The organism is Streptomyces hygroscopicus subsp. hygroscopicus, assembly GCF_001553455.1.
Classification (GTDB): domain Bacteria; phylum Actinomycetota; class Actinomycetes; order Streptomycetales; family Streptomycetaceae; genus Streptomyces; species Streptomyces hygroscopicus.
This window is the reverse complement of sequence record NZ_BBOX01000009.1, coordinates 55,785-110,874: the sequence shown is the minus strand read 5'-3', so window position 1 is coordinate 110,874 and position 55,090 is coordinate 55,785. Positions and strand designations below refer to the sequence as shown.

Here is a 55,090-nt window from a genome sequence, read left to right as displayed (position 1 = left end):
CGCCTGGCCCGCTGCGTCGTCGAGGACAACTGGCCCCTGCGGCGCGCCGCGGAACGCTTCCAGGTCTCCGTGAGCACCGCGAAGCGGTGGGCCGACCGCTACCGGCAGCACGGCGTGGCGGGCATGGGCGACCGCTCCAGCCGCCCGCATGCCAGCCCACGACGGACTCCGACGCGTACCGAGAGGCGGATTCAAGGTCCGCGTGCTGCGCCGCTGGGGACCCGCACGGATCGCGGGCCTGCTGCGGCTGGTGCCCTCCACTGTGCACCGGGTGCTGACCCGCTACGGCCTGGCCCGCCTCACGCACCTGGACCGGGCCACCGGCCGGGTCATACGCCGCTACGAACGCGCCCGGCCCGGCGAGCTGGTGCATGTGGACATCAAGAAGCTCGGCAACATCCCCGACGGCGGCGGCCACAAGGTCCTGGGCCGCCAGGCGGGCCGCAAGACCCGCTCGGGCGCCGGCTACAGCTACATCCACACCGCCGTCGACGACCACTCCCGTCTGGCCTACAGCGAGATCCTCGCCGATGAGAGGAAGGAGACCGCCGTCGCCTTCTGGGGGCGGGCGCAGGCGTTCTTCGCCTCCTGCGGGGTCACCGTCGAGCGCGTGCTGACCGACAACGGATCCTGCTACAAGTCCCGTGTGTGGCGCGATGCCCTGGCCGCAGCCGGGATCACGCACAAGCGCACGCGCGCCTACCGGCCGCAGACCAACGGCAAGGTCGAACGCTTCAACCGGACACTGCTGGACGAGTGGGCCTACACCCGCCCCTACCGATCAGAGCAGGAACGACGCGACACCTTCCCCGACTGGCTGCACACCTACAATCACCACCGCGGACACACCGCGCTGAAAGGCCAGCCACCCGCCAGCCGCGTTCCTAACCTCACGGGGCAATACACCGGGCCTACGTCGAGGGCCTGCGTCCTGTCGTCCGCTTGGCGCGGACCTGTGCGGCATACGGCCGGTACTGGCCGTATGCCGGGTGAGCGAGGAGCAGTTCCGGGACCTGGTGGAGCAGGCCAAGGCCGGTGCCCTCGACCAGCTGACGGCCACCGCGGTCTGGCACCCGGAACCGCCGGTCTTCCCGGCATGGCGCTCCGGTCCGGGCGACCGGCCGCAACAGAAGATCGGCCGACGGCCTCTGTCGCGGCGCGGCCGGTGGCTCTACGCTGATGGACGCAGTCGGTTCGCGCCGCCGTTACGGGGGCGCGTCGTAAGAGGGAACCCGGTGTGATTCCGGGACTGTCCCGCAGCGGTGAGTGGGAACGACCGCCGTCAACGGCACTGGGCCTCATCCATGGGTGGGGGCTGGGAAGCGACGGCCAGTAGGTGACCGCCGGATGTCCGGCGGTGGGCCCGCGAGTCCGAAGACCTGCCGACTGCGCGCGTGCGATACGCATGCGTTTTCACGGTGGCCTCGAGGTCTGGGTCAGCGGTGCCGGGCGGTCAGAGCGCGAACGCGGCGCGGACACGCCCTCGCTGTCCGGGTGCCCCGAGGCTCGGGACGACGAGGAGGAAGCGTTCGTGGCCGAGGGGACCCCCATCCGGATGGGCTGCCCAGTCGCCCCACGCACCGCCCTTTCCGGGCTTACGCCCCCGCGTCTTTCGGGACAGCGGGTGAGACGCACGGCCTCCGGCGTCTGCCACGGCACACTGGGCGAGCTCTACCAAGGCCCCTTGGGACACGGGCCCGAGCCGGACATCGCGCTCGTGTCGTTCCCCGTGGACCGCCACTCCTGGGTGCACTTCACCCGCGGGACGGACCCACCGGGCCCGCTGCCTCTGGGTGAGAAGTCGGCGACGGCCGTCCGTCTGTTCCTGGACCGCTTCGGAGTGGAGTTACCGGCCGGCCGGTGGAGCGCCCACTCGGACCTGCCTGTCGGGGTGGGGATGGCCAGCTCGACCGCCGACATCGTGGCGACGCTGCGGTGTCTCTTCCATATCTATTCCCTGCCGTACGACCCTGGCGTGGTCACCGGCATCCTGTCCTCGATCGAGCGGGCCGACAGCGTCTTCCTGGACCAATTCGCGCTGTACTCGAGCGCACGACACCACGTGGTACGGCGGCTCGGCACCGCGATCGGTTTCCACACCGCCTACGTCATCGAGCGGGGGACGGTGGACACGGCCGCCGTCACACCGCTGTTGCTGCGCCACTACCGGCGCCGCGCGCAGGAGTACGAACGGTGCCTGACGGACCTCCTCAAGGGCTTCTCGGCGGCCGACCCGGCGGCCGTCGCCCGGGCGGCGACGGCCAGCGCCACGCTCTCCCAGGAGGTTCTGCCCAAACGAGCCTTCGAGGCCGTTGTCGCGCACCGTGAGGAGTTCGGGGCCGATGGGGTCTTCGTCGCCCACACCGGATCCCTGATCGGCTACCTCTTCTCCCACCGCCCCGCCCCCGGGGCAAAGGACGAACTGTCCGCCTTCTTCTCTTCCCTCGGTCACCAGTGCTCTTTCGCCCAAGGAGGCTACGGGTGATTCATCCCCACATCGCCGATGCGCTCAGGACGCCGGACCTCGTCCGGCTGACAGCGGGCATGGTGCTGATCCGGTTCGAGTCGATGAAGATCTACTCGGCCCTCGCCGCCGTGCGCCGACTGCTCGACCGGGGCACGGTCCGCCCCGGGCAGACCCTCGTGGACAGCTCCAGTGGCATCTACGCCTACGCGCTGGCGCTGGCCTGCCACCGCTACGGCATGCGCTGCCACATCGTCGCCTCGACCACCGTCGACGCGGCCACGCTCGCCCAGCTGGAGATACTGGGAGCCACCGTCGAGCAGGTCAGGCCCTCCCAAAACCTCAAGCTCGACCAGGAGTTACGGGTACGACGGGTGCGGGAGTTCCTCGCCGAGCGACCGGATGCCCACTGGATGCGGCAGTACCACGACGACATCCACTACCTGGGCTACCGGGAGGTCGCCGACGCGATCGTCTCGGAGGTCCCGGACCGCCCGCTGACCGTGGTCGGAGGCGTCGGGTCCGGGGCCTCCACGGGCGGGATCGTGGAACATCTGCGGCGCCGTGACCCGGGTGTGCGGCTGGTCGGTGTGCAACCGTTCGGCAGCGTCACCTTCGGCAGCCAGGACCATCACGACCCCGAGGCGATCATCGCCGGCATCGGCTCCTCGATCGTCTTCGGCAACGTCCGCCACCACCTCTACGACGTCATCCACTGGATGGACTTCACGCATGCCCTGTCGGGCACGGTGGCCCTGCTGCGCGCCCACGCCGTCTTCGCCGGACTCTCCACCGGCGCCGCGTACCTGGCCGCCACGCACGAGGCGCGCCGCCATCCGGACCGGCTCCACCTGGTGATCGGCGCCGACACCGGCCATCGCTACGTCGAGCACGTCCACGCCCGGCACGCGCACGCCCTGGACCCATCGGCACTGAAGCCCGTCGAGGTCAGCGGTCCGGAGGAGATGTCCATGCCGTGGTCCTCGATGGCGTGGAACCGCACCCCCTGCCCGGAACGCTGGAAGGAGCCGGCGGCATGACCGTGGTCTGCCTGGAGTCACTCACCTTCGGACTCGACCGCCTGGTGCGCGCCGCCGACACGCTCGGCGAGCGGCTGCGGCTGCTGACCCGGGACCGGTCGTCCTACGCCTACGAGCTGGAACGGATCCCCGCGGACGCCCTCGATGTGGTGGAGACCGACACCTTCGACGCCGACGGGGTGGCCGACCTGCTCGGACGGACTCCTGACCTGCGCGGTCTGATCAGCTCCACCGACACCTGGACGCTCGTCGGCGCCGATCTGGCCGCCCGGCTCGGTCTGCCCGGCCTCGATCCGGCGGTGCTGCGGCTGACGAGGGACAAGGCGGCCGTGCGCAACAGGCTGCACGAGGCCAGGCTGACACGGGCGGGAGCGGTCGAGGCGGCCCCCGGCGGGACGGCCGGCGGCACGGAGCCGCGGGAACGCGTGCTGCGCGACGTGGGCCTGCCCCTGGTCCTCAAGGACTCGGCCGGCACCGGCAGCCAGAACGTCTGGCTGGTCAGGGACAAGCGGGAGCTGGACCGCGCGCTGGACGAGGCCGCGTCGCGCCGGCTGACGGGCCGGTTGTTCGCCGAGCCGTACTTCGCCGGCCCGCTCTACAGCGCCGAGACCCTCACCTGGGCGGGACGAACACGGCTGCTGGGCGTCTCCAGCCGGCTGATGTCACCCGAACCGCGCTTCCGGGAGGAGGTCACCGCCTTCCCCGTGGCTTTCCCGGCGGAACGGCGGTCGGCGCTGGAGCGGTGGCTGGGCAGCGTGCTCGCGGCCATCGGGTACACCGACCGGTTCGCCCATGTCGAGTTCGCGCTGACCACCGCCGGTCCGGAGGTGGTGGAGATCAACCCCCGGATCGGGGGCGCCCTGGTGGGCGAGGGCCTGTGCCGGGCCCTCGGCGTCAACGTGTACGAGGCCATGGTCGAGGCCGCGCTCGGTTGCCGGCCGCGTCTGATGGACACCGAGCCACCCGGGGGGCCGGCCGTCGCGTTCGTCCTCGGCTATCCCTCGCGGCCGGGCGTGTTCACCGGTGTCGCCGGGCTCGACCGGCTGCCGGACATGCCCGGCTCACCGGCCTGGTATCCGGTCAAGCGGACCGGCGACCGCGTCGAGCACCTTGCCGACAGCCGGGGTTACGCGGGCATCGTCTACGCGGAGGGCGAGACGGCCGAGTTGGCGACCCACTCCGCCGTGGCCGCGGCGAACGCCCTGCGGGTCCTCACCGAGCCCGTTCTGATGTCGACCGGTCCGCGGACCTCCGGTGGCTGACCGGCCCTGGGCCACCGGGGGCCCTGGAGCCACGCTGCCAAGGTTGAGCGGTCCGCTGCGCTTCCTGCTGCTGTGCTCGTTCCTCATTCCGCTCGGCAGCTTCATGGTCCTGCCGTTCATGTCGGTCTTCCTGTACGAACGGCTGGGGATGGGGCTCGGCACGGTCGGTGCGGTGCTGGCGGTGGCGTCCCTCGTGCAGTTCTCGGGCGGGATCTTCGGCGGGGCGCTGGCCGACCGGATCGGGCTGCGGCGCACGATGGTCTGGGCGCTGGTCGTGCGCACGGCGGGGTTCGGGTGCTTCCTCCTCGGCTTGCGGTGGCCGCCGCTGGCCGTCGCCGCGCTCGTCCTGACGTGCTGCGGTGCCGCCCTCTATCTGCCCGCCAACAAGGCGTATCTGGTACACGGCGTGGACGACGAGCAGCGGCCGGCGTTCCTGTCGGCCGGTAACGCCGCGCTCAACGCCGGTATGGCGATGGGCCCGCTGATCGCCGGGCCGTTCGTCCTGTCCTCGCCCGGCCCGCTCTTCCTCGCCGTCGGGGCCCTGTTCGCCCTGATCACGGCGGGACACGCGCGGCTGCCCGCCCCCGGGGACGGACGACGGGGCGCGAGCGCGGCCGGGCAGGGGCTGCTGGCGGGTGTGTCCGTGCTGCCGTTCGCCGCCAACGCGCTGGCGTTCTACCTCTACTTCCACTTCCAGCACTATCTGGCGGTGTACGCCGTCGAGCGGACCTCCAGCCGGTTCTACAGCGTCGTGCTGCTCGTCTGCTTCCTCCTGGTGATCGTCCTCCAGCCGCTCGCCTCGGGGGTGATCCGCGGGATGCCGTACGCCCTGGCCCTCGCACTCGGCTTCGCCGGACTCGCCGCGGGGCTGGCCGTGCTGGCGATCGGCACCCGGCCGGCGCTGCTGGCGGGCGGGGCGCTGATCACCCTCGGCGACATCGTGCTGTTCCTCAAGAACGACCTGGAGGCCCTGCGCCGCAGTCCCCGTTCCGACGCCGTGGTCTTCGGCCAGCAGCGGCTGGCCGCGGGGCTCGGCGCCTGCGCCGCGGGCGTCCTGGGCGGGCAGCTGTACGGCCTGGTCCAGCGCGCCGGGGACACGAGCTGGTTCTGGCTGCTGGCCGCCGCCCAGTGCCTGCTGCTGCCTCCGCTCCTGCTCACACTGCGCGGCCGGACCGCCGCGCCCGCTCCCGCTGACGACGACATGGAAGGGACACCGGCTGCCGATGACGCACACGGGCGGATTCCAGGACGATGAGTTCTGGACCGAGTTCTACGACTTCCTCTTCTCCGAACAGCGCTTCGCCCAGGCCGAGCGGCTCCTGGACACCTCACCCCTGCTGGCCTTCCCGCGCGGGGCGCGGGTGTTGGACCTGTGCTGCGGGCCGGGCGTGTTCACCGTGCCGCTCGCCCGGCGCGGCTACGAGGTGACCGGCGTGGACCGCAGCCCGGCGATGCTCGACCGGGCCCGGAAGCTCGCGGCGGAGACCGGGGCGACGGTGCGGTACGTGCAGGCCGACGTGGTGGAGTACACGGAGCCGGAAGCCTTCGACGTCGTGCTGAACATGTTCACCTCCTTCGGCTACTTCGAGGACCCGGCCGACAACATGCGCGTGCTGCACGGCATGCACGCGGCCCTCGCCCCGGGCGGCACCCTGGTCCTCGACGTGGCCGGCAAGGAGTTGCTCGCCCGCAAGGTGGTGCCGCCCAAGGTCGTCCAGCGCGGCGACGACCTTCTCGTGCAGACCGACACCGTGCTGGACGACTGGGCACGGCTGCGCAGCGACTGGGTGCTGGTCCGGGGCGACCGGGTGGACCGGGCCGGCCTGGTGTGGTTCGTCTACAGCGCCGTGGAACTGCGCGCGATGGCCGAGGAGGCGGGGTTCGGGCGTATCGAGGTCTTCGGCGGTTTCGACGGCCGTCCGTACGACCAGGATGCCGAACGACTGGTCCTGCGAGCCGTCCGCGACGTGTGACACCCATCCCGGGCGCACGGCTTCCGGCCGTGCGCCCCTCCGCCGCGCCACTGCCCTCACCTCGCCGGCTCCGAGTGGGCCATGCCACACCCGCCACTATTGCCTGACAGTTGCAACAACTTATTGGATGCAGGTGCCGTGGTGTTCGATCAGGAAGGTGTACCCCATGCCGGTTGTCCTCACCCGCCGGAGTGTTCTCACCGCGGCAACCGCCGCCGGCGCCGGGCTGCTGACCGGCTGTTCGTCCGCCGACGCCGGTTCGTCCACGCCCAAGAAGGGTGGGACGCTGCGCGCGGCGTTCCCGGGGGCCGGTGTCAAGGAGACGATGGACCCGCACGCGCAGCAGCAGTTCATCGACATCGCCCGGCACAAGGCCGTCTTCGACAAGCTCGTCGACCTGGACGCGACCCTGCGCCCCGTCCCCAGGCTGGCGCGCTCCTGGTCCGGCGACGATTCCTCCCGCGTCTGGCGCTTCGAGCTGCACAGAGCCCGTTTCCACGACGGGCACGTCCTCGACGCCGACGACGTCCTCTACAGCCTCTCCCGGATCCTCGATCCCAAGGCCGCCGACCATCTGGCCAGGAAGTCCCTCTCCCATGTCGACCTCGCCAACTCCCGCGCGGTGGGCAAACACGGCGTGAAGATCGCTCTCACCCGGCCCAACGCGGAGTTTCCCGCCCTCCTGGCGATGACCGGCACGGCCATCGTCCGGAACGGCTGGGACGACCCGAGGCATCCCGTCGGCACCGGCCCGTTCCGGTTCCACTCCTTCGCCCCGGGACGGTCCTTCGTCGCCCGCCGCTTCGACGACCACTGGAACGGCGCCCCGCACCTGGACGAGGTGCGCATCCTGTCGGCGGAGACGGAGGCGAGGGCCGCCGCCCTGCAGAGCGGCGAGGCACACTACGCACACGAGATGACCCCCACCTTCGCCCGCATGGTCGCGCACGACAGCCGGGTGCGAGTGGTGGCGACCCCGCTCAGCGGAGCGCAGGGGTTCGCCCTCAAGACGGACCGGCCGCCGTTCGACGACCCGGACGCGGCGATGGCCGTCAAGCTCCTGATCGACCGGAAGCGGCTGGTGGACGTGGTGTGCGCGGGCCGCGCCGAGATCGGCAACGACCTGTACGGCAAGGGATACACGTACTACCCGGACGGCCTGGAGCAGCGCGAGCGGGATGTGGCGGAGGCCAGGCGCCTGCTGCGCCGGACCGGTGTGCTCAACACGACGGTGTCCTTCTACACCTCCACGGCCGCGGACGGCTTCCCGCAGGCCGCCCACCTGTTCCGGGAGCAGGCCGGCGAGGCGGGACTGCGAGTGAAGATCGTCAACGGACCGCCGGAGACGTACTTCACGGATGTCCTCACCAAGGGCACCGTCACCAACCACCGCTGCGGGGCCATGCCCATCCCCACCTACCTCAGCGAGCGGCTGCTCACCGACTCCCCGCAGAACGCCACCGCCTGGGAGCACCGGGACTTCGACGACGCGTTCACCGCCGCCCGCGCCACCGCGGACGTCCGGAAGCGCACGGAACGCTACCGGTCGGTGCAGACAACGCTCCGGGACCGCGGCGGCCTGGTCCTGTGGGCGCATCCGGAGTGGCTGAACGCCGTCTCCCGCACTCTGCGCGGGGTGAAGGAGGCCCCGCCGAACACGGTGGACTGGGCGCGGTTCGACACGGTGTGGCTGGACTGAGGTGGCGCGGTACGCCCTGCGGCGGTGCGGGTGGACCGTCGTCCAGCTCGCCGTCCTCAGCGTTGTCGTCTTCCTGCTGACCAACCTGCTGCCGGGAGACGCGGCCACCGTCGACTTCAACGAGCAGGCCGGCCTGGACCAGGTCGCCCAACTGCGTGAGCAGATGGGGCTCGACCGGCCGTTGTCCGAACGGTTCGTGGACTGGACCGGATCCCTTCTCACCGGCGATCTCGGCACCTCGCTGGTCGGTGGCGAACCCGTGAGCGAGGTGCTGTCCCGCTCGGTCGGGGTGACGGCCGCTCTCGCCGCCATCACCCTTCTCCTCCTGGTCCCCCTGGCCGTCGTCCTCGGCTTGCTGACGGGTCTGCGGGCCGGCGGCCGCACCGACCGGGTGGTCTCCGCCGTCACGCTGACGCTGGCCTCCGTGCCGGACTTCGTGCTGGCCCTGCTGCTGGTCGGGGTCGTCTCCCTGCGCCTGGGGTGGCTGCCTGCCACCTGGGTGGGCGCGGACGACCAGTGGTGGCAGCGCCCGGAGCTGTTCGTGCTGCCGGTGACCGTGCTGCTGGCCCGCACCGTGGGCGGGCTGTCCCGGCAGATCCGGGCCGGGACGATCGCGTCGCTGAACGCCGGCTACACGGTGCAGGCCCGCCGGCTGGGCGTGCCACCCGCCCGGCTGGTACTGCGCCATGTGCTGCCGGGCGCCGCGGTGCCCGGAGTGCAGGAACTCGCCCGCGCCGGAGACCAGTTGCTCGGGGGCGTGCTGGTCACCGAGGCGGTCTTCGCCATCCCCGGCACCGCGACGGCGCTGGTCGAGGCGGTGCGGAACCGCGATGTGCCCACCGTCCAGGCGCTCACCCTCGCCCTCGCCGCCGTGGCCTGTCTGCTGAATCTGGTCGCGGACCTGGTCGGCCGGCGACTGGCCCCCCGCACGGAGGTGCTGCGATGAAGCAGGGACCCGCCAGGCGCCGCCGGCGCACGGCGGGCGGGGCGCTGCTGCTGGCCCCGCCGGGCACGGCCGCCCTCGTCGGCCCGTTCGTGACACCCGCCGACATACCGTCCGACGGCATGCCCTACGCCCGCGGTGACGGACACCCGCTCGGCACCGACGCCCTGGGGCGCGACGTACTGACGCTGGTCCTGCGCGGCGGAGCCAGCGCCCTGGGAGTGGCGTGCGCCGCCGTGGCCCTGGCCGTCGCCGTCGGGGCCGTGCTCGGGCTGGCGGCCGCCGCCTCCCACCGCCGATGGCTCGACGACCTGCTCATGCGACCCGTGGAGCTGTTGCTGCCGCTCCCCTCGTTCCTGGTGATCAGCGTGGTCGGGGTCGGCTGGCGTGGGCAACCGGTCGCGGTGGCGCTGGCGGTGGCCGCGCTCAACGTACCGGCCGTCGCGCGCCTGCTGCGAGCGACCGCGCTGGACGCGGCCAGCGGTCCGGTCGCCGAAGCGATGCGCCTCCAGGGCGAGTCGCCGACGCGGATCCTGTTCGGACACGTCGGACGGGCCGTACTGCCGGTGGCCGCCGCCGACGCCGGCACCCGGGTCGGAGCCACGGTCTTCACCGTGGCCGCCGCGAACTTCCTCGGTCTCGGCCTGGACCCGACCTCCCCGGACTGGGGCGTGCTGATCGCCGCGAGCAGGGAGGCCCTGTTCGTGCAGCCGTGGGCGGTCTGCGCGCCGACGCTGCTGCTGGTGATGTTCACGGTCGGCGCCAACCTCCTGGCGGACGGTCTGATGCCGCGCGGCGCGGAACCCGGCGGGAGGGCGGCGGCGTGGAACCAGTGATCGAGGTCCGCGGACTGACGGCGAGAGCCGGGACGGCCACCCTGCTGGACGGCATCGATCTCACCGTCGCGCCCGGCGAGGTGACGGCCCTCGTGGGCCCGTCCGGCAGCGGCAAGACCACCGCAGCCCTGGCCCTGCTGGGCGAGGCGGCCCCCGGGGTGCGGCTGACCGGCACGGTGAGCGTCGCGGGCACACAGGTGGTCTCCGCCCAGGGGCCGACCGGCTCGGCACCGGCCGCGCGTGGCCGTCTCGTCGCCTACATGCCGCAGCATCCGGCCCACGCTCTCCATCCCGCGCGGCGGATCGGACCGGTCCTGACCGAACTCGCCCGTCTGCACCGGCCGGACAGCGCCAGGAGCAGGTCCGCCGCGGCGGCACACGCGGCGGTGGCGCTGCGCACCGCCGGGCTGCCGGACGGCGGCACGATACGGCGCCGCTTCCCGCACCAGTTCTCCGGCGGGCAGCGGCAACGGGTGGCGCTGGCCCAGGTACTGGCCTGCGGTCCCCGCGTGGTGGTCCTCGACGAGCCCAGCACGGGGCTGGACACGGTGGCCCGGATGCGGCTCGCGGGAGAGCTGACCCGTCTCGTCGACGGCGGAATCACCGTCCTGCTGCTGAGCCACGACCTGGACCTCGTGCGTGCGGTCGCCGCCCGGACGGTGCTCCTGGCACGCGGGCGGGTGGTGGCCACGGGCCCCACCGAGGACGTCCTTCCGGCCGAACCGCCTCCCGCGCCCCCGGCCTCCGCCTCCGGGCCGCTCCCCTCCCCCGAGGGCGACTCCCGCGGGGAGGTGACGGCCCTGCAGGCTCACGGCCTGTCCGCCTGGATACGCCCGGGGCACCGGGGTGAGGTCCTCCACGACGTGACGGTGGGCGTACGGGAAGGGGGCTGCACGGCGATCGTCGGTCCGTCGGGCAGCGGGAAGACCGTCCTCGCCCGGTGCCTCGCCGGACTCCACGAGCGCCACCGCGGACGCATCTCGCTCTTCGGCGAGTCCCTGCCCGTTCTGCGCCACCGCACCCCGCGGCAGATCCGCGGGGTGCAGTACGTCTGGCAGGAAGTGCGGAACTCCTTCGACGAGCGGCGCACCGTGGTGGAACAGGTCGCCCGCACCGCGGTACGCCTGCGCCGGCTGTCCCCGGAGGCGGCCGAGCGGCGAGCCACCGAGGTGTGTGAGCGGCTCGGCCTGGCCCCCGGCGACACCAGGCGCCACGCCGCGTCGCTCTCGGGCGGCGAACTCCAACGGGCCGCGCTGGCACGGGCCTTGCTCGCCGAGCCCGATGTGCTGATCTGCGACGAGATCACCACCGCGCTCGACGCGGCGAGCACCGAGCTGGTGACGGCCGAACTCGCCCGGCTCCGCCGGGAGAGCCACACCGCCGTGCTGTGGATCGGCCACGACCTGGAGCTCGTCGAGCGACTCGCCGACGACCTGGTGGTCCTCGACGAGGGCACCGTCGTGGAGAGCGGCGGCTGCCACTCCGTCCTCTCCTCTCCCGGCTCCGAGACCACCCGCCTGCTGCTGCGCTCCCGGCACCTGGGAACCAGGTCCGCGAGCCCGTCCGCCCCCGCCCCGCCCGACGTCCGCGGAGAGGAAGAACCTTGCCCATGACCACAACGGCCCTATCCTTGTGAAGATCTGCCCGACGCCCTGATCGGCTCGGACTGCGGTGCGGTGCGGTCCGGGCCGAACAGTCGGGGCTGAACAGTCGGGGCCGAGCTGTCTGGGCTGAACGGTCCGGGCCGAACAGGACGTCAGGCGGGCCAGGACGCCGACTCAGTTCTCGGCGAATCCGAGAGACGGAGCCACGCTGCGCAGTTCGAGGAGTGCACGGGCCCGCTCCGGATCGTGGGCGCGCTGGGGCAGGCCCTCCGCGAGTTCGGAACCGTTCGGCACGAGCGACGGCGGACGGCCACGCCCCGGAGCCCGCGCGCCGTTCCTGACCTCCGGTCTTCCGGACGCTCAGAACCAGAAGCGGCCACAGAGCAGGCGGCTCCACACCCCTTGGTTGAATTTTCGCCACGGAACACTCAAGGGCTCCCCAAGGGGTTCCGACAAAAGTCAAGACATTGGCATTTCGGCACGCCCCCACATCTTCATGATCAGCAAGTATCCCCATGGGTGTCCGGTCGGCCACCGACTGTAGCCGAGCCCTCGCCGACCATGACGGTCGTAGGCTTCAACAGGTTGTTGTTCACGCACCATCGCCCGTCCATTCCACAGGTGTTGGTGGATTCGACGTGTCCCCATGAGGGAGAAGGCATGCCTGCAACAGGCGGGCTGGTGCGGCCCGGACGCCGGGCTGCGGCAGACGCGGGGCGGATACAGCTGCGGGGCATCGCGCAGGTCGCTCTCAGCGCGAGCCCGTGGACCGGCTTGTTGTTCACCGTCGCGCTGTTCGCGGACGGCTGGCGGATCGGCCTGTACGGCCTGCTCGGCGCGGCGGCGTCCACCGTGGCCGCGTCCGTGCTGGGCGCCGACCGGAACGGTCTGGCCAAAGGGCTTGAGGGCTACTGCGGTTGTCTGACCGGCATCTCCATCGTCGTCCGGTTCGGCGCCTCGTGGCGCACCGCGCTCGTCGCGGTGCTCGCCGGAGCGGTCTGCGCGGTGCTGGGCGCGGCGGCCGGCCGCCTGCTGGGCCGGATCGGCCTGCCCGCGCTGACGGCCCCGTTCTGCCTGGTCGCCGGGGTGCTGGCGATCGCGCTGCCGACGGCACCGGCCGCCGCCGCGCCGCCGGCCGCCGGTGACGGGCTCACCCGCCTGTCGGCCGCGGAACTCGGCCACGCCTTCTGCGACAACGTCGGTCAGGTCTTCTTCCTCGACCGGTGGTACGCGGGCCTGATCCTGCTGCTCGGGCTGCTCGTCGCCTCCCGGGTCGCCGCAGCGGCGGCGGCCTGCGGCAGCGTGGTGGCGATCGCGACCGCGTGCGCCATGGGCCTGCCCGCCGACCGGATCAGCGCGGGGCTCTACGGCTACAACGCGGTACTCGTCGCCATCGCACTGGCGGCCACCTTCCTGACCCTCACCGCCTGGACCGCGGGATACGCCGTGCTCGCCGCCCTCGCCTCGGTCCCCTTCACGGCCGCCTGGCAGACCTTCGCCCAGCCTTCCGGCGGCTCCCCGTTCACCTGGCCGTTCGTGGTGACGACCTGGCTCTTCCTCGCGGCCGCTCCAGCCCTGGACCGGCCGGGCCTCTCGTTCGAGAAAGCGAAGTGACGTCATGAACCTCGCACCGCGCGAAATCGACAAGCTGCACGTCTACGTGGTGGCCGACCTGGCCCGGCGCCGCCGGGCGCGCGGCACCAAGCTCAACTACACCGAAGCGGCCGCGCTGATCACCGAGGCCGTCCTGGAGGCCGCCCGCGACGGCCACACCGTGGCCGAGTGCATGGAGCTGGGCCGCCAGGTCGTCGCGGCCGACGACGTCATGCCCGGCGTCCGCGAGATGCTCAGCATCCTCCAGGTCGAGACGGCGTTCGTGGACGGCACGAAGCTGGTCACCTGCCACGACCCCATCAGCGCCTGAAACGCCGTCGCACACACCGCCTGAAACGAGGAGTCAACGATGTCGGGTGGAGCCCGCTACCTCTACGGGGACGACCCCGTGGAGATCAACGCCGGCCGGGCCACGGTGAGTCTCACCGTCGCCAACTCCGGTGACCGTGCCGTCCAGGTCGGCTCCCACTACCACTTCTTCGAGGTCAACCGCGCACTGCGGTTCGATCGCGAGGCCGCGTACGGCATGCACCTGGACATCCCGTCCGGTACCGCCGTGCGCTTCGAGCCCGGCGACACCCGCGAGGTGGAGCTGGTCGCCTTCGGCGGAACCCGGCGGCTCGTCGGCTTCTCCGGGCTCGTCAACGGCGGCCTGAACGCGGGCGACACCCGGCGTGCCGCGCTGCGCCGTGCCGAACACCTGGGATTCGCCCACACCGGCGGCGACGCCGCCATCGAGAACGACGGGACCGACGACTGATGGCGATCATTCCCCGCAAGCAGTACACGGACCTGTTCGGCCCCACCGTGGGCGACCGGTTCCACCTCGCCGACACCAATCTGGTGGTGGAGGTCGAGTACGACCACAACGCCGGCTCCTACGGCGACGAGGCCGTCTACGGCGGCGGCAAGGCCATCCGCGACGGCATGGCCCAGGACCCGGCCGCCCTCAACCGCGAGGGCGCGCTGGACCTGGTCATCACCAACGTGGTGGTCCTCGACCCGGTGCTGGGCGTCGTCAAGGGCGACATCGGCGTCCGCGACGGTCTGATCGTCGGGGTCGGCAAAGCCGGCAACCCGCACGCGCAGAACGGCGTGGACCCCAAGCTGGTCATCGGCCCCGGCACCGAGGTGATCTCCGGTGAGCACCTGATCGCCACCGCCGGCGGCGTGGACACCCACATCCACTTCATCTCGCCGCAACAGGCCCAGGAGGGCCTGTCCAACGGCATCACCACCTTCTTCGGCGGCGGCACCGGCCCCACCGACGGCAGCAACGGCACCACCTGCACCCCCGGCCCGTGGAACATCCACCGGATGCTGGAGGCGGTCGAGGACCTGCCGGTCAACGTGGGGCTGCTCGGCAAGGGCAACGGCAGCCTGCCCGAGGCGCTGCGCGAGCAGGTCGAGGCGGGGGTGTCCGGTCTGAAGGTGCACGAGGACTGGGGCGCCACGCCCGCCGCCATCGACACCGCGCTGCGCGTCGCCGACGAGCACGACGTGCAGCTCGCCATCCACACCGACACCCTCAACGAGGGCGGCTTCTTCGAGGACACCCTGTCCGCGATCGACGGCCGCACCATCCACACCTTCCACACCGAGGGCGCGGGCGGTGGTCACGCCCCCGACATCATGCGGGTCGCGGGCGAGCCGAACGTGCTGCCCTCCTCCACCAACCCCACCCTGCCGTACACCATCAACTCGGTGGACGAGCTGCTGGACATGGTGATGGTCTGCCACCACCTGTCCCGCGACATCCCCGAGGACGTGTCGTTCGCCGACAGCCGGGTGCGCGCCGAGACCATCGCGGCCGAGACGGTCATGCACGACCTCGGCGTGATCAGCATCTTCTCCTCCGACTCCCAGGCCATGGGCCGGGTCGGCGAGACCTTCGCCCGTGCCTTCCAGACGGCGCACCACTGCAAGGAGATGCGCGGTCCGCTGGCCGAGGACAGCTCCCGCAACGACAACGCGCGGGTGCTGCGCTACCTGGCCAAGCTCACCATCAACCCGGCGATCGCGGTGGGCGCCTCCGATGTGATCGGCTCGCTGGAGCCCGGCAAGCTCGCCGACATCGTGCTCTGGCCGATCCACTCGTTCGCCGCCAAGCCCAAGCTGATCATCAAGGGCGGCATGGTGAACTGGGCCCTGATGGGTGACCCCAACGCCTCGCTGCCGACGCCTCAGCCGGTGTACTACCGGCCGATGTTCGGTTCCTACGGCCGCGCCCGCACGCGCACCTCGGTCACCTTCATGTCCCAGGCGTCCATCGCCGCCGGTGTCCCCGGCGAGCTGGGGCTGCGGCGGCGGATCGAGCCGGTGCGGCGCTGCCGGGCCGTCGGCAAGCAGCACATGGTCCGCAACGACGCACTGCCGCGTATCGAGGTGGACCCGGAGACCTACAAGGTCACCGTCGACGGCGAGCCCGCCACCATCGAGCCGGCCGAGCGTCTCCCGCTCAACCAGCTCTTCTACATCGTCTGACCCACCACCCCCGCGACGGTCCGCAGGGTGCCCCGCGTGCCCTGCGGCCCTCCACGGCCGGACTCCGGCGGACGGCCGTCCGGCAGGAACGGAAACCCGGCGTGAACGAACCGATGCCGATCCCGGCACTGCTGACCGGGCTCCAGCTCACCGACTCGGCCTTCCCCAGCGGCTACTACACCCTCTCCCACGGGCTGGAGGGCTTCCAGCAGGCCCGCGCGGTCACCCCGCGCAGTCTGCCCGCGCTCCTGCACGACCTGCTCCGCCACAGTGCGGGGCCGTCGGACGCGACCGCCCTCGCCCTCGCCCACCGCGCGGTGACGACGGAGGACTGGGCCCAGGTGGTGGCCGTGGAACGGCGGCTGCACGCCACCAAGCTCGGCCGGGAGGCCCGGCAGGCTGCCGTCCGCACCGGACGGCAGCTGCTCGACCTGGCCGACGAGGTCTACGCCACGCCCCAGATCGAGCGGTACCGCACGCTGTACCGCGACGGCGCGGTGCGCGGCTGCCAGCCGGTCGTCGCCGGCGTCGTCCACGCGGGCAACGGACTGACCACACGGCAGGCGGTCACCTGCGAGCTGTTCGCCTTCGCGGCCAGCTTCGTGGGCGCCGCCCTGCGCCTGCGGCTCACCGACCACCGCCGCGCCCAGGTCGTCCTGCACGGCGCCGCCCCGGTGATCGAGGAGGCCGTGGCGGCGGCCCTCGACCGGGAACTCGCCGACCTCGGGGGATGCGTCCCCCTGGCCGATGTCATGGCCGGGCGCCACGAGCGTGCCGAGGCCCGGCTGTTCGCGAGCTGACGCCCGGCCCGCCCACCCGCCACCACGAAGACACCCCACCGAGAACGAGGATCACCATGCACGACCCCACCCAGGTCCGAGGCTCCCACCACCACGACCACGGCCACGGCCACGACGACGAGTTCGTGCGGCGCCCCAAGGACGGCGTGCTGCGCGTCGGCGTCGCCGGACCGGTCGGCTCCGGCAAGACCGCGCTGATCGAGGCACTCGTCCCGGTGCTGATCGGGCGCGGCCGGACCCCCGCCGTGATCACCAACGACATCTACACCTCCGAGGACGCCGCCCATGTGCGGCGCACCCTGGACGGGATCCTCGCCGCGGACCGTATCGTCGGCGTGGAGACCGGAGCCTGCCCGCACACCGCGGTCCGGGACGACCCGACGATGAACCAGGCCGCGGCCGACGAGATCCTGGAGCGCTTCCCCGAGGTGGACACGCTGCTCTTCGAGAGCGGCGGTGACAACCTGACACTCACGTTCAGCCCGGCGCTGGTCGACCTCTTCCTGTTCGTGCTGGACACCGCGGAGGGCGACAAGATGCCCCGCAAGCGGGGCCCGGGCATCACCGAGTGCGAGCTGCTCGTCATCAACAAGATCGACATCGCTCAGTATGTGCGGTGCGACCTCGCCCGGATGGAGTCGGACGCCCACCAGGTCCGGCAGGGGCGGCCGGTGGTGCTCACCAACTCCCTGACCGGAGAGGGCCTGGACACCATCGCCGACTTCCTGCTGGCCCATGAGGCGGCGCAGCCGTCCGGCCGGGAGGCGGCCTCCGCATGACCAAGGCGCCCGCGCGGCTGGAGCCGGCACACTACGAACCCCGGCGGGTACCGGCCCGGATGCTCGGCCTGACCGGCACTCCGGACACCCTGGCCGCCGGGCGCCCCGGCAAGGTCGGTCTGCTGGAACTGCGCTACGCACGCGTCGGCGACCGCACCGAACTCGTCGACCGCTACCAGAAGTCGCCCCTGCAGATCATGCGGCCGCTGTACGTGGACCCGCTGCGGCCGGACATGCCGGTGACGTATCTGATGTCCACCGGCGGCGGCATCGTGCAGGCCGACCGCAACCGGATCGACATCGACTGCGGGCCCGGCGCCGCCGTGCACCTGACCACGCAGGCCGCCACCAAGCTGCACCGGGCCGAGTTCGACCACGCCACCCAGGTCGTCCACCTCACCGCCGGCGCCGACGCCTACGTGGAGTACCTGCCCGATCCCCTGATTCCCTACCGGGACGCGCGCTTCTACCAGCAGACCTGCGTGACCGCCGACCCCACGGCCACCGTGCTGCTGGGCGAGACGATCGCGGCCGGCCGGCTGGCCCGCGGTGAACGGCACGCCTACCGCCTGCTGTTCAGCGACCTGGAGATCACCCGCCCGGACGGCGAGTTGATGGTGGTGGACACCGTCCGGCTGGATCCGCGGGGGCCGGGCTCGGTCACCGGCCCGGCGGTCTTCGGCGGCCACGACCTGATGGCCACGCTCTACGCGGTGACCCCGCTCGCCCCCGCGGCGGAGGTCGCCGACACGCTGCACGAGGCCCTGCGGACCACCGGCCTGGCCTTCGGCGTGAGCGTGCTGCCCGACGACTGCGGGGCATGGGCACGGTTCATGGGCAGCGAACCGCCGGCGGTCGCCCGCGCGATGCGCACGGCCTGGGACCACCTACGCCGCCTGCTCATCGGCGTGCCCGCTCCCGACCTGCGCAAGAACTGACGGGCTGTCGTCCCGGCCCCGGCCGGCCCCCACCCGGCTCCGGCGCGCGGCGCCGGGGCACGAGCACGACGCCGCGTGCCCGACAGTACCGGGCTGACCGCCGTCAGGAGGGCTCCGGCCGTCCGAGGGCCGGTACGGGGAGTGACCTCCCCGCCCGCGACCGCGGTCCGCCCGCCGCCTCGGTTCCACAGCAGCCCGGTGCCTCGTCGACGAATGCGGTGAGGCGGCAGAAGCAGGAAGCTCCGACACGTACATCAGCGGCGCCCACCGCGATGTCGCGCTGGAGAGCGAGCTGCCGCGCCTCCTCATCCCGGCCGAGCCGGGTGAGGCATTCGTGGTAGCCGTGCAGGCTCCACACGTTGTTCGGATGGGTGCGCCACCGGGCCAGGGTCCTGTCCATGCGCAGGTCGGCCCGGTACACTGCGGCGGCCTCCTCGATGTGGCCCTGTTCGAGGAGGAGTGCGCCGTAGGGGTGGCGGGCGGGGAGCAGCCAGGCCGGCGGGTCGGTGTACGGCAGGGCGTCCTCGAGCTCGATCGCCCGGCGCAGATCGGCAAAGGCCGCGCCGACGTTTCCCTTACGGTACTCGAGCTCGCCGTCCAGCATCGCTGCGGCTACCTCGAGGACTTCGGCCTCCTTGGCGGGCAGGGAACTGAACCGGGTCTCGGGGACGGCCGCCCGCGCGGTCTCGAAGACGTCCCGGGCCACTTCCGCCTCGGCGATCCGGCCGAGCGCGGAGAAGGCGATCGCCCGCGAGTAGCAGATCATCGCGGTGGTGGCGCTGAACAGTTCCTGGTCCTCAGGCAGTTCGAGGCCGAGGATCTCCTCCCAACGGCCGAAGCGGATCAGCACGTGCGGCAGCGTGGTGCGGTAGCTCTCGGCCAGGTCCGCCATCGGCGGGCTGGTGACCTTGAGCACCTCGGGCGTGACGATCTCGTTCAGTCGCCGGGCCGCCCACAGGGCGTCCTGCGACCGTCCGGCCATCATCGCGCCGTAGGCCAGAAAACGGATGTTGTGCGCACGGTAGGAGAAGTAGCGGCCGATGCGCCTCTCCCGCGCGAAGTACGTGTTGTCGACGGCGGCGGCGACGCGGTTGGAATCGATGGTGTTCCGGTAGTCCCCGCAGGCCGCGTCGATGTGGGTGGCCATGTGGGCCATGTGCGAGCCGTCCGGGACCGCGTGCCGCAGCGCGTCGGCCGCCGACAGGGCCAGCTCGGGCTGGGACGACATATCCATCAGGTGGATGTACATGTGGTTCAGCGCGGGATGGCGCTGGGCCTCGGGCCGGGCCAGGACGGTCTCCAGCACCTCGCGGGCTTCCACGGTGTTCTCCCCGGACGGCTCCCCGTCGTCGCACCACAGGGCGCGGGGGCTCACGCACAGCAGCGCCTCGGTGAAGAGCGCCGTCGCGTCCAGGTCCTCGGTGTGCTCCTCATGGACGGTGCGCATGGCGTCGGCGTAGGCGAGGTCGAGCAGGGCGGGCTCGGCGGTGTCCTGGCCGGCCGCGCGCTCGGGGAAACGGTGCACGAGTGCCCCGATCAGCGCACGCTCCACGGAGGTGGCGTCCTGGGCCAGCGACCGCGCCCGGCCCAGCGCCTCGTGCGCGTACGTGAGGGTTGCGGCCAGGTCGCGGTCGTCGAAGAGCCGCCACGGCTTGTTGTAGTTGGGGCCCGCCGCGTAGGCCATGCCCCAGTAGGCCATCGCGCAGCGGGGGTCGTGCTCAACGGCCTTCTCGAAACACCTGGCGGCCTCGTCGTGGTTGAAGCTGTACGCCCACAACAGGCCGCGGTCGAACCAGAGCTGGGCCTCGGTGGATCGGGTGCTCACCGGGTAGCTGTGCTCGCCGAGGTCGTAGGGGTAGTCGGACACCGGGTGCTCTCCGATCACTCGCGGTTCACGGACGTGACGACCGTAGGCTTCCGCGTGCGGGGGCCGGTAGAGGCCGAGCGGTGATGCGGCCATAACCGACGTCGATCGCTCATCGTCAGTCAGGGGCTTGGCCGAGCTGTGGCCGCACGGCCGCGTCTCGGCGTCATGTCTCCGAATGCGGCAACACGGACCCCGCCCGTCACTCATCGGCCATAAGCAGTGCCTATATGGGTATTCAACACCGTCCCCTACTCCGCGGGCGCGAGGCGGACCTACCGTGAGCAGTCGATGTGGTAACGCCATTCGATGCGGCTCGGCCGCACCGGCGGACCGGACTCCACAGCACATTACCGACGTCATTCGATTCCTGCCCGCAGAGGTGACTGCCGCTCTCCGCTCCGGCCGGCTGTTTTCCTCTCGTGCCAGGCCGTCAGGTGACCCGTGCGCCTGTCGGCACCCGACTCCACCACCGGTCCTCAGGAGCACTACGTGAGATATGACCAAGAAACCGGCACCGCTCATGTCCGGACCTTCATCGAGGCGAACTCCGCCGGGGACTCGAAGGACTCGATATTCGACGAGGTCGTCGACCGAAAGAGCTCGAACTCCATGAAATGGGCCTTCCCCGAGGTTTTCCTCACTCCGGACGAGGTGGCGGCCGACCCCTTGCCGATGTGGGTCGCCGATACCGACTTCAGGGCACCGGAGGCCGTGGCCCACGCGGCCCGGAGTGCAGGGCACCGCTGACACGGTGATGAACGTCGTCGCCGCAGTGGGAGCCAGCCTGTCCGGGCCTCTCATGGGCAGCACCGGCTTCGGCGGACTCAACGCGTTCGCCGGGGCCCTCGTGCTGCCCGTCGTCGTCTTCGGCTTCTTCCTTGCCCACACCCGCAGCCGCACGCGCGCAACGGTGTAACGGGCGTCCGCAGGCTCAGATCAACGTGTCGGCGAGGAGCCGGGCTTGTTGCCGCAGCTCGTCGGCGAGATCGTACGCCCGCTCGTCAGAGAACCTTTCGAGCGGCACGGCCAGGGCGAGTGCGGCGACCAGGCGCCTGGCGCGATCGACGATCGGCACCGCCACACCCGCGACGGCCTCGTTGAACTCGCCGTGATTGACGGCGTAGCCCCGTTTGCGGATCACATCGATCTCGGCCTCGAACGCCTCCCACGTGGTGAGCGTCGCCGCCGTCACGTGGGGGAGGCCGCGCGGAAACAGGCTGTGAAGATCACTGTTGGACAGAGCAGCGAGGAGTGCCTTGCCGCCGGCGCTGGCATGCGCGGGCACCAGAAGTCCGGTGTCCGCGGCCACCCGTACGGCACTGGAACCTTCGGCGCTGTCGATGATCCGTGCGTCAGGCCCCTCGAGGATGAACAGATGGGCCGTCTCACCAGTGGAGAGGGCAAGACCGTCCAAGTATGCGCGGGCCTTCCGGCGGACGTCGAGGTCCCCGACCGCCGCGATCCCGATGGCGATGAGCGTGCGTCCCGCTCTGTACTTGCGCTGCACCCGATCTCGCTGGACAAAGCCTTCGGCTTCGAGTGTGGCTAGGAGCCGGTACACGGTCGACGTGCCCAAGCCCAGCTCTTCCCCCACGGCCACGGCCTTGATGCTCGGTTGGTGCTGCAACATCTGCAGGATGCGCAGCGCGTTCTGCACCGACTGAAGCTTTCCCTCATGATGGGAAGTGTTTTCCCGCATAGAGGGATCTTACGGCAGGTAGATGTCGTTCTGCGGCGCATTCCCTAGCGTGCTCGGCATCACATCGGGGCTCGGCACCGCTCGATCGCGATTCCTGCTTCCTGACGAACCGCCCCCACCGCCGGCGGCACGCACCGGAGCGGACACACGCCAGCCCGGACACCGGCGCCCACTTTGCGCATGTCCGAGAGAGGGAAATGAACGTGAAGACACGACTATCGATGTCATCTCGCTGAAGGCAGAGACCGGCGGATCGCTGTGGAACCCCGTCGTCTGCCGGGTCAACACCGATGCGGGAATCCACGGCTATGGCGAGGCGGCCATGGCGTACGCCATCGGATCATCCGGCGCGTCGGGAATGGTCAAGGACTTCGCCGGATTGGTCGTCGGAATGGACCCGCTGGCGAACGAGGTGATCTGGGAAAAGCTCTACAAGGAGACCATGTGGGCGCAGAACGGCGGGCTCGTCGCCTTCGCCGCGATCAGCGCCATCGACATGGCGCTGTGGGACATCAAGGGCAAGTTCTTCGACGTTCCGGTCCATCAGCTCCTGGGCGGAAAGCGGCGCGACCGACTGCGCAGCTACGCCAGCCAGCTGCAGTACGGCTGGGGAGAGCGGGTCGGCCGGTGCTCCCGCGTGAGCGACTACGTCGATGCCTGCACGAAGGCACTGGACGAGGGCTTCGACGCGGTGAAGATCGACTACCTCATCTTCGACGGTGACGGAAATCGCTTCGTGCCGGAGCAGACCACGCGGCTCCTGCCCTCGGCCACGCTCGGCCTCGTGGAGGAACGGCTCGCTGCCACCCGCAAGGCCGTGGGCTCGGGAGACATCATCATCGAGGCGCACTCGAGCACTGACGTCGCGTCCGCGATCCAGATCGGCAAGCGCGCCGAGAAGTACGACATCTTCTACTACGAAGAGCCGACCACGCCCCATCCTGAGCTGCACCGGCGGGTCGCGGACGCGGTGGACATCCCCCTGGCCAGCGGCGAGCGGATCTACGGCAGGTGGGACTACGCCCCTTACCTCGAAGCAGGAATCCTCGGCGTCATCCAGCCCGACCTGGGCACCTGCGGCGGCCTCACCGAAGCCAAGAAGATCTGCGACACGGCCGCCACCTACGACATCGGGGTGCAGCTGCATGTGTGCGGTACGCCGCTGTCGACGGCCGCGGCACTGCAGGTGGAGGCGGTGCTGCCGAACTTCACCATCCACGAACACCACATCTTCAACCGCATGTCGTGGAACAAGGACCTGTGCGTCCACGACTACCAGCCGGTCGACGGACACATCGAGGTCCCCGACCTTCCCGGCCTCGGCAACGAACTCTCCGCGTACGCCCTCGAGAACGCGCACATCGAGACGGTGTCGGAGCGGCGCGAGCGGTACACACGCACACCGTCGAAGTGACCCTCGTCTCCGTCGCCCCCGCACATCGCGCCGACCGTGCCCAGGAGTCTGCTGCGCCAGATCCCAGCTCAAAGGAGAGTATGCATGGACACGTTGAACAGCCCACCCGGTGACATCCGGCGGAGAACGATGGCGAAGGTTCTTCGGCGCACCGTCCCGTTCCTGATGGCCCTGTACTTCGTCAACATCCTGGACCGGGTGAATCTCGGCTACGTCGCCCTGGACATGCAGGACGAGCTGTCCATATCCGCCGCCGCCTACGGGTCACTGGCCGCCGCGTTCTTCGTCGGCTACTTCTTCTTCGAGGTCCCCAGCAACGTCCTGCTGGAGAAGTTCGGCGCCAACAAGGTGATCTCCAGGATCATGGTGACGTGGGGCATCGTCACCATCCTCACCTTCTTCGTCACCGCATACTGGCAGATCTACGCGCTGCGCTTCCTGCTGGGCGTCATGGAGGCCGGCTTCTTCCCCGGGATCATCTTCTACCTGTCCCAATGGGTTCCGTCCAGGTACCGGGCCAAGGCGGTCACCCTGTTCTTCGTGGGCAGCCAGCTGGGAACCGCGTTCTCGGGTCCGATCGCCACCCGGATCATGGACCACGTCTCCTGGCTCGGCCACTCCGGCTGGCGCTGGGTCTTCATGCTGGAGGGAGTCCCCGCCGTCCTGCTCGGCATCATGGCCTACGTCTACCTGACAAATCACCCGGAAGAAGCCAAGTGGCTGTCGTCGCAGGAGAAGACCTGGCTCACCGCCGAACTCGCCGCCGAGCGGAAGGTCAACCGGTCCGAGAACCATGGGGTGAAGCAGGCGTTCCGCAGCGCACGCGTCTGGCACCTGGCCGGGATCTACATGCTCTTCCAGGCCGGCACCCAGGGCATGGCCTACTGGGCGCCCACCGTGGTGAAGGGAATGTCCGACGCTTTCAGCAACTCCACCGTCGGCATGATCCTCATGGTGCCCCCGCTGCTCTCCATCGGCGTCATGCTGATTCTGAGCCGCCACTCCGACAAGGCCGGCGAGCGGAAGTACCACGCGATGTTCCCCATCGTCCTGGCCGTCTCCGGCATCGTGATCGCCGCTGCCGGCGACAGTGTCACCATGAAGATCGCCGGAATCATCATCTACGGCAGCTCGTATCCGTCGTTCCTCGGGATCTTCTGGACCCTCCCCTCGATCTACCTGACGGGAGTGCAGGCCGCTGTCGGACTGGCCATCATCAACGCCAGCTCGAGCGCGTCCACTTTCGCCTCCAACACCGTTCTCGGATTCCTGAGTGAGGCGTACGGAAATGTCGGCGTCCTGGTTTTCATCGGCGGGTGCATGGGCGTTGCCGCTCTGCTCCTGCTGATGTTCAAGGCATCGGACAGGTCGCTCACCCCCGGCCTCCAGCACGATGTGGCGCCCGCGGCGAAGCCGTCCGATGGCGCTGCGGTGACGCAGCGGACCGAGTGATCAGCAGGCTGCCGGGTTCCTGGTCGCGGCTTCGGCTCACCGCCTCAGGAGGAGTCATGGCCGCGACCGCCTATCGTTGCGAGGAGAAACCACGTTGGAGATCACCAGCGGGACCCCCGATCTTCCGGGAATCGGCAATGAGCTGTCCGCATACGCTCTGACCACCGCCCGCGTCGAGACGGTGTCCGTACCGCGCCACCGGCTGACATACGCGCCGGAGGGCTGACGGGCGACATGGGAACGGACAAGGGGAACAGGTGAAGGTGTGAGTCGTCTCGAACACGACGGCGGAGAGATATCCGGAACGACGCCCGGTGTCGCGCTGACCATCATCGCGGCAAGCACGCTGTTGTCGATGAGTGTGTGGTTCTCCGCTTCATTCGTCCTTCCCCAGCTGACCGAGGAGTGGCAGTTGAGCCCCGGCTCCGGGGCGCTGCTGACCGTCGCGGTCCAACTGGGATTCGTCGTGGGCGCGGTCTTCTCGGCAATGTCGGGAATGGCCGACAGGATGGCCAATCGCGTACTGATGTGCGGCGGCGCCCTGGGCGCGGCGGCGGCCAACCTCGGCGTGCTGCTGGCCGGGGGGCTGTGGCCCGCGGTCGCTCTGCGGTTCGTCACCGGCTTCTTCCTGGCGGCGGTCTATCCGTCAGCGCTCAAGGAGACCGCGACGTGGTTCCGCGCCGGACGGGGCAAGGCGCTGGGTACCGTGATCGGCGCACTCACCGTCGGCTCGGCGCTGCCCCACGCCGTCAACGCCGCCGGAGGTGTGGACTGGCGTCTCGTCATCGCGGTGACGTCCCTCCTGGGCGCGCTCGGCGGGGTGCTCGCCCTTGCCCTGCGGTCGCCCGGGCCGTATCCGTTCCCGCAGCGACACGTCACCCTCGGGGGCGCCCTGCGATCGCTGCGCAATCGCGATGTCGTTCTGGCCGATCTCGGTTACGTGGGGCACATGTGGGAGCTGTACGCGATGTGGGGAACGGTGGCGTCGCTACTGGCGAGCGTTCCGGCCGTCGAGGACTCCGCCCGCCCGAACGTGCTGGCATCGGCGATCGCCTTCCTGTGTATCGGTGTCGGCGCGGTCGGATGCCTGGTCGGTGGTGTACTCAGCGACCGCTGGGGCCGCGCTTACGCCGCCCGCGTCTGCCTCCTCTGTTCCGGCGGCGCCGCGCTGCTGCTCGCCCTCGGCATCGACGCGATGCCATCAGGGGTGATCATCGCAGTGTGCGCCTTCTGGGGCTTCTGGGTGGTGGCCGACTCCGCCCAGTTCTCGGCGCTGGTCACCGAACGAGCGGACCCCGACTACGTAGGCGGCGCGCTGTCGTTGCAACTCGCGCTCGGCTACCTGACCACAGCCCTCACGCTCTGGGGCGTCCCCGTGCTGGTCCAGCACACCTCGTGGCGGGTCGCACTGCTGGTCCTCGCCGCGGGGCCTGTCCTGGGGGTGGCAGCAATGGGCAGGGCAATCGCCAGGGACCGGCGAGGCTCGCCCCACCCGCGCGTATCCCTCTGACAGGGAACCCGACGCGGATGGGGGCCTCTGCGCGCCCGGGACTGCGCCGTTGATCCGGTGCCCATGCGCATGCACGCAGACCGCGGCGGGCTTCAGTTGACCTTCTTGAGCGGCCGGAGCCGCCTGGGCGGCGTGTGCTTGTTGGTTGCTACCGGACCGAGGGCTACGGGAGCGGCGACTCTCTCCACGGCGCCGACGCGAATGCGGCTCCATGGCCGGCCCGGCTCGGCTGCCCGGCCCGGGCTCGCCGCCACCATGGCGGCGAGCCGGGAGGGCCTCTCACTGGTCCTGAGGCTTCTCCAGTCCCGGCCGGACCGGATGCCACGGTGCGTCCCGGCGGGTGCGGCGGGCGCCCGCGGCGAGCCGGAGTGCGCGTACACCGGCCGCTCGCCGGGGACGGGGCCGAGGTAGGTGTGGCCGGTCAGGTGGCACCAGGCGGGCAGGTCGAGTGGTGCGGCGGGGTCGGTGGCGACGACGTGGACGACGGTGCCGGGTGGCGCGCCGTCGATCCGCTTGCGCAGGCGAAGCAGAACGGTGACGCAGAGCAGCCCGGTGCCGTCGACGGTCAGGTCGGCCCCCGGGAGCGCCGATAAATGTGTCATCGGCTGTTCGAGGCCGACGTGGTCGCGGAAGCTGTGGCCAGGGCCGACGGCAGGTCCAGGCCGCACGAGGTGACCGGCCGTACGCTGCCCTCGGCCAGGCGATAGGACAGGCCGACGACCGCCGCCCGCCCGGCGGTGACCTGGCCTGCGAGTTCCCGGGAACGGTCCATGACGAGGTCGACGGTGTGGCGGACGTGCGTGTCGATGAAGCCGTCGTCTTCCCTCACGCCGGCGGCCTGAGCGGCCAGCACACTGGGGGTCACCCGCTCGATCACGTCTCGCACGTACCCATGGGCGCTCGTGCCGTTCGCCACGGCCGCGCGGGTAGCCGCGACGGCTCCACAGGCGTCATGGCCGAGGACCACGACCAAGGGGCAGCCCAGCACGCTTACTCCGTACTCGATGCTGCCGAGGACCTCTGGTCCCACGGCGTGCCCGGCGGTGCGCACCACGAACAGGTCTCCCAGCCCTTGGTCGAAGATGATCTCGGCGGCCAGACGGGAGTCGGAGCATCCGAGCAGTACGGCGTACGGGTGCTGGGCGGATGCCGTGTCGGCGCGGCGACCGGCGTCCTGGTTGGGGTGCCGGGGTGTGCCGTCGGTGAAGCGCTGGTTGCCGGCCAGGAGCAGGTCGAGGGCTTCGCGCGGGGTGGCAGGGGTTCCAGGGGTGTCGTCACTCATGGCCCGCAGGCTACGACCACGCCCGGCTCACCGACGCGCGGGGGTGGGTGGATAACGTGTCGGTGCGTTCAGACGAGGAGGGCCGGCGGTGGCGTGACCTGATGCACGAAGCCGGCCGGCAGGCCGGGCACGATCCCGACCGGATCTCCTTCAGCCGTACCCTGCGCGTCGTCGGCGTCCGCCGGCTCCAGGAAGCCGTCGGCGCACACACGGCCCCGTCGGCAGCCGTGGGACACGGCGTCCCGAGCGGGCCGGAATCCGTTCCCCGCCCGCCCTGAGCCCACTGCCCTTGTCAGCCGGACCTGACGCCGCAGTCGGGCGTCGCCGAGGACAGGACGGCGTGCGCCGCGCGTTCCCCGGAGAGCAGGGCCCCTTCGATGTGCCCGGCATGGTCGGTGGCCGTCTCGGTCGAGGCCCAGTGCAGCCGGCCACCGAGCGCCGGCCGCTGGTAGAGGGGGTGACCGAAGAGTGAGTAGTCGGCGTGCGCGGGCGCGGAACGCGGGGCTGTCCAAGGCTCACGGCTCCAGTCCTGCACATGCAACGCCTCGGGTGCAGCGGCGGCGGGCCCGAAGCACGCCCCGAGCTGTGCGGCCACCGCGTCTTCGAAGCCCGGCCGGACGAGGCGGGCGTGGGCGAAGCCGAACAGTGCCGCGGGACGGCCGCCGGCCCCGGACATGTCGTGGATCTCCTGAAGCGGTCCGGACCGGCTGAAGGCGGTGCCGGCGAGTCCTTCCTCCCGCCAGAAGGCGGAGGGGTAGTGGACGACGACCTTGGCGACGGCAGCCATCCACACCGGGGTGGAGCGGGCCAGCCGGACGAGGCTGCCGGGAAGCGTGTCACCGAAGTCGATGCGCTCCAGCGCCAGCGCCGGCGGGACGGCCAGGACGACCTGAACAGCACTGAACGTGCGCTCCGAGGTGTGCACGTATACCCCGCCCCCACCGGCGGGGCGGATCCCGGTGACGGGTGTGTCCAGCAGCACGGTGCCTTCGGGCAGCGCCGCCGCGAGTACCGAGGCCAGGCGCTGAGCCCCGGCTGCGAAACGGTAGGCCGGGACGTCCATCATGGTGCCCGGGTAACGGCGGGCGCCCGTCCCGTCCTGAAGGAGGGCGTCTCCGGCCAGATGCTGGTCGAAGACCTCCGTCCCGGTCCGGGCGGCCAGAGTGGCGACGCGCTTCTCCCCCGGCCAGAACCAGGTGGCACCCCAGGGCACCGCCGTCGACGGGCGTACTCAGCAGACGACCGCCGACTCGCGTCCGCGCCTCCAGGCAGAGGACACCACGTCCGGCGCTGTGCAGCGCGGTCGCGGCGGCCAGCCCGGCGGCGCCGGCGCCGATCACGATGACGTCATGACTGCCACTGCGGGGCATGGGTGGCTTCCCTTCGGCAAGTGGTGGGGTACCGGCCGCTTCAGGACGGAACGGCACAGGCAGTACGGCACGGCAGCGAACAGGGGTCCGCCCCCGACAGGGGTGTCCGCCGGGCGGGAGCGGACGCGACCGGCTGACCGGCAGGCAGGGCACGAACACGGCAGGGGACGAGCCGGTACGGTCACGACACCTGGGCGGTGTCCAGCACGATGCGGAACCGGGGGGTTGCGGACCGCAGGCGTGAGACGGCCTCACCGGCCTCCCTCAGCGGCATCCGCTCGGTCATGGGGCGTACTCCGTTGGTGACGGCGAAGACCATGGCCTCCTCCGTGTCCCGGGGGCTGCCGGTCAGATGCCCGGTCACACTCTGTCCCTGACTCACCAGTCGTCCCACGGGAAGGCGGAGAGAGCCGTCGTCCACCCCCACCAGGGTGAGCCGGCCGTGCACCCGCAGCCCGCTGATCAGGTCCTCCAGTGCCTCGGTCGAGGAAGCGGTGCACACGATGTGGTCCGCGCCGCCCAGTTCCGCGAGGGCCGCGCCAGGGGCCCGGCGCGTGCTGTCGATGTAGTGCCGGGCTCCCAGACCACGCGCGAGTTCCTCTCGGTCGGTGCCGCGGGCGATGGCGATCGTCTCGTAGCCGAGCCGCGCCGCGAACTGCACCGCGAGATGCCCCAGCCCGCCCAGCCCGAAGACGGCCACCCGGCCACCGGTCCGCGTACCGGCCTTGCGCACGGCGTTGAAGCAGGTCACGCCCGCGCAGCCGAAGACCGCCGCGTCGAAGAGGTCCAGGCCGTCGGGGATCCGCGCCAGCGCGTCGGCCGGCACGGTGATGCTCTGCGCCCAGCCACCCGGGTAGGACAGTCCCGGCACCCTCCGCTCGGGGCAGTGCACGACGTCGCCGTCACGGCAGAAGGCGCAGTGCCCGCAGCTGCCGCCGAACCAGCCGACGGCCACCCGCTCCCCGACCGTCCAGCCCCGCACCCGGTCACCGACCTCGGCGATGATCCCGGCGACCTCATGTCCGGGCGTCACCGGAGCATCCGGGTGCGCCTTCGTCGCCATGGCCGTGCCGATATCGGCGTGGCACACGCCACTGGCCACGACGGACACCCGGACGTGATGTCCTCGCGGCGGGACGGTAGGAGCGGCGGACGGGATCAAGGGGCCGTTCGGCTCGGCCACGACCATGGTGACAGCGGAGTGAGACACGGTGCACTTCCTGGATGAACAGCTGCGAGTGTTATAAGGGTGAGTGATGAGGAGGTCACCAGGCGGCCCACGGTAGGCACCGGTGAGCGGGGACGGTAGGTGATATCAGCGAATGGGGCGATAAGTGGTGGCTATGACGGAACGACTGAACGTCGAGGGACTGCGCTATGCGCAGGCGGTCGCCGAGACGCGATCCTTCAGCGCCGCGGCGCGGGCGTACGGTGTCACTCAGCCGGCCTTGTCCAACGGGATCGCGAAACTCGAGGAGCGGCTCGGGGAGAGGCTCTTCGACCGGTCGCCGCGCGGCGTGACCCAGACCGCCTTCGGCATCCGCATGCTCCCTCTCATCGAGCGTGCCGTGGCCGCACTCGACGCCGTCGCGGCGGAGGCCAGAGGGCTGACCGAACCGAGTGAGGACAAGATCCTCATGGGCGTCTCGCCGCTCATCGGCCCGCAGCTGGTGGCCCGGGCGTTCAGCGCCGTCCGCGAGTTGCCCACACCCCGCGATCTCGTGCTGCGCGAGGCGAACATGCAGGACCTGCGGGACGGCCTGCGGGCCGGGCAGCTCGACATCATCCTCATTCCTGCCGTGACGGCGATGCCGCGATTCGAGCACCGGGTCATCGATGTGGAGCCCATCGTCGTCGTCGGCCCGGCCGCCGGGGACGATGCCGCGCTCGAACTCGCCGAAGCCGCGGACGAACAGTTCATCCTCGTGCCGGACGCGTGCGGCCTGACGACGTTCACCACCCAGCTCTTCCAGGCGCACGAAGTGCCGTTGCGCACCTATCCGGGGGAAGCGGCCAGCTATCGCGTGCTGGAAGAATGGGCCGGTCTCGGGCTGGGCTCGGCGATGATTCCCCAGTCCAGGCTCACCTCGCCGGATGTCCCCCATCGCCCCTTGCTGAACGGGGGCCGGGAGGTGCAGATCTCCTTCGAGGCCGTGTGGCACCCGGACTCCGCGCTGCGCGCAGACCTCACCCTTCTGGCGAAGGCACTCGGCGCATCCTCTTAGCCATACTCGACGCTTATGCCTCGATTCAGTGGACGCCCCTACCGGACCTTGCGGCGCGTGCCTAGCTTGGCGGTATTCCCGCGGTAGTCCCGCAGCGCATTGTCAAACACGCCAGAAAGGCAGCCATAGCCATGGCCTATCTTGAGATCACACTGCACGTGGACCCGGCCAACCGTGTTGCGGCGGCGGCCGTCTACGAGAAGTACAAGCAGCGGTTCCTGGACACCGTCGCCGGCGCCACCAGCAAGGAACTCCTGATCCGGGACGAAGACGTGCAGGTGCTCCACGGCTTCCGGTCCGCGGCGGACGCCGGCGCATACCTGGACAGCACGCTGTTCACCCAGGACGTCGTGGGCGAACTCCGGCCGTTGCTGCGGACAGAACCCGACGTGCGCGTCTACGACACCGTCTGATGTCCCCGACACCGTCCCCGCCCCCGCACGTCTCGACTGCTCCGTCCGGCGCAGCGGCGAGAACGCGGCACGGGACAGGACAGTCCCGGTCTTCGACCCCGATCGTGTGGCGAAACGGCAGTACATGAAGGAGCGCGGCGTGAGTGATGTGCGAGTCACCCCGTGGCAAGACGGCGATTTCCCTCCTCCCCCGCCTGAGTTGCTTGCGGGTATGCGGGCCCGTCGGCCCAACGGCCAACTGATCGGCATTGACCGGGTATTGCTGAGAAGCATCCCGCTCGCAACTGGCTGGAACGGGCTACTGGGCCGGGTCCGCGCCGAATTCAGCCTGGAGCTGGAGTACCGAGAACTGATCATGCTGCGGGTTGCCGTTCTGAACCATGCGGACTTCGAATGGGGCGTGCATTACCCGGCGTACCTGCGGGCAGGTGGCACAGAAGAGAAGTGCGAAGCCCTGAAGGAACAGAGCGGAGGCAGCGACATCTTCAACGAAGAGGAGCGCGCCCTTATCACGCTCACCGACCAGTCAACGAACCGAGTCGAAGTTGACGCTGAAGTCATCGACGGACTGAAGCGCCTGTTCGGTGAGACGAAAACAGTGGAAGCGGTTGCCACGGTCGCGGCCTACAACATGGTCTCCCGCTTCCTGGTGGCACTGGCCATCTGAAGCGCCGGCGAAAGACTGTGGCACACCGCCTCGCCCCGGGTCGTTCCCGCCTGACTGCGGGGACGACCTGGCATCGCCGTGCTGTGCGGCGATGCCGCACAGCCCCGAGGCCGCTTCTCAGTCGTGGTCCGGGCGCAGCCGGCGGTTGGTGCCGGAGCGGCCGATGTCCAGGTCCAGCAACGAGGTCAGTGTGGTGCCGCTGTTCCAGAAGCCGAGCAGGTTGACGTCGATGAGCGTCAGGTGCTGCCGGGCGGCGAAGGTGCGGGCGGGGCCGGTGAAGACGCAGGAGGCGACGAAGAGGGGGACGTCGGCGCCGTGTTCGGCGCGTGCGGTGCCGTTGAACGTCTGGATGTCGCGGCTGCCGACCGTGCGATGCTTCGCATAACGCTTGCACTGAATGACGATCTTCCGCCCGTCGGGCAACCAGCCGATCACGTCGGCGCCCAGGTCGCCGGCGCCACCGACTCGCTTCACGCGGGTGCAGCCGTCGCGACGGCACAGCTCAGCGACGTACTCCTCGAACTCGCGATCGTCCATGGCCCAGACCACGTCCAGCGATCGGCGGGCCTGCCGCCGCTCTTCTTCGGCGAGCCGTGTTTTCTCGGCCTGTGCTTCGCGTCGCCCGGCGCGTACCAGGCCCGTGACCACGACCGCGGCGACCAGTGTGGCGACTACCCCCAGCAGCGCTGTCCCCATGTCTTCTCGCCCCTCCCCTGTGTAGCGATCTGCCGCCCTTGTTGCTCCCCATGCGGCGGTGGATCCATCCGTTGGGTTCCCGGCAGGTGAGGGGCCGAGGTGCGGCAGTTCCTGGCCCCGTTGTGGACGGCGACCGACACGCTGCCCGCCAAGCGGCCACCCCGGCCATCAGAACGCCGGCGAACCACCCGAAAGCGCGGCGCTCCGCGGGCCCCGCCGGAAAACAGCGGACGGGCGGAGGCCTTGGGTGCTCCCCCCTTGGCACACGAACCGCCCCAGACGCAGCCGTGCCTACCGGCCCAGGCCGCGCCGGATCGCCTGCTCGACCGGCGAGATCCCGTGGTCCACGTCGTACGGCTCGGCCGGGTCCAAGGGCGGCTGGGCGAGGAACCGCGGCCGTGTGCCGTGGTGCGGTTGAGCGGCGTGTACCACAAACGGGTGGCACAGGTAGACATCACCGGGCCGGCCAGTGGCGAAGGTGACCGCACGGTGCTCGGTCGCCGGTACGGCCCGCGTCGAGATGTCCAACATCGTCAGGCCGTGCTCGCCGTACGGCGCCAGCAGGGGTGCCACGTCGAGGTGCGAACCGACCCGGATGCGGGTGGGCGCTTCGTTCTCGCCGATCTCGGAGAAGAGAAAGAGCATGAGCAGGGCCCGTCCCTTGGAGGCCACGTTGACGCGGTAGCTGAAGCAGTCGGCCGGGTCGGCGTCGCCCTGGAAGCTCGCGTCGAGGTGCCATCCGTCGTCGCCGGGCGGCTGGGCGCTGGGAAACCGGATCGGAAACGTGCCGAGCCCGCCGCGTGGCGTCCAGCGACCCGGCCCGACCAGCCGGTCGAATGCCGCGGTCAGCCGAGGGCTGTTGGCGGCCACCCGGAACGGTTCTTCCGTATGGCCGTTGATCCTGATCACCGGCCTGGTCCAGGTGACCGGGTCGTCGGGATCGCATCCGGTGTCCCTCCACAGGATCGCCCGGCACTCAGCCGCCACCTCCTCGGGAAACGCCTGCTCGACCTTGACGAAACCGTCCTCGATGAACCGGTTGACCTGGTCGTCCGTCAACATGACCCCAGACTGCCAAGAACCAGCGGTCACCGGCGAATGGGTTTTCGCCCCCTCGCCGCCGCGCCCCCTCGCCTCGTCCCCCTCGCCGCGTTGCCGCCGAAGGCGGAGGCAGCGGGGGACGTTTCGCTCGTCCACCGGGTCTTGGGAGCCCGCGCTGCCGGGCTCATGACCGCGTTCACGGGCGCGGCTGCCGGGCTTCAGGCCCCGTCGCGCCGGGTCTTCTCCGGACGGCAGCCCAAGATGACCGAGACGTCACAGCGGGGAACCGCGGGGCTGCTCGAGAGGATCAAGGAAAGCAACGTGGACGTGGCCTTCGTAGGAGTCGAGATCCAGGACGAGCGCCTCAGGGCCAGGCCGATCAAACCGGTCCCGTGCCCCACCCCGGCCCGCGGCGGTGGTCCGTACGGCGCTGGAGAGGGGGACGAGCCGACTGGAGGGGGAACGGGCCGAGCCGGGCCGTCGCGGGGTGGGCTACCACCCCCATGGCGGACGCCGTCCTGTTGCTTCGAGGACCACGCCCTGCGTGAGGACGGCGAGCACCGGGAACGCGTCACCGCCCACCACTCCACGTGCCGTCGGCAGCGCCGCCTACTCCCCAGGGCGTGCTGCCGCACCGGACGCACCGTCCGCGAGCTGACCGAGCGTCTCGGTGAACCCCTTCCAGGCGGTCTCGGTGTCCTCGGAGCGGTCGTGCTCGCCCCGGAACCACTCCACGAACTCGGCGACGTCCAGCAGGCTCCACCGCAGTCGGTACAGCGCGAGCCCGGCCGGGTCCGGTGTGCGGCCGGTGAGTTCGGTGTAGCGCGCCAGTTCCGAGGGGTCGGCGGAGATGAGGGACAGGTCGCGCTCAGGCGGGGCGAGCCCCACCGTGTCCCAGTCGACCAGCCGGTAACCGTCCTCGCCCAGGATGAGGTTGCCCGGATGCGGCTCGCCATGCGTGACGACGAGGGGTGCCCCACGGCGCCGTACCTCATCGGTCAGCTCGGCGAACTCCGCGCAGCGGGCGCGGATCGTCGCGGCGTGCTCGGCCAGCAGCTCCCGGGCGGGCTCGGCGAACGGGCCGCCCGACCACACGGCGTCCAGCTCGCCCAGCGCCTCGTGGACACCACTGAGCCCGGCGGGCTCCAGGGTGGTCGGCGGAGTGGTCTCCGGCGGCGTCCGGCCGTGCAGATCCGCCAGGAGTTCCAGCACCTGGTCGCGCTCGGCCTCCGAAAGGCGCTGCCCGAACTGACCCGGGCGGCCCGGCACATGGGGGAACACCGCGAGGGCGTACCGCGCGTCCAGGGCGACGACCGTCCTGCCGTCGGCCGCGGGTACGGGCGCGACGACGAACCGCAGTCCGTCGCGCTCGCGCAGGGTTCGCGCGGTCTCCATGGCCCGCCGCAGGCCCTCCAGCGCCGCTGCGGCGCCCCGTCCGCAGTACTCCTTGTGCTCGAGATCGGAGACGGTGGCGAACCACGGCCTGCCGTCCTCGTCGATGACCTGCCAGTGGTAGTCCCCGAAGCCGACCGGGGCGTAGGAGACGCTCGAGGGAGGCACGCGAAATCCTCTTAAAGCATCCCATAAGCGTTCTTCATTGAATTCTTCCGGAAGATTCTGCATAGCTCCACGCTAGCAACTGGTGTCCCCCGCGGGAAAGTTGACGTCGAAGTTCCGCGTGCCGCGCAGCGGGGAGCAGACCAGCAGCGGTGCCACCGCGATCAGCGCCCCGGCCAGCACCCACAGCGCCGTGCGGACCCCCAGATGTGCCGCGAGCGCGCCACCGGCCATGGCACCGAGGGGGGCCACGCCCCATACCGCGAAACGGAAGATCGCCGACACCCGGCTGAGCATGCCCGCCGGACAGGCCCGCTGGCGGTAGGTGACCTGGAGGATGTTGAAAGCCGTGACGCCGACGCTGATGGCGATGTGCGAGAGGGGGAAGAGCGCGATCCTCCAGCCGTCGTCGGTCAGCGGAGTCAGCAAGAGGAACGGGGCCGCCGCGGGCACCGCGAGCACGGCGGTCCGGGCGTCCCCGAAGCGCCGGGCCAGGCGGGGCGTCAACCAGGCTCCGGTCAGCGCGCCCACCGCGCCGGACGCGAGAAGCACTCCGACCAGGCCGGGCGGAACGGCGACGACCTTGCTCAGGAACACCACGTTCAGCGCGAACGCCCCGGAGAAGACGAAGTTGTTCAGCCCGGCCGACAGCGCGAACGCGCGCAGCACCTTGTGGTCGCGGACGAAGCGCAGTCCTTCCCAGGTCTGTCGGACCAGGCCATGCGGCGGCTTGGGCGGCTTCGGCTCGGGCACCGCGATGCGCCACAGCAGCACGGCCGAGACGGCCGAGGCGACGGCGTTCGCCGCCAGCGCCCAGTACGCGCCGAGCCCCTGCACGGACAGCCCGCCGAGTCCGGGCCCGCCCAGCTCCGCTCCGGACCGCACCAATTGGAGCGTACTGTTGCCCTGGACCAGACGGTCGTCGCTGACCAGGTGCGGCAGGTAGCTGTGGTCGGCGATGTCGCCGAACAGTTGCGCGCCGCCGAGCAGCAGCGCCGCCCCGTAGATCATCGGCAGGGACAGCACATCGCCCGCCCAGGCGAGCGGCAGCGATGCCAGGGCCACGCATCGGGTCACGTCGGCGGCGATCATGACGCGGCGCAGGCGCATCCGCTCGACCAGCGCCCCGGCGGGCAGTCCGAGGACCAGATAGGCGGCGAAGTAGGCGCTCTCGATCAGGGCCGTCTGCCAGGCCGACGCGTCCAGGGCCAGGACCGCGGTCAGCGGCAGCACCACGAGCGTCGCCGCGGCCCCCGTCTCGTTGAGCACGTGCGAACCGACGAGGAGGCGGAAGCCCGTGCGCCGGGCCCGGCCACCACCGGAGTCCGGACCTGCCGAGGTGTCGGAGCGCCGCGCCTCGGCCTGGGCCCGGCCCGGAGTGCCGCCCTGGTCGTTGTCGCGGAGGGGATCAGCCATCGCCGGCCACGGTGCGGTCGTCCTCCGTCGCGCGCCACTGGTTTTCCGCCCCCGGCACGGACTCGCGGCGTCGCGCGGCCACCGCCGCGGGCTCCTGCGGCGCCGTCACTCCGCACCGACCAGCGCGCGCAGCCTGTCGGCGAGGGCGGGCGCGCAGGCGAGCGTCAGCGCGCCGCCGGGTTGTGCCCCGGGGGCACCCCCCACCCACGTGCCCGCCTCCTGGGCGATCAGCGCTCCGGCCGCGTGGTCCCACGGCCGGAGGTCGGCCTCGTAGTAGCCGTCCAGACGGCCGGCGGCCCTTGGCGTGTCCGGCGCGCAGCGTGCGGAAGTGGGCCCCGACCACCTCGCCGAAGGCCGGTCCGTCGCACCGTCGCGGTGCGTGGCACGAGCACACGGCGCGCGGGGGCCGCGCCGGGCAGCCCGAGCCCGGTGAGCCGCCGGCGCTCGAAGTAGCGCCAGGTGTGGCCGTTCAGGTGCCGGCTCAGATAGCGCTCGGCCGCCGGACGCAGGTCGACGTGGTGCTCGGGCTGCATCACGAAGCCGACGGCCCGCACCAGATCGCCCAGTGTCTCCGGTACCCGGTCCTCTCGGGGGGACCACCAAGAGCTGCGTGGTGCCAGTGGTCCCCATGGCGCAGGACGATAGTGCCCACGCGGGTCCGTGTCCGGCGTTCACCGGCCCGGGGCCGCGCCGCGGTGGCCGGATCCGGTGCCACCGAACGAGCGGCGGCCGCCTGGTGAGGGCCGCGCGTATCCCGTCACCCCAGCGACCGCCCCTCCCGGCGAGTTCCGGACGACCGGCAGCCCGCGCCCCCCACCCACGCCGAGACCCCTCGGCGGCGGGGCGCCACGGCGTGGGGTGCCGGTACCCGACGACGCGGCCCGGTGGGGTGCCGGGCCGCGCCGGGGCGGGTGGTTCAGGCGGTAGGCTGCCGCTCACCGGCCGTGGCGGCTTCTTCCTCGCCGGCCCGCCGGCGGCCGGTGAGGGCGCTGCCGACGAAGACGGCGGCCAGCGCGCAGACGATCAGGCCGATGACGGCGGCGTGGCTGATGCGGACGGCCCCGCCGAGCAGCAGCCCGGAGACGCCGAAGTCGGCGTCCGAGAAGGTGGAGTTCTGCAGTCCGACGTCACCGAGGAAGGGCAGGACGAGCAGCGGGAGGAACGTGATCAGGAGGCCGTTGACCATGGCGCCGAGTACCGCGCCGCGCCGTCCGCCGGTCGCGTTGCCGAGGACGCCGGAGGCCGCGCCGGTCATGAAGTGGGCGACGATGCCGGGGATGATGATCGTGCCCCCGACGGCGACGAGGACGCCCATCCCGATGAGTCCCCCCACGAAGCTGGACAGGAAGCCGATCAGCACGGCGTTCGGGGCGAAGGTGAAGACGATCGGGACGTCGAGGGCGGGCCGGGCGTTGGGGACCAGCTTCTCGGAGATGCCCTTGAAGGCGGGGATGATCTCGGCCAGGACGACTCGGACACCGGCCAGGATGATGAACACGCCGGCGGCGAACTTACCGGCCTGCATCACGGCCCACAGCAGATACCACTGGCCGTTGCTCAGCTTGTCCTCGACGTAGCCCTGCCCGGCCACCAGGGTGACGAGCAGATAGATGACGCCCATGGAGCTGGCGATGACGACGGTGGTGTCCCGCAGGAAGCCGAGCCCCTTGGGGATCTTCAGGTCTTCCGTGGACTTCTCGGGGTTGCCGAAGAGCTTGCCCACCAGACCGCTGGTGGCGATGCCGAAGTTGCCCGTGTGGCCGAGCGCCACGTTGTCGTTCTTGGTGGCCTGGCGCATCCAGGGCTGGACGAGGGCGGGCGAGAGGGTTGTGATCAGGCCCTGGGCGAGAGCGCCCCAGAGGACGGCCTGCCAGGAGCTGAAGCCGTTGGCGATGAGAATCACGGCGATCATCGCCGCCAGGTACAGGGCGACATGCCCGGACATGTAGATGAACTTGAACCGGGTGAACCGCGCCAGGAGCACGTTCACCACCATGCCGAAGAAGAAGATCAGCGCGGCCTGGGATCCGTAGTCGGTGAGGACCTTGCCGACGATGGCCTCGTTGTTGGGCACGACGCCCTGGACCCCGAAGGCGTGCTGGAACATGTCGCCGAACGGAGTCAGGGCATCGGAGACCACTCCGGCGCCCGCCGCCAGGACGAGGAAGCCGACGAATGCCTTGGTCGTCCCCTTGATGGTGTCGGAGAGGGACTTGCGTTGCAGCACAAGGCCCAGGAGGGCGATCAGGCCGACGATGACGGAGGGTTCGCGGAAGACATCGAGAAGGTTCTGCAGAACGCTGTTCACTGACAACGCCTCTCTTCGGGCACGACGAGGCCGTGACGGCGGGGAACGGTGGATGCCGGGGTGAGCGGCGGGAGGGCGCACGGCCGGACGGGCGGTGGCGCGGCCCGTGATCGACGGGGAAGGGGGACGTCGAGTGCTGCGGGCCGGGATGCGCAGGGTTGCGCGGGGAGTGCGCATGACGGTGGTGCACGCGGTGTGCCGCGGGCCCAGGGCGCATGGGCGGTGGCTGCCCGATGTGCGGTGGGGCGGGCGCCGCCACATCGGGCCGCGCCGCGCCGGGACGAACGGGTGGGTGCGGGTCAGAGCAGCCCGTGCCGGGCGGCGGCGGACTTCACCGCTTCACGCAGTTCGTCCATGTCGATGATGCTGTTGAGGACAACCACGTCGCCCAGGCCCTGAGCGGCGTCCTCCAGGTCCTTCGCCACGAAGAACACATCGGCGCTGCCCGGTCCGGCCGAGCTGATGTCGGAGTGCTCGACCGTGACGTCCGAGAGCCCCAGCTCACCGACGATGGTCTCGATGTTCATGCGCACCATGAAACTGCTGCCGAGTCCGGTGCTGCACATGGCCAGAAACTTCATCGGGACTCCTCGAACTGAGTGATCAACTTGATGACATCGGGCGCTGAGGAGGCGTCGCGCAGCGCTTGACGGGTCCGGACGTCCGAGAGGATGCGGGCGAGGGACGCCATGGCGCTCATATGCGCCTCGGCGTCGACGGCCGCGAAGCAGAAGTAGAGGTCGACCGCGTGCTCCGGCTGGTCGAGCAGCGGGGCGGGCTCCGCGAGCCGGAGCATCGAGACGGCGGTGCGCAGGGCCCCCTTCTCGGGCCGTGCGTGGGCCAGCGCGATGCCGTGGCCCAGATCGATGTACGTTCCGCCGGCCGCGATCGACTCCAGCATGGCCTGGACGTAGCCGGGGGTGATGTCACCCGCGTCGAGGAGCGGCCGGGCGACCTGGGTCACGGCGTCCCGCCAGTTCAGCTTGTCCGAGGAGAAACGTATCTTCTCCTCGGTCAGGAGATCACTCAGCATGTGCACCTACAGGGTTGTTCCAAGGCCGGTGGAGAGCCCTACTCGACATCGGCGACGATGTCGAAGGAGAGTTCCGCGGTCTCGGGGAGGAATTTCGATGTGCCGTGGATGACCGGTTTCCCACCCGGTTCGAAGACACATGAGGTGGCCAGCAGCAGCGGCGACCCTTCGGCCACGCCGAGCAGGCCCGCCTCGCGCTCGTCGCAGATGTGCAGGCCGACCACGATCTCGTTGCGGGCGAGCAGCAGATCGTGGTGGGCGCGCAGATAGGCGTAGAGCGAGGTGGAGGTGAAGTCGGTGGTCAGGACATCCGGGAACCGCTCCTCCGGCACGAACGACTCGGCCAGATGGTGCACCACTCCGTTGACCCGGCGCAGCCGCTCCAGCCGGATGACCGATGCGGCCCGGCTGATGTCGAGCGCGGCCGCCAGCCGGGCCCCGGCCCGTATCCGCTCCTGGGCGACCACCTCGGAGGTGACGGTGTGCCCCTGGCGGGATAGCTGGGTGTGGAAGCCGGTGACCTCGTTGACGAACCGCTCGCGGTGCTTCAGGTGGTAGCGCGGGTGGGTCACGAAGGTGCCACGGCCGTGCTCGCGCACGAGGTATCCATCCTGGACCAGTTCGTCCACCGCACGGCGCAGTGTGATGCGGCTCACTTCGTACTCCGCGCACAGCACGCTCTCGGCGGGCAGCTGTCCGCCCACGGGGAGGTCACGGATGCGGTGCAGAAGGTGGTCACGCACTTGCGCGTACTTGTGCCCCGCCATCCCTGATCTCCTCATCGAGTTCATATGTCGTCGAGACGTCATGATGACTACAGGTTGCTGAACGCGTCAATAGCCGAAACCAAAGCGAAATACGAGGGCCCGCCGACGTCTCTGTACTGGATCTTCCCCCTCCGCCCTTCAGCTGAGCTGTGAGGTTCGCCTCCCGGGAGATCCCTGGTGCACGCACGGACATGTCGGCTACGTTTCCGAAGTCATCATGACGTCATGACCTCTCCAAGGAGTCTCCGTGACCTTCGCGACAGAGCAGCCGGCCACGCCCTCCCCCCGCCGGGCCGGGCGCGTGCTCGACAGGGCGGATGAGCGGGCCATCGCCGTGGCACGAGCCCTGACCGTGGACGCCGTCGAGGCGGCCGGCTCCGGCCACCCGGGCACCGCGCTGGCGCTGGCTCCCGTGGCCCATCTGCTGTTCCAGCGCCACATACGGCACGACCCCGCGGACGCCACATGGGAGGGACGCGACCGGTTCGTGCTCTCCTGCGGCCACGCGAGCATCCTCCAGTACACCCAACTCCACCTCACCGGCTACCGCCTCGAACGGGACGACCTGCGGCGCTTCCGGCAGCTCGGCTCCCTGACCCCGGGCCACCCCGAGTACGGGCACACCGTCGGCGTGGAAACCACGACCGGGCCGCTGGGCCAGGGCGTTGCCACCGCCGTCGGCATGGCCATGGCCCTGAAACGGGACCAGGGCCGGCTGGCCGGGGCCGATACGGCCGGCCTTCCCGACCGCACCGTATGGGTGCTGTGCTCCGACGGCGACCTCCAGGAGGGCATCTCCTACGAGGCCGGGGCCCTCGCCGGACGCCACCGCCTGGACAACCTGGTGGTGATCTGGGACGACAACTCCATCCAGATCGAGGGGTCCACGGACCTGACGACCCGTGAGGACACCGCCGCCCGCTTCGCCGCCCAGGGCTGGTTCGTCCAGACCGTGGGCCTCGCCGCCGACGGCGACATCGACATCGACGCACTCGACACCGCGCTGACCACCGCCCGCGCCCACACCGGGCGGCCCAGCCTCATCGCGCTGAAGTCGCAGATCGCCTTTCCCGCCCCCAACGCGGTCAACACCGCCGCCTCGCACGGCGCTCCCCTGGGGGCGGCCGAAGCCGCGGCGGTCAAGGCCCGGCTGGGCGTCACCGGCGAGCCGTTCACCGTTCCGGAGGCGGTGTTGCGGCACACCAGGCGCGCCGTCGCCCGGGGTGCCGAACTGCACCGCGCCTGGGACACCGCGTTCGCCGCATGGGCGGCCGCCCACCCCGAGCGTGCGCGGGCCCGCGCACAGGCCATCCGGCCCGTGGACCCCGCCGCGGTCGCCGGGGCGCTCCCGGTGTTCGAGCCGGGAACCCTGGTCGCACCGCGGGACGCCTCGGGGAAGGTCATCCAGTCCCTGGCCGAGGCGCTGCCGCGGCTGTGGGGCGGCTCGGCCGACCTCGGCGACAGCAACCGCACGACCATCGCGTCCGGTGGTTCGTTCCTCCCGGCCGACGAGGCGGGCGGACAGGGCCTGAGCGGCCGCAACATCCACTGGGGGGTACGCGAACACGCGATGGCCGCCGCGCTGAACGGCATCTCCCTCATCGGCTACGACACCCCGTTCGCCGGCACCTTCCTGGTGTTCAGCGACTACCAGCGGCCGTCCCTGAGACTCGCCGCCCTGATGAAGCTCCCGGTGGTCCACGTCTGGTCCCACGACTCCGTGGCCCTCGGCGCGGACGGCCCCACCCACCAGCCGGTGGAACACCTCGCCGCGCTGCGGGCCATGCCGGGGCTGTCGGTGGTCCGCCCGGCCGATGCCACCGAGACCGCGGCCGCGTGGCTGAGCGCACTCGACCGCCCGGGGCCGGTCGGACTGGCCCTGGCCCGTCAGGCACTGCCGGTGTTGCCGGTCCCGGCGGACGAGGTCCGTGCCGGAGTGGCCCGCGGTGCCTACGTGGTGGCCGGCGCCGTGGACGCCGTGGACGTGGTCCTCATGGCCAGCGGCAGTGAGGTGTCACTCGCCCTGGCGGCCGCGGACACGCTCGCCCGGCGGGGCGTGGCGGCCCGGGTGGTGTCCGTTCCGTGCAAGGAGTGGTTCACCGAACAGGACGCCGCCTACCGGGACGCGGTGCTCCCGCCCTCGGTCCGCGCCCGTGTCGTCGTCGAGGCCGGGTGCGCCTTCGGCTGGCACGACTTGCTCGGCGAGCACGGCCGGGCCGTGACCGTCGAGGGCTTCGGCACCTCCGCCCCCGCGCAGCAGGCGATGGCGTCGGTCGGCATGACCGAGGACGCCGTCGTGGCCGCCGCGTTGGCATCACTCGCGAGCGCGCGGCCGTGACCCGCGGCCGCCCTCCTGAGCCACCCCTTCCCTCCGTCACTCCCCCAGTCAAAGGAGCATCCGTCATGCCCCAGCGCATCGTCGCCATCGGTTCCCGCAGCGGGCTGCACGCCCGGCCCGCGACCGTGTTCGTCCAGACCGCCGCCAAGCAGCCGGTGAAGGTGACCATCGCCCGCGACGGCCGGGACCCCGTCGACGCACGGAGCCTGCTGTCCGTGCTGGCGCTGGGCGCCGCCCATGGCGACTCGGTGGTACTGGCCGCCGAAGGCGAAGGCGCCGAAACCGCCCTGGAGGAACTGGCGGTGCTGCTCAGCCGCGACCACGACGCCGGAGACGAGGGCTGACACCCCGAACCGGCCACGGATACGGCCGCGTTCGCCCCGTCGCCCGCACGCGCCCGGGTGATCCCGCCGGCCGCGGGGCCGAAGCCGCGACGGACGCCGGGCAGGGGTGATGCTCACCGTAGGCGGCGTCGGGCCGCACGGGCGCGTCGCGTGGCCTCGGCATCGGCGAGGGCGACGGCGGATCCCCGTCGGCTGGCTGGCTGGCCACCGGCTACGCCCGGACGGGGCCCACCTCGCGTCCGCCGATGCCTCCGCACCAGGGACGGCCACGTCCCCGAGCGCCGCGCGGGTGGGGGGCGGCGCCGGGCGGGGCGGCCACGCCCGACGGGGCGGTGGCCTCGGATGCCCCGGATACCGCTCAGCGGGGCGGTGGCCGGGGCGTCCCGGACGGGATCCGTGAGGTCGGCGAGCGTGGGCACCGCACGCTCCCCACCGGCTCGTGGGTACGGCACGCGGACGGCCCCTGGCAGTGGCGAGCACGCCTCACTGCGGGCCGTGCCCGCCCCGGGTGTGGCCGCGCCGCCACCCTCCGCGCCGCCGTCCTCCGCCGCGCCGGCGGTACGGGAGAAAGCGCGACGGAAGACGGACCCGGGCCTGGTGGCTGGCCGATCGCCGCGGTGGCAACGCGGCCATCAGCCTTCTTCCCGCGCACGAACCGCTCGGCTGCCTCCTGCCGCTGAGCGCGCGTGAGGCTGTCGGTCAACCAGGGCGGCGAACAGCGCCGCCACCAAGGCGAGTGATGCCGACGTCAGCAACAAACCCAGCAGGACACGGACTGAACTCGTACCGCCAAGAGAAGCACCCGCGACAGAGGAGATCAATGCGCCACCTCCAATTGACATGGCGGCGGACAGACCTGTCGCAGTCCCCGCGAGATCATCGCGCTCAGACATCACTCCCGTATTGACGACAGGTGTGGTCAGGCCGTTTCCTATGCCAATGAACATGCAGGAAACAAAGAACGGAAGAGGTTGAATCTCACTCAGCGTCGCGAGGAGCAAACCGGCCAACAACCCCCCGCACGTCACGACGCGCGCACAGACGAGCAGGTGACTTCTGAAGAATCGAGAACCACAGATTCCGGTCAGGTAGCTGCCCACGACGAATCCGCCCGGAACCATGGCCATGTAAAGGCCCAACGCCACACTCGATCCGCCTAAGTGGCCGCTCATGGCCAAGGGCGCACCCCCCAGGAACACATAGAGCGTCCCTGTCGAGCAGGCCATACAGAGCGTGTAGGCCCAGAACCGAGGCGAAGCCAGCACTCGTCGAAACGAGGCGAGAAGGTTTCCCTTGGAGGTTCCCGATGAGCCGGATGTTTCTCTCAGCTGCCGCACCGACGCCATGAGAACCGCTCCGCCGAGGATCGCGAGGACGACGAAGATCGTACGCCATCCGAACAGCTCGTTCAGAACCCCGCCCAACGTGGGCCCACACATCGGGGCCAGCGCCCATCCCATTCCCGCGAAGCCAATTTCCTTGACCGCCGCACGCCCACTCGACGTCTCCTTGATGACGACCATTGCCACCGAAAAACATGCAGCGATCGCCGCCTGGGCCGTGCGGCACACCAGGAACACTTCGATAGTGGGCGCCAGCGCACAGCCGACAGACGCGCCGATGAAGATCGAAACAGATGCCAGGGCAACCGGCCGACGCCCGTACCGATCCGACAGAACGCCCGAAACAGCTTCGGTCAGGGCGGTGGCAATCGCATACCCGGCAACCGAAAGATTCACCAGCGTATAGCTGGTCTCGAAGTCGTCCGCAATATCGGGAAGTGCCGGCACATAGATCGTCACCGGAAGCACCGACATTGCGGTCAGCACCATGAAAATCATGCGACGCGGCCGGGCCATGGACTTTGGGGTGTCACCGGATCTGGACATGCGGCCTTTCTCTCACGCGTTTGCGCTGTCCTCTTATGCCACAGTTCTGCCACTGTTTTGCCGCTGTTCTGCCGCTGTTCCCGGCATGTGTCGCGTCGCCACCGGCCGTCAGGCTGTGGCGCGCAGCGCCGAAGCGGTGCACGCTCACCCGCGGCAGCCGTGCCGTACTTCCGACGCGGTAACCCGCCCGAGGGCCGGGCACCAGAGCATCGCGCGGCTATTCGAGCGCAACCAGGTCGCCGATGTCCCGTCGGCAGTAACGTCCTCGAAACCGTATTCTGTCGACGTTTCGATAAACCCGGCCCCGAGCCTCTTGAAACGACTTCCCGCGTGCGACGAGGGTCAGTACCCTACCGTTCGACGCGATGGGCACCGGGTCCGCCGGCATATATTCCGCGAGCGGCCACACATCGTCATCCAGTTCTTCGAGACCGAATATCGGCTCGCCGAGTCCATCGGCTGACAGGGGGTACCCGGACGTGGTCAGCGTGACGGCAACGGAGCAGGGTTCGTCGTCTTCCCACTCGAGATCCAGTGATCCGAGCTTGCCGTCGTGGATCGCCTCGACCATCTCCAGTCCGCTCGTCTTCGCCAGCGCCAGCAGAGTCGGAAACTCCGGAGTGCCCGGCCGCACGTTGTACTCGAGCGCGATCGGGCCGTCGTGTGTCATCATGACGCCGATATAGAGAATGAACTTGTACTCAATGCCCTCGCGCAACAACCCGTCTATGGTCGGTTGTATGACTCTCGACTGTAAATCGGCCATCAGATCCCGGTCCCAGTCGGTCGCCACGGCAATAGATCCGATCCCCGCCGTATTGGGGCCCTTGTTGCCTTCCAGAAGTTGTTTGTAGTCCCTGATCATCGGGAGAACTCTGTAGTCGGCTCCATCGACCAGGACATGAACGGAAAATTCACGTCCCTCGACCCTCTCTTCCAAAACCATGTCCGCGGGGGCTCCCATCTCCGCAAGATGACCGGAGAGTCGGCGGACGGCCTCGATCGCCTCTTCGAGGGTGTCTGGAACGGTGCAGCTAAATTTAATATCACTTAAATAGCAGCTTGCTTTGACAACGAATCGCCTGTGCGCCCAGTTTTTGACCAAAAACCTCTCCGCCTCGGCGGCGTCACCAAACGGGACGCTGGGCGCGGACGCTACCCCGTGTCGCTTCATGAACGCTTTCGCCTGGACTTTGCTGTTCTCCAGGAAGGTTGCCGAGGCGGACACGCCGAACACCCGGAAACCGGCGCTCTGGAAGATCTCGACATGACCGGCCTCGAATTGCTCGATCGCCAGCATGACAATCGTGTCCACACCGCGCGCCCTGCCGACCGAAATCGCTTCATCGACGCCACTGACGCGTACCGTCCGCGAGTTTCGCTCAAGGTAGTGGTTCCGACCGTACATGCAGCACAGCAAGTCATCGGCGCGAGCTCCAACCCGCCAGCTTTGCTCGCAGAACGCCTGTTCCTTCGCGTTGCCTTCCCCGAACAGCATAAACCTGGGCATCGTTGAATTCCTCGGGTTCGGAGTTTCGAGACAGGGCCTGTGGCATTATCGGGCGGGTGACATCCGTCGGCAACCCCTCCTGGAACCGAAGACATCTCCGGGAAGCGGTCACGCATCAACGCGCCGGAACGGTACTCGCGATGCCGGCGGCGGACGGATATCGCACGGTCGCCGGGGCGGCAGAAGGCCCGCCTTCCACCAGCCCGGGGGGCAGATTTCCCGGACGACGTTTCTGATCAAGGATCTGCTGACGTCGCCCGGGGAGGTCGGCGAGGACGCTCCGAGTACAGACCCAATGGCCATTAGTCGCAGGTGGATAAATTCGCATACCACTCAAAGAGTGGTAAAGATGATCGGTCACGAAAGCCGCACGGCGGAACAAACCCACACGAACATCCCCTCAGTGAATCCGCGCTTATTGGCCTTCCCGGGCTGGATTTTCCGTCCAACGCTCTCTTGACACTTTCTCACGCCTCCCACTAGTTTCCCCCGGAAACCCCTTCTCGGAAGGAGCCATGCAAGTGCAACCGCGCTTAGAGCGACTCGAGCCAATGTTGGGGAACCCCCTTTTCGAGAGCCTTCTCTGGGGACATGAGTACGATCTCAGCGGTCTGGACGAAAGTCTGCGGGAGCGTATCGCATCAGGGCAGTTCAAGCGGATCGTCTTCTACGGGATGGGCTGCTCCTCGGTTGTGTCGGACATTGTGAAGGGCTTCTTCCTGTCCGAACGCATTCCCGTTCAGGTCCAGGTCATCAACGACTACGACCTGGAATGGTTCGTCGACCGAGAGGTCATGAAGGACCCCTCCACGCTGACGATCATCGTCTGCTACAGCGGCTGGTCGGTCGAACCGTGTCTGTTCTACGACACCATGCGTGAGATGACCGGCAATCAGAACCTGATCGTCCTCACGGGCGGTGGCAAGATCGCCGGGCTGTGCCGGGAGCACGGCAGCTCGCTGATCCAGTACAAGCTGCGGCACGCGGACCGGGAGTACCCCCTCTACCACGTGCAGCAGTTCTTCGCGATATTCCTCGACCTCTTCCACCAGCTGGGCATCACGCAGCGCTCCTACAAGGAGGAGCTGGAGGAGTCGGTCACGTTCCTCAAGAACGAGTTCAGCGCGGGCACGCTCAAGCGGGCGGAGGCCATCGCCGAGAAGCTGAGGGACAGCAGGATCGTCCTGCTGGGCACCGCCGACTGGTATGTGACCCTGCTCAAGCAGACGACCATGTTCTTCAACGAGATCGCGATGGTCCCGACCCACCGCAACCTGCTCCACGAGTTCAGCCACACCGAGGTCGCCGCGTACTCCGATCCGTCCGCCAAGCAGGCCATGGTCGTGTTTCGCGACGCCAACGCGGACGACTACACGCGGAACAAGATCCAAACGCTGGAAAGGCTGTTCGGGGACAAGAGCGTCCCCCAGAACCGGAACATCGAGTTCGTCACCATCGACCTCGACCAGGAGAACTTTTTCAAGAAGTTCTTCTTCGGCCACTTCTTCACGGTCTACATCGCCTACTACCTCGGCCTCCACGCCGACGTGACCGGGCGGGACCTCATCTCGATCGCGGCCGGCAACCCCTGGTGGAGCCAGCGCTCGATCGAACTGTTCCCCAAGTGCGTCGACATCCCGTCGAGCCTGGAACCGACGTCCGCCGCCTCCGTCGGCTGACGGGTCGCATCCCTCCATGGAACACAAGCCGCTCGCTCTCATCACCGGAGGAAGCCGCGGTATCGGCCGCTGCCTGGTGCAGGCGTTCCTCGCGTACACGGACGTGCTCAACGTGTCGAGAACGCCTGCCCAGGACACCGGGAGCGCTGCTCGGCGTGAGCCGCACGAGCTCCACAACCTGAGCGTGGACCTGGCGGACGTGGCACGCATCGAGCCATGCCTGGGGGCGTGGTTCGATGCGCACCCGGGCCACCGGGTCACGACGCTCATCCACAACGCGGCGGTGTCGCCCCTGGGTTGGCTCCACGAGGTCTCCCCCGCCGAGGTCGACCAGGCATTCCGGGTGAACGTCTACGCACCGCTCGCCATCACGACGTCGCTGCTGAGGGCCGGGCGCTTCGCGGCGGACGGCGCACGCGTGGTCTACGTCACCTCGTCCCTGGCGCGTCCGGTGCCGGAGCTGTCCTTCGCCTGCCTGGGGCTGTACAGCATGACCAAAGCCGCGCTGAGCAGGATGGCCCTCATCCAGAGCCGCGAGTTCGAGCTCACGGCACCCTACGTCACCGTCGTCCGCGCCCACCCCGGAATCGTCGACACCGACCTCCAGCGCGACCTGCGCCGGCACCCGCGGATGGATCCGGCGTTCGGCGTGAAGACCGCCGGCCTGCCGCCCTTCCAGGAGGGCGAGTGGCACGACCGCTCGCCCAAGGACCATATGCGGACCATCACCCCCGAGTTCTCCGCCGAATTCATCGAGTGGGTGGCCAAGTCCTCGGACGCCACGTCCGACGAATACGACTTCTACCACGCCGAAGAGTTTCACGCCGCCCGGCGCGAAGTGGGACATCAGGAGAACACCACCATATGAAGCGAGGAATTTCATGAGCCACCTCGTCTTCGTGGAGACTTCAGGGTCGGGCGTCAACGCGATCGATTACGCCAAGCAGGCCGGTCACACCGTGACCTACCTGTATTCGCCCCGGTACGACTTCACGGCATCGCCGCATCAGCGCCGGCTCGCGCGGAAACTGGCGGACCGCACCGCCGAGATGCACGACGTGCGTACACCCGAGGACCTGCTGGCCACGCTGCGGGCGGCGGGAACCCGGCCCGGCGAGGTCGACGCGGTTCTCTCGACGCTCGCCTTCTGCATCCCCCTGGCCGCATCGCTCGCCGACCTGATCGGGGTTCGCGGCACACCCCCCGAAGGCGTCGCCACCGCTCGCGACAAGGGACGCTGCCGGCGCGCCCTCGACAGGGCCGGCCTCCCGAGCCTCGCCTTCTCGGTGGTCGGCTCCGAGGACGAAGCACTCGCCGCCGCCGGCCGCATCGGCTACCCGGTCATCGTCAAACCGGTCCTGGGCGTCGGGAAGGGGGCGACCACCATCGCCCACGAGCCCGCGCACGTACGCGCCCACTTCGCCGGTCTGGCCGGGAACCTGGACTATCTCCCGGCCGGCATGTCGGCCCACTTCGATGAGCGCTTCATCGTGGAGGAACTCGCCATCGGCGACCTGTACTCCGTCGAAGTCGCCTCCGACGGCCGGTCCTTCGTCCCCCTCGTCTCCACCATTCAGAAGACCGGGCTGCACAATCCCGTCCTGGAACTGGGGTGCACCGTCCCCTCCGGGCTCGACGGCGCCGCCGAACGCGAGCTCGGTACCTACGCGACGCAGGTGTGCCGCACCCTGGGCCTCACCCTGGGCATCTTCCACGTCGAGATGATCCGCACCGCCCGGGGTTTCCGGCTGACCGAGGCCAACCCGCGGATGGCCGGCGGCGCCCTGCCCGAGACGGTCAACGCCGTCGCTGACCAGGACATGTTCGCGATCCTGATCGACCTCTTCCTCGGCCAGGGCGCGCCGCTCGCCCCGCTCCGGCTCAACGCCGCCGTCTCGCACTCCCTCCTCGCCGCCGCCGAGACCACGACCGTGCGCGGCGATCTGGCACCCGGCTGGTTCGACCCGTTCCTCGACCGGCTGCACTCCGGGTGGGTGCGCCTGGAGCCAGGAAGCCGCGTCAATGCCATGCGAGGCAACTTCGACCGCTTCGGCATGATCCGCGTCGTCGACGCCGATCCGGTGCGAGCGGAGGAGTCCTGCGCCGCGGTCAAGGCGGACATCGAACGCTGCCTCGGCATCCCCCTGGTGCCTGAAGCCGGGCACCGGAGCCCATGGCCGAGCGGTCCCGTCCGAAGCGCATGACACGGACCGCGCCAAGGGCCTGATCAGTTACTCGGCAGGTACGCACACGCCCTATGTCCAACAGGAGTGAGGCCGATGAAGAACACAGCTGACAGTGAGGCGCCGTGGGCTACCTCTCCGTCGAGTCCTGAGGAAGAAACCGGCTCCGGCGTATGGAGCTGCAATGAGTGGGATCCCCTGAAGGAGGTCATCGTCGGAAATCCACTCAACGCACGGTTTCCTCATCCCGACAAGAGTACGCGTACCGCCGAGTTTGCCGGCTCCCCCTCCGATCAGATACCGACGGGCGCGTTCCCGCCGTACGTTGTCGAAGAGGCGGAAGAAGATCTCGCCGCGATGGTTCAGTGCCTGGAGAGCCTCGGCATCGTCGTCAAGCGGCCTGATACCTGGCCGCATGACGGGGTGGTCTCCACGCCTTTCTGGTCCACCAAGGGTTTCTACAACTACTGCCCACGAGACATCTTCCTGGTCACGGGAAACAACATCATAGAGACACCGAACACCATCCGCGGCCGTCTGCTGGAATCCTACAGTTACCGCAGGATTCTCGTGGAGTACCTCAAGGCGGGCGCAAAATGGTACAGCGCTCCGAAACCCATGCTGCTGGACAGCTTGTTCGAGGTCGATCCCGCGCATCCCGTCCCGAAAAATCATGAGCCGGTCTTCGACGCGGCCAATGTCCTGCGCCTCGGCCGCGATCTGCTTTACCTGATCAGTTCGACCGGCAACGAATTAGGTGCGCTCTGGCTCCAGACCGTCCTGGGCGACGAGTTCAGGGTTCATGTCTGCTGGATCGACTATCAGGGCAGCCATATCGACACATCGGTGGTGGCGCTGCGGCCCGGGTTGCTGCTCTGCAATCCGGAACGGGTGACGCGGGAGATGCTCCCGCCGATCTTCGATAGCTGGAAGATTGTCTACAGCCCACCGATGGTCGGCTCCGACCGGTTCGACAGCGACTACTTGTCGCGCTCCATCGGAAGCAGCTGGATCGATATGAACCTGTTCAGCATAAGCCCCGAACTCGTCGTCGTGGATCGTGATCAGCTGCCGCTGATCAAGGTGCTCGAAGAGCATGGCATCGATGTTGTGCCGCTGAAGCTGCGCCACGCACGAATGTTCGGAGGCGGCTTTCATTGCACAACGTTGGACACCAGGCGTGAAGGCGCCATGGAGAATTACTTCGAGTAACGGACTGCGGAGGCAGCCCCCGCGGCACCTCAGCACCCCACGACACGGGTCCTGAAGGCGGCCCATGTCTCCGCCATCGGCGCGGCCACGATGAAAGGACATCATGAGCAGCGGCATCATCCAGTCGTACTGGCCGAACTTCATCGACGGAAAATTCCGCCACGGCGGCGCCGGCAAGATCACGGTATGCGACCCCAGCACGGGCGGCGCCCTGGCAGAGCACGCTCTTGCCGATACGGACGATGTCAACCGGGCCGTCGGCGCGGCGCACCGAGCACATCGATCCGGTGCCCTTGCCGACCTGCACCCGATGGAACGCGGCCGCATGGTCCGGGCGATGGGCGAGTACCTCGCCGACCACATTGACGAAGTGAAGCGCACCATCACCTTGGAGCAGGGGAAGCCGCTGTTCGAAGCCGAGGCGGAAGTAAGAATGGCGGTCCGCCTCTTCGAATACTTCGGTTCCATGACCGAGTCGCTGGAAGGGCGCTCCGTGCCCTGCGACAACACCCGTTTCGATTTTACGGTGTACAAACCATTCGGCGTCTCGGCGCAATTCATGCCTTGCCACTACCCGATATATATACCATCACGCACGCTTGCGGTCGCCCTGGCGGCCGGGAATTCATGTGTGATGAAAACGTCCGAACTGGCCCCGATTTCCGCCTCCTGGCTCGCACGTGCCGCGCAGGAGGCCGGGTTTCCCGACGGTGCGGTCAATATATTCTGCGGACGGCGTGCCGACGCAGGGGCCGCCCTGGCCCGTCATCCGGACATCGACCACCTCGTGTTCATCGGGCAGGCCGGCGCGGCCACCGCGGTCCTTGCCGACACTGCCAAGACCATCATTCCAAGCATCGTGGAGGTGGGAGGGACTTCCCCGACCATTGTCCATGAAGACGCGGATCTCGACGCCTTCGTCGCCGAAGCGCGGATGGGAACGTATCTCAATGCCGGACAGTTCTGCTGCGGCATGTACCGCATCATTGTGCATGAGTCCCGCTACCAGGAGCTCATCGACCGGTCAATCGCTTTGGCGGAGAGTCTGACCGTCGGCCCCGGAATGGAGAGCGGAGACGGTGAATTCAAGCCCTACATGGGGCCGATGGACAGCCACGCACAGCTTGACCGGGTGCTGGACATCATCGAGGACGCGAAGCGGGCCGGGGCACAGTGCGTTGCGGGCGGTACGCGGCTTCCGGGTGCGGGTTCCTTCCTCCAGCCAACGGTGCTCCGTGACGTGGAACCACATATGCGGGTCGCCAAAGAGGAAGTGTTCGGGCCGGTCATGGCGGTCATGAAATTCAGCGACGAACGTGACGCGATCGAACTCGCCAACAGCGCCGGCCACAGTGGCCTGATGTGCAGCGTGTTCACTCGCGACCTCGGGCGGATGCTACGTGCCGCACATGGAGTAAGGGCCGGACATATTGTGTCCAACCAATCAATCATCGGAGGGGCGGAAGTGCCGTTCGGTGGCTTCGGGCGGGGTGGCCACGGGAGCCTCAAAGGCCGGGAGGCGCTCATGGGCTATGTGCAGAGAAAGAACGTGCTTCTCAACCTGTGAGAGACGGCGTCCTCGGCCGCTTCGGCCGGCGGATCGAGGACGTTCCGCGCCCTGCCGACCACGCCGCCTCCGGGAAGGTGCGCGCCAGGGGGCCCGCGGCCGGGAGGGCGAGGGCGAGGGTCCCGGTCATGGGTCGAGGGTACGCGGGCCGCAGAGGGCGGCACATCGGTCCACCGGCCGGACCGCCTCGGCCACTGCCGAGGCAGGTGGCCGACCGCCACCGCGGGTCCGGGTCCGGGACGCCGGCCGACTCCACCGCACAGGTACCGGGTCGTTCGTTCGGCGACGGCGGCGGGTCCTTAGGTCCTGTCTCCTGTAGACCATCGGCGAATGGTGCCGGCCCCCGTGGCCCCGGCAGGCTGCTTCCATCCGGAAGACGGGAGCGAACGAGATGGGCACAGCCCAGTTCAGCAGGGCACGGTTGCTGCGGCTCGCAGGGGCGGTCGCGGTCGGCAGCACCCTGCCCGCCGGGCACGCCGCCGCGGCGGAAGGGCGCGACGGGACGCACACCCCGGCCCCCGGGAGGCGGGCGCGGGACACCGGGCCGGGCGGGGTGCGATATCGCGGAGTCGTGTACGAAGTAGGTGAGGGGGAGACGCCGGCGACGGCGTGGAGCGCGGCCCGCACCCGGGCCGATCTGCGGACGATCCGCCACGAGTTGCACGCCGACACGGTGAAGGTCACCGGTGACGGTGTCGAACGGCTCACCCGCACCGCGGCCGAGGCGGCCGAGAACGGTCTGCACGTCTGGCTGGAGCCGACTCTGGGCGATGTGCCCGCTGGGGACATCCTCGACCACCTCGCGGAGACCGGGCGGTTCGCCGAGCGGCTCCGTCGGCAGGGGGTACGGGTGCATCTGAACGTGGGCTGTGAGTTCCTGCTGTTCGTCCCCGGCATCGTGCCCGGCGCCACCGCGCTCGAACGGATCGAGAACCTGACCAAGGGCAACTACGACCCGGAGCGGACCGCCCGGCGGCTGCGCCACTTCACCGCACGGGCCGCCGCCGTGGGCCGGTCGGTCTTCCACGGTCCCCTGTCGTACGGGGCCGCGCAGGACGAGGACGTGGACTGGGGCCTGTTCGACCTGGTGTGTATCGACTACTACGGCTGGTACCCGGACCACCGCGGACACGTCCGCGAACTGCGCGAGTACCAACGCCACGGCAAACCGCTCGCCATCACCGAGTTCGGCACCTGCACCTTCGAGGGCGCACC

At 69.8% G+C, this 55,090-nt stretch carries 50 protein-coding genes, 2 pseudogenes and 1 riboswitch (1 of these 53 running past the window's edge); of the genes and pseudogenes, 34 read left to right on the top strand and 18 right to left on the bottom strand.

Annotation, left to right across the window (positions count from 1 at the left end; translation table 11 throughout):
- The 17 genes and pseudogenes from AXW62_RS02120 to AXW62_RS02040 form a co-directional block, all read left to right on the top strand.
- Positions 1-907 (top strand): annotated as a pseudogene (locus tag AXW62_RS02120) (IS481 family transposase); the annotation flags it as partial.
- Between the two features lie 266 nt (positions 908-1,173).
- Positions 1,174-1,401, top strand: a riboswitch (cobalamin riboswitch).
- Positions 1,402-1,684: 283 nt separating this feature from the next.
- A complete protein-coding gene (locus AXW62_RS02115; RefSeq protein WP_252368474.1) occupies positions 1,685-2,485 on the top strand; it encodes a GHMP family kinase ATP-binding protein in 801 nt (266 codons plus the stop codon).
- Positions 2,482-3,504, top strand: a complete 1,023-nt coding sequence (locus tag AXW62_RS02110; protein WP_060942957.1) for a cysteine synthase family protein — start codon at positions 2,482-2,484, stop codon at positions 3,502-3,504. The genes AXW62_RS02115 and AXW62_RS02110 overlap by 4 nt, the downstream gene beginning before the upstream one ends.
- Positions 3,501-4,766, top strand: coding sequence for an ATP-grasp domain-containing protein (locus AXW62_RS02105; RefSeq protein ID WP_060942971.1), 1,266 nt, complete (start codon positions 3,501-3,503; stop codon positions 4,764-4,766). Before AXW62_RS02110 ends, AXW62_RS02105 begins: the two co-directional genes overlap by 4 nt.
- A 43-nt stretch (positions 4,767-4,809) precedes the next feature.
- Entirely contained in the window at positions 4,810-6,021 is a 1,212-nt protein-coding gene (locus tag AXW62_RS02100; RefSeq protein WP_252368473.1) for an MFS transporter, read from the top strand.
- Positions 5,990-6,739: a class I SAM-dependent methyltransferase gene (locus AXW62_RS02095; RefSeq protein ID WP_060942955.1), complete on the top strand. Its 750-nt coding sequence runs from the start codon at positions 5,990-5,992 to the stop codon at positions 6,737-6,739. The genes AXW62_RS02100 and AXW62_RS02095 overlap by 32 nt, the downstream gene beginning before the upstream one ends.
- A 166-nt stretch (positions 6,740-6,905) precedes the next feature.
- Positions 6,906-8,438, top strand: coding sequence for an ABC transporter substrate-binding protein (locus AXW62_RS02090; RefSeq protein ID WP_060942954.1), 1,533 nt, complete (start codon positions 6,906-6,908; stop codon positions 8,436-8,438).
- 1 nt (position 8,439) lies between these two features.
- On the top strand, positions 8,440-9,384 hold the full coding sequence (locus AXW62_RS02085) for an ABC transporter permease (protein ID WP_060942953.1): 945 nt from the start codon (positions 8,440-8,442) through the stop codon (positions 9,382-9,384).
- A complete protein-coding gene (locus tag AXW62_RS02080; RefSeq protein ID WP_060942952.1) occupies positions 9,381-10,217 on the top strand; it encodes an ABC transporter permease in 837 nt (278 codons plus the stop codon). The genes AXW62_RS02085 and AXW62_RS02080 overlap by 4 nt, the downstream gene beginning before the upstream one ends.
- A complete protein-coding gene (locus AXW62_RS02075; RefSeq protein WP_060942951.1) occupies positions 10,205-11,830 on the top strand; it encodes an ABC transporter ATP-binding protein in 1,626 nt (541 codons plus the stop codon). Before AXW62_RS02080 ends, AXW62_RS02075 begins: the two co-directional genes overlap by 13 nt.
- 651 nt (positions 11,831-12,481) lie before the next feature.
- Complete coding sequence (locus tag AXW62_RS02070; protein WP_063817508.1) at positions 12,482-13,435, top strand: urea transporter; 954 nt, start codon at positions 12,482-12,484, stop codon at positions 13,433-13,435.
- Between the two features lie 4 nt (positions 13,436-13,439).
- A complete protein-coding gene (locus AXW62_RS02065) occupies positions 13,440-13,745 on the top strand; it encodes an urease subunit gamma (protein WP_030832946.1) in 306 nt (101 codons plus the stop codon).
- Between the two features lie 39 nt (positions 13,746-13,784).
- Positions 13,785-14,195 carry an urease subunit beta gene (locus AXW62_RS02060; protein WP_060942949.1) on the top strand — a complete coding sequence of 137 codons (411 nt, stop codon included), beginning with the start codon at positions 13,785-13,787 and terminating at the stop codon, positions 14,193-14,195.
- Complete coding sequence (gene ureC / locus AXW62_RS02055) at positions 14,195-15,919, top strand: urease subunit alpha (protein ID WP_030832940.1); 1,725 nt, start codon at positions 14,195-14,197, stop codon at positions 15,917-15,919. Before AXW62_RS02060 ends, ureC begins: the two co-directional genes overlap by 1 nt.
- A 113-nt stretch (positions 15,920-16,032) precedes the next feature.
- On the top strand, positions 16,033-16,719 hold the full coding sequence (locus AXW62_RS02050) for an urease accessory protein UreF (protein ID WP_060942970.1): 687 nt from the start codon (positions 16,033-16,035) through the stop codon (positions 16,717-16,719).
- A gap of 56 nt (positions 16,720-16,775) precedes the next feature.
- Complete coding sequence (ureG, locus tag AXW62_RS02045) at positions 16,776-17,498, top strand: urease accessory protein UreG (RefSeq protein WP_244502729.1); 723 nt, start codon at positions 16,776-16,778, stop codon at positions 17,496-17,498.
- Positions 17,495-18,436 (top strand): urease accessory protein UreD, encoded by a 942-nt coding sequence (locus AXW62_RS02040; protein WP_060942948.1) that lies wholly within the window; start codon positions 17,495-17,497, stop codon positions 18,434-18,436. Before ureG ends, AXW62_RS02040 begins: the two co-directional genes overlap by 4 nt.
- Before the next feature lie 103 nt (positions 18,437-18,539).
- On the opposite strand, the gene AXW62_RS02035 is transcribed toward AXW62_RS02040, so the two are convergent.
- Positions 18,540-20,303 carry a tetratricopeptide repeat protein gene (locus AXW62_RS02035; RefSeq protein ID WP_252368472.1) on the bottom strand — a complete coding sequence of 588 codons (1,764 nt, stop codon included), beginning with the start codon at positions 20,301-20,303 and terminating at the stop codon, positions 18,540-18,542.
- A 489-nt stretch (positions 20,304-20,792) separates the two neighbouring features.
- On the opposite strand from AXW62_RS02035, the gene AXW62_RS02030 reads away from it, so the two are divergent.
- Together AXW62_RS02030 and AXW62_RS02025 are read left to right on the top strand one after the other, a co-directional pair.
- Complete coding sequence (locus tag AXW62_RS02030; RefSeq protein WP_060942947.1) at positions 20,793-21,050, top strand: hypothetical protein; 258 nt, start codon at positions 20,793-20,795, stop codon at positions 21,048-21,050.
- Positions 21,051-21,054: 4 nt separating this feature from the next.
- On the top strand, positions 21,055-21,219 hold the full coding sequence (locus tag AXW62_RS02025; protein WP_159060787.1) for a hypothetical protein: 165 nt from the start codon (positions 21,055-21,057) through the stop codon (positions 21,217-21,219).
- 15 nt (positions 21,220-21,234) lie between these two features.
- Here AXW62_RS02025 and AXW62_RS02020 read toward each other — a convergent pair whose 3' ends face one another.
- The gene (locus AXW62_RS02020) at positions 21,235-22,002 is read right to left on the bottom strand and encodes an IclR family transcriptional regulator (RefSeq protein ID WP_063817506.1); all 768 of its coding nucleotides are present in this window, start codon (positions 22,000-22,002) and stop codon (positions 21,235-21,237) included.
- Between the two features lie 22 nt (positions 22,003-22,024).
- Here AXW62_RS02020 and AXW62_RS02015 point away from each other — a divergent pair, with 22 nt between their 5' ends.
- The 4 genes from AXW62_RS02015 (at position 22,025) to AXW62_RS02005 (ending at position 26,378) form a co-directional block, all read left to right on the top strand.
- On the top strand, positions 22,025-23,416 hold the full coding sequence (locus AXW62_RS02015) for a mandelate racemase/muconate lactonizing enzyme family protein (protein WP_079115425.1): 1,392 nt from the start codon (positions 22,025-22,027) through the stop codon (positions 23,414-23,416).
- Positions 23,417-23,500: 84 nt separating this feature from the next.
- Positions 23,501-24,868 (top strand): MFS transporter, encoded by a 1,368-nt coding sequence (locus AXW62_RS02010; RefSeq protein ID WP_060942944.1) that lies wholly within the window; start codon positions 23,501-23,503, stop codon positions 24,866-24,868.
- Between the two features lie 94 nt (positions 24,869-24,962).
- Positions 24,963-25,094 (top strand): hypothetical protein, encoded by a 132-nt coding sequence (locus AXW62_RS46560; protein WP_289305987.1) that lies wholly within the window; start codon positions 24,963-24,965, stop codon positions 25,092-25,094.
- A gap of 39 nt (positions 25,095-25,133) precedes the next feature.
- Complete coding sequence (locus AXW62_RS02005; RefSeq protein ID WP_060942943.1) at positions 25,134-26,378, top strand: MFS transporter; 1,245 nt, start codon at positions 25,134-25,136, stop codon at positions 26,376-26,378.
- Positions 26,379-26,470: 92 nt separating this feature from the next.
- Here the strand turns inward: AXW62_RS02005 and AXW62_RS45355 are convergent, their stop codons facing one another.
- From AXW62_RS45355 to AXW62_RS01985, 5 genes and pseudogenes are all read right to left on the bottom strand, one after another.
- Positions 26,471-26,980 carry a sulfurtransferase TusA family protein gene (locus AXW62_RS45355; RefSeq protein WP_252368470.1) on the bottom strand — a complete coding sequence of 170 codons (510 nt, stop codon included), beginning with the start codon at positions 26,978-26,980 and terminating at the stop codon, positions 26,471-26,473.
- Positions 26,977-27,660 (bottom strand): carbonic anhydrase, encoded by a 684-nt coding sequence (locus AXW62_RS01995; RefSeq protein ID WP_060942942.1) that lies wholly within the window; start codon positions 27,658-27,660, stop codon positions 26,977-26,979. Before AXW62_RS01995 ends, AXW62_RS45355 begins: the two co-directional genes overlap by 4 nt.
- A 292-nt stretch (positions 27,661-27,952) precedes the next feature.
- Positions 27,953-28,873 (bottom strand): flavin monoamine oxidase family protein, encoded by a 921-nt coding sequence (locus AXW62_RS40275; RefSeq protein ID WP_252368469.1) that lies wholly within the window; start codon positions 28,871-28,873, stop codon positions 27,953-27,955.
- A 52-nt stretch (positions 28,874-28,925) separates the two neighbouring features.
- Positions 28,926-29,030, bottom strand: a pseudogene (locus AXW62_RS45350) (FAD-binding protein); the annotation flags it as partial.
- A gap of 181 nt (positions 29,031-29,211) precedes the next feature.
- Positions 29,212-30,240 (bottom strand): alcohol dehydrogenase catalytic domain-containing protein, encoded by a 1,029-nt coding sequence (locus AXW62_RS01985; protein WP_252368468.1) that lies wholly within the window; start codon positions 30,238-30,240, stop codon positions 29,212-29,214.
- Positions 30,241-30,373: 133 nt separating this feature from the next.
- Here AXW62_RS01985 and AXW62_RS01980 point away from each other — a divergent pair, with 133 nt between their 5' ends.
- The 3 genes from AXW62_RS01980 to AXW62_RS01970 all read left to right on the top strand — a co-directional run bounded on the left by AXW62_RS01980 (position 30,374) and on the right by AXW62_RS01970 (position 32,335).
- Entirely contained in the window at positions 30,374-31,255 is an 882-nt protein-coding gene (locus AXW62_RS01980) for a LysR family transcriptional regulator (RefSeq protein WP_060942940.1), read from the top strand.
- Positions 31,256-31,386: 131 nt separating this feature from the next.
- Positions 31,387-31,668 (top strand): hypothetical protein, encoded by a 282-nt coding sequence (locus AXW62_RS01975; RefSeq protein ID WP_060942939.1) that lies wholly within the window; start codon positions 31,387-31,389, stop codon positions 31,666-31,668.
- A gap of 139 nt (positions 31,669-31,807) precedes the next feature.
- Positions 31,808-32,335, top strand: coding sequence for a carboxymuconolactone decarboxylase family protein (locus AXW62_RS01970; RefSeq protein WP_060942938.1), 528 nt, complete (start codon positions 31,808-31,810; stop codon positions 32,333-32,335).
- 117 nt (positions 32,336-32,452) lie between these two features.
- Here AXW62_RS01970 and AXW62_RS01965 read toward each other — a convergent pair whose 3' ends face one another.
- The 9 genes from AXW62_RS01965 to AXW62_RS01925 all read right to left on the bottom strand — a co-directional run bounded on the left by AXW62_RS01965 (position 32,453) and on the right by AXW62_RS01925 (position 41,153).
- Positions 32,453-33,031 carry a restriction endonuclease gene (locus tag AXW62_RS01965; protein WP_060942937.1) on the bottom strand — a complete coding sequence of 193 codons (579 nt, stop codon included), beginning with the start codon at positions 33,029-33,031 and terminating at the stop codon, positions 32,453-32,455.
- Between the two features lie 291 nt (positions 33,032-33,322).
- Positions 33,323-34,093 (bottom strand): phytanoyl-CoA dioxygenase family protein, encoded by a 771-nt coding sequence (locus AXW62_RS01960; protein WP_060942936.1) that lies wholly within the window; start codon positions 34,091-34,093, stop codon positions 33,323-33,325.
- Positions 34,094-34,681: 588 nt separating this feature from the next.
- Positions 34,682-35,632 carry a phosphotransferase gene (locus AXW62_RS01950; RefSeq protein ID WP_252368467.1) on the bottom strand — a complete coding sequence of 317 codons (951 nt, stop codon included), beginning with the start codon at positions 35,630-35,632 and terminating at the stop codon, positions 34,682-34,684.
- Between the two features lie 72 nt (positions 35,633-35,704).
- Complete coding sequence (locus AXW62_RS01945) at positions 35,705-37,045, bottom strand: MFS transporter (protein WP_060942933.1); 1,341 nt, start codon at positions 37,043-37,045, stop codon at positions 35,705-35,707.
- Positions 37,046-37,150: 105 nt separating this feature from the next.
- Complete coding sequence (locus AXW62_RS47000; protein ID WP_502688727.1) at positions 37,151-37,675, bottom strand: inositol monophosphatase family protein; 525 nt, start codon at positions 37,673-37,675, stop codon at positions 37,151-37,153.
- Positions 37,676-37,961: 286 nt separating this feature from the next.
- Positions 37,962-39,353, bottom strand: a complete 1,392-nt coding sequence (gene ulaA / locus AXW62_RS01940) for a PTS ascorbate transporter subunit IIC (RefSeq protein WP_060942932.1) — start codon at positions 39,351-39,353, stop codon at positions 37,962-37,964.
- Positions 39,354-39,652: 299 nt separating this feature from the next.
- Positions 39,653-39,934 carry a PTS sugar transporter subunit IIB gene (locus tag AXW62_RS01935; protein ID WP_030832887.1) on the bottom strand — a complete coding sequence of 94 codons (282 nt, stop codon included), beginning with the start codon at positions 39,932-39,934 and terminating at the stop codon, positions 39,653-39,655.
- Positions 39,931-40,386, bottom strand: a complete 456-nt coding sequence (locus tag AXW62_RS01930; RefSeq protein WP_030832884.1) for a PTS sugar transporter subunit IIA — start codon at positions 40,384-40,386, stop codon at positions 39,931-39,933. The genes AXW62_RS01935 and AXW62_RS01930 overlap by 4 nt, the downstream gene beginning before the upstream one ends.
- Before the next feature lie 38 nt (positions 40,387-40,424).
- Positions 40,425-41,153, bottom strand: a complete 729-nt coding sequence (locus AXW62_RS01925) for a GntR family transcriptional regulator (protein WP_060942931.1) — start codon at positions 41,151-41,153, stop codon at positions 40,425-40,427.
- 301 nt (positions 41,154-41,454) lie between these two features.
- Here AXW62_RS01925 and AXW62_RS01920 point away from each other — a divergent pair, with 301 nt between their 5' ends.
- Positions 41,455-43,491, top strand: coding sequence for a transketolase family protein (locus tag AXW62_RS01920; protein WP_060942968.1), 2,037 nt, complete (start codon positions 41,455-41,457; stop codon positions 43,489-43,491).
- 65 nt (positions 43,492-43,556) lie between these two features.
- Complete coding sequence (locus AXW62_RS01915) at positions 43,557-43,835, top strand: HPr family phosphocarrier protein (protein WP_060942930.1); 279 nt, start codon at positions 43,557-43,559, stop codon at positions 43,833-43,835.
- Between the two features lie 632 nt (positions 43,836-44,467).
- Here AXW62_RS01915 and AXW62_RS01910 read toward each other — a convergent pair.
- Complete coding sequence (locus AXW62_RS01910) at positions 44,468-45,667, bottom strand: multidrug effflux MFS transporter (RefSeq protein WP_214516832.1); 1,200 nt, start codon at positions 45,665-45,667, stop codon at positions 44,468-44,470.
- A gap of 274 nt (positions 45,668-45,941) precedes the next feature.
- On the bottom strand, positions 45,942-47,234 hold the full coding sequence (locus AXW62_RS01905) for a phosphoribosylamine--glycine ligase (RefSeq protein ID WP_060942928.1): 1,293 nt from the start codon (positions 47,232-47,234) through the stop codon (positions 45,942-45,944).
- 551 nt (positions 47,235-47,785) lie between these two features.
- Between AXW62_RS01905 and AXW62_RS01900 the strand changes: the two genes are divergently transcribed.
- The 6 genes from AXW62_RS01900 to AXW62_RS01875 all read left to right on the top strand — a co-directional run.
- The gene (locus tag AXW62_RS01900; protein WP_159060786.1) at positions 47,786-48,913 is read left to right on the top strand and encodes an SIS domain-containing protein; all 1,128 of its coding nucleotides are present in this window, start codon (positions 47,786-47,788) and stop codon (positions 48,911-48,913) included.
- Between the two features lie 16 nt (positions 48,914-48,929).
- Complete coding sequence (locus AXW62_RS01895; RefSeq protein WP_060942926.1) at positions 48,930-49,781, top strand: SDR family NAD(P)-dependent oxidoreductase; 852 nt, start codon at positions 48,930-48,932, stop codon at positions 49,779-49,781.
- Positions 49,782-49,794: 13 nt separating this feature from the next.
- Positions 49,795-51,117, top strand: coding sequence for an ATP-grasp domain-containing protein (locus AXW62_RS01890; protein ID WP_060942925.1), 1,323 nt, complete (start codon positions 49,795-49,797; stop codon positions 51,115-51,117).
- Positions 51,118-51,192: 75 nt separating this feature from the next.
- Positions 51,193-52,308, top strand: coding sequence for an inosamine-phosphate amidinotransferase 1 (locus AXW62_RS01885; protein WP_244502731.1), 1,116 nt, complete (start codon positions 51,193-51,195; stop codon positions 52,306-52,308).
- Between the two features lie 103 nt (positions 52,309-52,411).
- Positions 52,412-53,875: an aldehyde dehydrogenase family protein gene (locus tag AXW62_RS01880; RefSeq protein WP_060942924.1), complete on the top strand. Its 1,464-nt coding sequence runs from the start codon at positions 52,412-52,414 to the stop codon at positions 53,873-53,875.
- Between the two features lie 391 nt (positions 53,876-54,266).
- On the top strand, positions 54,267-55,090 hold the 5' portion of the coding sequence (locus AXW62_RS01875; protein WP_060942923.1) for a glycoside hydrolase family 113 protein. 343 nt of this gene lie beyond the right edge of the window; only the first 824 of its 1,167 coding nucleotides appear in the window; its start codon is at positions 54,267-54,269; the stop codon falls past the right edge of the window.

Coding starts and splice junctions, on each gene's coding strand:
- AXW62_RS02105 (WP_060942971.1), top strand. CDS start 3,501: ATGACCGTGGTCTGCCTGGAGTCACTCACCTTCGGACTCGACCGCCTG.
- AXW62_RS02095 (WP_060942955.1), top strand. CDS start 5,990: ATGACGCACACGGGCGGATTCCAGGACGATGAGTTCTGGACCGAGTTC.
- AXW62_RS02090 (WP_060942954.1), top strand. CDS start 6,906: ATGCCGGTTGTCCTCACCCGCCGGAGTGTTCTCACCGCGGCAACCGCC.
- AXW62_RS02080 (WP_060942952.1), top strand. CDS start 9,381: ATGAAGCAGGGACCCGCCAGGCGCCGCCGGCGCACGGCGGGCGGGGCG.
- AXW62_RS02070 (WP_063817508.1), top strand. CDS start 12,482: ATGCCTGCAACAGGCGGGCTGGTGCGGCCCGGACGCCGGGCTGCGGCA.
- AXW62_RS02065 (WP_030832946.1), top strand. CDS start 13,440: ATGAACCTCGCACCGCGCGAAATCGACAAGCTGCACGTCTACGTGGTG.
- AXW62_RS02060 (WP_060942949.1), top strand. CDS start 13,785: ATGTCGGGTGGAGCCCGCTACCTCTACGGGGACGACCCCGTGGAGATC.
- ureC (WP_030832940.1), top strand. CDS start 14,195: ATGGCGATCATTCCCCGCAAGCAGTACACGGACCTGTTCGGCCCCACC.
- AXW62_RS02050 (WP_060942970.1), top strand. CDS start 16,033: ATGCCGATCCCGGCACTGCTGACCGGGCTCCAGCTCACCGACTCGGCC.
- ureG (WP_244502729.1), top strand. CDS start 16,776: ATGCACGACCCCACCCAGGTCCGAGGCTCCCACCACCACGACCACGGC.
- AXW62_RS02040 (WP_060942948.1), top strand. CDS start 17,495: ATGACCAAGGCGCCCGCGCGGCTGGAGCCGGCACACTACGAACCCCGG.
- AXW62_RS02020 (WP_063817506.1), bottom strand. CDS start 22,002: ATGCGGGAAAACACTTCCCATCATGAGGGAAAGCTTCAGTCGGTGCAG.
- AXW62_RS02015 (WP_079115425.1), top strand. CDS start 22,025: ATGTCGTTCTGCGGCGCATTCCCTAGCGTGCTCGGCATCACATCGGGG.
- AXW62_RS02010 (WP_060942944.1), top strand. CDS start 23,501: ATGGACACGTTGAACAGCCCACCCGGTGACATCCGGCGGAGAACGATG.
- AXW62_RS45355 (WP_252368470.1), bottom strand. CDS start 26,980: ATGACACATTTATCGGCGCTCCCGGGGGCCGACCTGACCGTCGACGGC.
- AXW62_RS01995 (WP_060942942.1), bottom strand. CDS start 27,660: ATGAGTGACGACACCCCTGGAACCCCTGCCACCCCGCGCGAAGCCCTC.
- AXW62_RS01980 (WP_060942940.1), top strand. CDS start 30,374: ATGACGGAACGACTGAACGTCGAGGGACTGCGCTATGCGCAGGCGGTC.
- AXW62_RS01975 (WP_060942939.1), top strand. CDS start 31,387: ATGGCCTATCTTGAGATCACACTGCACGTGGACCCGGCCAACCGTGTT.
- AXW62_RS01965 (WP_060942937.1), bottom strand. CDS start 33,031: ATGGGGACAGCGCTGCTGGGGGTAGTCGCCACACTGGTCGCCGCGGTC.
- AXW62_RS01960 (WP_060942936.1), bottom strand. CDS start 34,093: ATGTTGACGGACGACCAGGTCAACCGGTTCATCGAGGACGGTTTCGTC.
- AXW62_RS01945 (WP_060942933.1), bottom strand. CDS start 37,045: ATGGCTGATCCCCTCCGCGACAACGACCAGGGCGGCACTCCGGGCCGG.
- AXW62_RS47000 (WP_502688727.1), bottom strand. CDS start 37,675: ATGGGGACCACTGGCACCACGCAGCTCTTGGTGGTCCCCCCGAGAGGA.
- AXW62_RS01935 (WP_030832887.1), bottom strand. CDS start 39,934: ATGAAGTTTCTGGCCATGTGCAGCACCGGACTCGGCAGCAGTTTCATG.
- AXW62_RS01930 (WP_030832884.1), bottom strand. CDS start 40,386: ATGCTGAGTGATCTCCTGACCGAGGAGAAGATACGTTTCTCCTCGGAC.
- AXW62_RS01925 (WP_060942931.1), bottom strand. CDS start 41,153: ATGGCGGGGCACAAGTACGCGCAAGTGCGTGACCACCTTCTGCACCGC.
- AXW62_RS01915 (WP_060942930.1), top strand. CDS start 43,557: ATGCCCCAGCGCATCGTCGCCATCGGTTCCCGCAGCGGGCTGCACGCC.
- AXW62_RS01910 (WP_214516832.1), bottom strand. CDS start 45,667: ATGGTGCTGACCGCAATGTCGGTGCTTCCGGTGACGATCTATGTGCCG.
- AXW62_RS01905 (WP_060942928.1), bottom strand. CDS start 47,234: ATGCCCAGGTTTATGCTGTTCGGGGAAGGCAACGCGAAGGAACAGGCG.
- AXW62_RS01900 (WP_159060786.1), top strand. CDS start 47,786: ATGTTGGGGAACCCCCTTTTCGAGAGCCTTCTCTGGGGACATGAGTAC.
- AXW62_RS01895 (WP_060942926.1), top strand. CDS start 48,930: ATGGAACACAAGCCGCTCGCTCTCATCACCGGAGGAAGCCGCGGTATC.
- AXW62_RS01890 (WP_060942925.1), top strand. CDS start 49,795: ATGAGCCACCTCGTCTTCGTGGAGACTTCAGGGTCGGGCGTCAACGCG.
- AXW62_RS01885 (WP_244502731.1), top strand. CDS start 51,193: ATGAAGAACACAGCTGACAGTGAGGCGCCGTGGGCTACCTCTCCGTCG.
- AXW62_RS01880 (WP_060942924.1), top strand. CDS start 52,412: ATGAGCAGCGGCATCATCCAGTCGTACTGGCCGAACTTCATCGACGGA.